This window comes from Sphingomonas sp. SphC10, assembly GCF_057004845.1.
The window spans coordinates 680,871-738,541 of the sequence record NZ_CM168044.1; the positions used below are offsets into that span (position 1 = coordinate 680,871).

The window sequence follows — 57,671 nt, forward strand, 5'->3', positions numbered from 1 at the left end:
TCTTCTCTGCCGTCGCCCTCGCGGCCACCGTCATCTTCTGGCTATGACCAATGAGTCCTGACCCTAGGAACATCCGGGCCTTCGCGACCTTGCCAGTCCTCTTCATGAAAATTGCGTACTGCAGCCAAAAGAGCGGTTCGTCATTTACGGCCATGTCATTGGAAAGGCGCGTATAATGCCTGTCCAAAGTTTGATCGACACCCGCATGAAACTTGAGGAAACGTTTGAGCGTCGAATCCTTCATTAGTACGCCAGCTAGCAGGCGATGGACGCGCTCCCCGCGCCGCCGCGTGGACGTGGTGGTGATCGTGTAGCAGGCGTCGAGAACTTGCTTCGGCGTTAAGATTCTTTGAAGGAGATATTCGGAGAGCAGCGCGGAACGCATCTCGACCCGATCGTCGGCCCCGCTCAGAAAATCGGCGCCGAGACCGCCAGATCTTTTCAGTTCGCCGTAGACGTCGCATTCGGCAAGTTCCTGTAAGTCGCTATCGTCGAGCTCAACGCCAGCCCATTTAATGAGCGATGCGAGTGCGAGGATCTGGACCATCTCGTTGGAGGCTTTTGCGACACCGTCGGATATTTTCTCTCGAATTTGCGCGTGGTTATACAGCTGAGTGACGATTTCCCGTATTTCTCGGGAGCTATTAATTATGTCGTCGAACTGAACCGTTCGCGCGCCAGCACGGTCGAGAAGTTTGTGCAAATGCTTCTTGTCTTCATCGGAGAACAGGTCAAGATTAATCCGCTTCATCGGCTGCGGGAGTTTAGTCAAGACCTCATGCAGGCGCACGTCTTGTTGCCCGGTACGGATCGTCACTACGAACTTCGCGTCAGGCACACCCGCAGAGACGCGCTCGATATTGTCGATCGCGGCGTCATAATCGTCAAAGATGATAAGCGCCTGCCTTTCGGCTCGGATGACTTCAAGGTCCTGTGCGAGGCGTTTACCGGCACGTCGCCACAAATAGCACTTGTAGCCATTCTCGCTCGCGTCTCGAGCCAAGATCGACGTAAAAATGGTCTTTCCGTTCCCGAGCCTTGAGAGGACCAGCACTGTCTTATTAGTACTGAGAAGAGCGAGTGCACTCTCAACGCTTTTCCGGCGCTTCGCCACGTAGCTATCATCGCGGACGGTGTTGAAGAAGCGGCCTTGATTGAAGCTGCCAAATGTTACCAAATTGAAGATTTCGACCGGCGTGGGATCGACGAGCGGCTTTGCGTCGATGCCTCGCTGCAGGAACTTGAAGGATTCGAGAGATCGCGGATTAGCCGGTTTGGGCGATGGTGGAAGCGTTTTGGCCAAATCGGCGAACCCGTCGAAGCCTATCGGTACGATTTCCCCATACGGTGGCGCTCTTTCCACAAGTTGTTGCTTCGGTGGGTTGCGCGTGATGAAGTGAGTCCGCCTCGCGGACGTCTCGCCTGCAGCCATCAATCCAGTGATATGGTGGTCGCCTAGGCTGAACCCCATGAAATAGCAGGCATCAAAGGTTCGACGATCTCGTTGAAACTCGTAGAACCAGGTCGGATGGTCGCGAGTGATCACATCGTAGGATAGACTATTTAGGATCAATTGCGGTTCAACGTCAGACTCTGTCGCCTTTCGTATTGAACCGTGCAAGTGCACCGCAAAGGATTGAGGCAGAGTCCGGGGCCTGTAATCATCGAAAGTGAAGATAGGATAGGAGCCACCCTTTACCGAGCTAACCATATCATCGTAGTTGGTAGTATAAATACGAGCCCATGGGAGAGAAAGAATGTCTCTCTGATAGTCTAGTACGGACGAAACTGTGAAAGTATTGTATAGGATTTCGTAAAGACTCACGTCGAAGCGGCGCGCGAAGGCATCCGCTGCTGACTTCAGATCGTGGTCTCTTGGAGATTCCCCGATCGCTTCAGCCAGCCGCTCCAACAAGGGCTGTCCGGCAGGGAGCTTCTCGTTCGCGATGTTGGTTGCATCTGCCGAGAAGCCTGATCCAAGAAAAAGGACGGAGTTTTTTGGATCCAGTGTTTCGATCGGCAAGATTCATCTCCCATAATGCAGGCGACGCTTACCCCCCAAGAGACTCAACATGCGAGCCGGTTTCGAGGCAGGTCGTCAACCAAGGTTATCGAGAATGGCAGACTTGTCAGTTGTATCAAGGGCAGTCTGGTTTGTTCTAGTGGCTATGGGCGAACATTCCGCGAAAAACACCCTTCGTCATTCTGCAGTGCCAGTCGGGCGAGCCCCCGATGTCGGCTCCCAGCCTGACGGGCCGTTCGTCACATCGTTTAGGAATGGCAGAAAAGTCCCAGATCGAGCCATCCTACCCGCACTTACGCAATACGAACCAGCTTCCAGACTAGAAAAACGGAAAAAGCATGCGGTTTCCGCCTATGGAATCCTTCACAATAGAAGAATCCGGTCAATCACCCTGTCGATTTGTCGCGTGACATTGCCGCCGCGATCCAGTTCCGCCCAAAGGAATAGCACCTCGCCACCGCTTACCTCCTGTAATCGGGCACCGATATTCTTCTTCTCGAGGCTTTCAGCACTGTCCGTGCGATCGGCACCCTTATATTCGATGACGAGCTTCCGGCCATCTGTCAGCTCGGCAATGAAGTCGGGGTAGAAGAAGTCGGTCGAGGTCGGTAATTTGTAGGACCAACGAGTACGGTCGACGTTGCGCACCCAGCGGTGGACGGCGGGATGATCGTCGATCTGTACGGCCGCCTTCCATTCCTCCCCGCCATGCTTCAAATCGCCAACCTGCGAGAAGAGGTGCTTTCGAGGCCGCCAAGGGCCCGAATAGGGCGTTCGCGGATCATATCCCTTACCACTGAAGCTGAACCCATTGTCGCCCAACGCGAGCACGGGTGCGATGTCGCCAAGCAATAGTTGAACGCCGCGCACGCCTGCTTCATGGCGAAGCTGGCTTACCCGCGCCACGATCGCGCGGCGCAGCGCGGATCTGCCGCGGACGAGTTGAGCGAGCGGAATGCGTGTTGCGACGCCCTCCACCACGCGGCGGCAATATTCAAGGAAGATCGGCTGCGCGACATCGCGCTGGCGGGTGGTGCGATCGAGCCAGCGCGATAGCGTCGCAACGTCCCAGTCGGTCGCATCGTCCAGTGCAAGTTCGGCGGTAGCGTCGATCCGGCTGTAGACGACCTGATCGCCGTCCACGTCCATTTCGAATGTGTCAGGCCGGTCGGTCAGCGCGAAGCCCGGCAGGCTGGTATCAACCCGCCGCAAATCCCAGCCGCCGACGTCGACCAGGGTTTCGGGAAAGACGATCTCGATCTGTCCATCGCGTTCGATCGCCAGGCGCGGCAACGTCAGCACCTCGCCCTGTTCAGCGGGCGACAACGCTGCAGCACGTTGCGCGATGAACGCCTCAATCGCCGTCATCGGCGACTCGCAGGATGCATTTACCGCCGCAGCGACCTGGCGCAGCACTGTATCGGGCGCGGCGGTGTCGAAGGTGATCGCCACGCCGCCTGAGCCATCGTCAGCGATGCGGGTCGCCGAAACCATTTCGGGCGTCCAGCCAATCTGATCGGGGCGTTCCTGTACATGCAACACCGGCAGCTCGGGCCGGGTGAAGAGCGGCTGGTCTTCGCGCCAGTCGAACGATTCGGGTTGTTCGACGATCGCCTCAAGCGCGGTGCGCTCGTCGAATCCCATTTCGGTCAGCCGGTCTTTCAGCCCTTCCGCTGCGTCGAAGAAGTTGCGTTCGGAAACATGGGCATAGGCCCGGTTCAGCTCTTCGGAAGAGCGTCGGGTCGCAAAGGGCATGCGCAGCACGCGGCCCAGCAACTGCTCCACCGTCCCGCCGCTGCGAATGCTGGCGAGCGAGCAGAAGACATAGGCGAAGGAACAGTCCCAGCCTTCCTTCAGCGCATCGACGGTGATGACATGTTCGATGATGCAGGTCGGATCGAACAGATTGATGCCATCCAATTCGCGCTGATTGCCTGTTGCGACCGCAATCCGATCTTCGGGGATACGACAATCGTCAATCAGATGGCGTTTCACCACGTCGACCGTCGCCTCGGCCCCCTCGCGCGCGGGCTGCGCCTGATAAAGCGCGATCGGGCGGATGCCGCCGCTGTCCTTGGCGGCAATGCCTTCCAGCCACGCGCGGTTGTCGACGGCGTGGGCGATCGCCGCCTGCCAGCTGCCATGCTGCGACAGATGGATCGGCAGCTTGATCATGTCTGCCGCCTTCAGCTCGGCGGCGGTGGCAGAGACGATGACGTTGGAGCGCACCGGCGTCGCGGTAAATTCCACCACGGCGGCGGGTGCCAGGCGGCCGAACGTCTCACCCGACAAAGTGGAGGTGAAGTTGTGCGCCTCGTCCACGATCACCAATGGGCGGTGCAGCTTCAACAGGTTGGCGAAGCTGGCGATCGGTTTGCCCCGGCGCGGCCCGGCTTCGTGCCGGGCAAGATCCGCCCCGGCGGGCAGCGCGGCAAAGTGCGGCTCCAATTCTTCATCGTCGCGATAGACGTTGCGGTCGGCGACATTGTTGACGCGGAAGGACTGGACGGTAGCGACGATCACCGTCGCGGCATCGGCCATGTCCTGGGGGCGAAGTTGCCGCCGTTCGTCAATGCCGTACACGCGCACTGCGCCGCCGAACTGCGCCTCCAGCGCCTGGCGATAGGGATGGCCGATCTTCTTCAGCGCGCCCAGCGTCTGGTCGGCGATCGCGCTCGACGTGACCAGCCACAGCACCACCGGATAGCGACGCGCCAGATAGGTATCGCGGGCGATGCCGATGGCGTGCGCGGCAAGCAGCGTCTTGCCACCGCCGGTCGGTAGGCGGAGGCAGCAATAGGGCACGTCCGGTAGCCCGGCGAGCTGGCGATAGGTCGCGCCATACGCCCCGGGCTCGCCGACCGCGCAGGCGGCGGCATAAGCGACCGCATGGTCGCGGATCGCCGCCTGGTCGAGAAAGGTGCGAAGCGCGTCGAGCGCTCGGCGCTGATAGTCCTTCAGTTCCATCAGCGGGCCTTCACGTCATAGGGGGTCTGTTTGAAGACGACCTGGGCTTCGGCCAGCCGCGCCGCGCCCAGCTTGGACCATTCGCCATAGACGGTCATTGGCCCATCCCAGCGACTTTCCGCCCGCAATCGCTCGAGCAATGCGGCGGTCAGGACGTTGCCACCGCTGACCGACCGGTCGCCGAGAATGCCGTTGTAGAGCAGGGCATAGGCCATGCCGTCATGCACCCCCAGCACGGGCACGGTGGCCGTGCCGGTGAAGGGTGCGCCCGTTTCGCTGAACCAGATATGGGCGGCGAGCGTCCCAAAGCGGATGCCGTCGGCAATTTGCCCGTCCGCCTCGAACACTGGCGCGCCCAGCCGATAGTAGCGATAGCCGCCGCCGCCGGTCCAGCCGACCGCGTCGGACACACCGCCCTGTTCGCCCGTGATCACCTTGTCGAGGCGTGGCTTGCAGTGGGTTTCGGCATGGTCACCCATTTCGATCCCGATCCAGCGCCGCCCCATCTTGTGCGCCACCGCCGCCGTGGTGCCGGAGCCTAGGAAGCTGTCGAGTACGAGGTCGCCGGGGCTGCTGGCGATATGGAGGATGCGATGCATGAGGCGTTCGGGCTTTGGGGTACCAAACGACGCCTCTTCCGGGAATAGAGCGCGCATCTCGTTCTTCGATGTGCGATTGCTGCCTACGTCTTCCTTTCGCCAAAGTGTTCGGGGAACCAGTTCCGATACTTCAGAAAGATATCGCTTAATGCTCGGACGCGCAGATCCCTGCGGCCCCCACCACACGCGTCCATCAGCGTCGAGTTCCCGCAAACGCTCTTCCGATACTCGCCAATATCGCCCTGCAGGGGGCTGAAACCGACGCCCGGTTGGCCCTTCTATCGAGTATTGCCCGCGCGAATACGGTTTGTTTGCGTATGGATCACCGGGCAACCATGGGCCGCGCGGATCGCTGTCAGGATTGCTGTAAATTGAATTTGCGGCTTCAGTTCGCGGAAGGCGGCGCGGCGCCCAATCAATCCGGCGGCTGTAACCAAATATATAATCGTGGTCAGATGAGAGCTGGCGTGCTGAATTTCGAGGGGAGTCGGCTTTCTCCCAAATTACTGTATCAATAAAATTAGCGCGTCCGAATACTTCATCCATTATTACCTTAAGGTAATGGCCTTCATTATCGTCTATCGACACCCAAATGCTGCCATCCTCAGCAAGCAGGTCACGCAGCAGCACGAGGCGGGGATAGATCATTGCTAGCCACTGGGCATGCTCTAAATTGTCGTCGTACTGCTCGGCAACTAGTGATCGAGTATTATAAGGCGGATCTATAAAGATACACTTCACCGCGCCCTTGTAGTAGGGCAGCAGCGCCTTGAGAGCGTCGAGATTGTCGCCCTGGATGAGCATGTTGGCGGTGTCGGCATTACCGCCGTCCAGCGCGGGCACTGCTTCCAGCAATCTATAGGGCACCGCCGCCGCCGCGCGTACATCCTCTCCGCGCGTCATCCAATCCAGTATCGGCACCTTGACCCCTGCGTTTTAACGATCTGCCGCCCGTACTAGCGTCCAGCCATGCGAGAGAGCAATGCGGACGTTTCAGAATATAGGGGCTTATGACCGGCCCAAGTCTTGATTGGGACGATCGAAGAAGAAAGCACAGCACCTTGCCGTTCACTTGCTGGCGACGCGTGCCTAACTTGCGGGGGCCAGGAAATAGACCGGAACGATCGGCAAGCGACGGCGCGCTTGATCGGCAAGTTTGGAATAATTCTGAACCCAAAGCTCGAAGAAGCGCCGGGCGTCGATCAGCGTGACGCGTCGCGTCTCCTGATTGCGGGCATAATCCTGCGCATCCTTGGTGAAACCTGCCAAACAGATATAGATGCCGACGTCGCCGGGTGACAGGGTGGCCAGAAACGACTTCAACCCATCGCTATCGACCTTGGACTGCCAACGCTTCACCTGTGCTTTGATCCTTGGTCCAACGGTGGCCAGGGGATCGGTGAAGGCGATGATGTCGACGCCGTTATCCTTGCCAGGCGGCGAGACCCAGGAAACGTGATAGCCCATACCGCGCAACAGATCGGCGACCATCTCTTGGAATTCGAACGGGTCGCTGGAGTGCAGGAACTGGGATATTTCGGTCCAGGCGTGATCCAGGGCCGCTTCCACGGTGACGCTGAGCTTCTCCGCCGCTTCTTCGATCGCATCGGGCTCTGCCGCTTCGCCGGGCATTACCTCTGACGCATCACGCTGGGCCTTCCATGCGCCATAGAGCCGACAAGCTTCCTTGTAGAAGGCTTCGGGATCGACATAGGTTTTATATGCCTTTTGGCCGATGTCGGTGACGCTCCAGACACCGCTGCTCTTCAGGAGCCAGCCCGCCTTCACGCAGTCGACCGTCGCAAAGCGCAAGATCTTTTCGAACCGCTCGCCGCCGGAGGGATAGTGCCCTTTCTCGAATGCGGTGAGCGGGATGGCGGTGCGAACGGCATTCATGGCGGCTGCGGCGGCCATACCCTCCGGCTCGGCAAGAAGGGCTTCGAACAGCTTGCGCAGAAACTCACCTGTCCGCCGCCGTGTGATGTTCGCCATGTTTCGCTTCGTATCCTTGAGCGTTCGCTTGTCTGATCGTTGATCTCTATCGTCTTAAATATAGCCCGCATACCGCTTCAGGCTCTTCAACGACATTCTCCGCCCTCGTTGGGTCATAGGCAGCAATCGATGTGCCTGGCCGATCTCATCCTCGAAGTCGCGAAGCCCGGCGGTGGGTCGACGATCAATGTCGCAAGTAGGATTTGGCGCAAGGCGAAGGCTTGCTCGGCTGTACGCCATACTGTACCCCTCGCTGTGCAACTCGCTGACAGACGGGCTGCGCGGTGACGCAAAATCAATGACTTAGTGGGCGGAAAAAATAGGTCAGGAATCCTGTCTCCGCGACCATTTCCAAAAGCCGCAGTTTTCTGCCGTTTTTTGGTGGCCCAGTCGACGAGTTACGTAGCATATCTGCGTAGCAGTTCAGACGCCTAAATTTGAAGCGTTGGAGGCGGCATCGCTTAACCTAGAGTGTGTAGAGCTATTAGCGTCAGTGGGGCGGCTGTCGGCGCCGGGACCTCGGCTAACGTGCTCCCCATTTTCGGGCCGCTGACAAGTTAGGCATCGTGGACAAAGCTTGACGGCGTGCCTCGCCACTGATTCAAGGCTTCCTTTTGGGGGCAGGCTTGGGCGAGCGGATCGGTTTGTCGGATGAGGAATGGTCGCTGATCGGGCCGCTGCTACCGGCCGAGCGCGGACGTGGCTGTCGTCCCGCTGGTGACAACCGCCCCTTTTTCGAAGGCATGATGTGGATCGCGCGGACGGGTGCGCAATGGCGGCATTTGCCGGATTAATATGGCAAGTGGAACAGCGTGTTTCGCCGCTACCGTCGCTGGGCGACGACGGGTGTGTTCGACGCCATGCTGGAGACGCTGGCCGGTGCGGTGGAACGCGATGGTCGCGCCGACATGATCGACAGCACCATTGTCCGGGCACACCATTGTGCCGTGGGCATAAAAAAGGGACTGGCGCGACCGAGGCGCTTGGCCGATCGCGCGGCGGCTTCACTACCAAACTCCACGCCCGCTGCGATGTCAGAGGTCGTCCGCTCGCCTTCGTCCTGACGCCGGGCCAGGCGCACGATACGCAAGGCTTCGGCCCTCTGATGCGCATGATCGCCGACCGGATCGACGCTCTGCTTGCGGATAAAGGCTATGACAGCGACGCGGTACGCGACACCCTGACCAGCATGAACGTTGAGGCCGTGATCCCGGCTCGGCGCAACCGTCGCAACCCGGCTGCGTATGATCGGGGCAAGTACCGCTGGCGCAACCAGATCGAGCGACTGTTCAACAAACTCAAGAATTGGCGACGGGTCGCAACCCGATACGACAAAACCGCCGAGTCCTACATCGGCTTCGTCAGCCTCGCATCAGTCCTGCTCTGGCTGCCCTTTGTCCACGATGCCTAGATTCCGTGTCCTCATGCCCTTGGCGGGGGGCGGTTGGTGAACTCGGCTGCTGCTGTGCGGACGCACGGTGTTGTAGTGTGTCCGCCATGCCTCAATTATACGTATTGCCGCAGTCAATGAGGGGAACAGGTGCTCGTTTAGGCATTCGTCGCATCGCTCGTCTCCATCTGACGGGCTAACTTACCAATGGCATGATTTCCGGGGAGCAGGTCAGCCCGTAGCAGTATCGCAGCACGGCGTCGGAAAAAACCGTTGCGACTAAGTGTCTTAGGGTCAGGACTCGTTGATCACAGCCAGAAGATGACGGTGGCAGCGAGGGCGACGGCAGAGAAGAAGGCCGTGGGGCAGCGATCGTAGCGGGTAGCGACCCGGCGCCAATCCTTGAGGCGGCCGAACATGATCTCGATGCGGCTGCGGCGCCTGTAGCGACGCTTGTCGTACCTGACCGGCTCGTTGCGTGATCGGCGACCGGGGATGCATGGCTGGATGCCCTTGGCCTGGAGAGCGTCCCTGAACCAATCGGCGTCGTAGCCGCGGTCGCCGAGCAGCCACTGCGCCTTTGGCATGTCATCGAGTAGCGCTGCCGCGCCGGTGTAGTCGCTGACCTGGCCTGCTGTCATGAAGAAGCTCAGCGGACGTCCGTTCGCGTCGGCCACGGCATGGAGCTTGGTGTTCATGCCGCCCTTGGTGCGTCCGATCAGGCGGCCGAGATCCCCTTTTTAACCCGCAGGCTCGATGCCGTGCGGTGCGCCTTCAGGTAGGTCGCATCGATCATGACGGTCTTCGGTTCGGCATCGCCTGTAGCCAGCCCCTCCATCATGCGCGTGAACACGCCACGCTCGCCCCAGCGCTTCCACCGGTTGTACAGCGTCTTGTGAGGACCATAGGCGCTGGGCGCATCTCGCCAGCGCAGCCCATTGCGGTTGACGAAGACGATGCCGCTCAGCACCCGCCGGTCATCCACCCGAGGCTTGCCGTGGCTCTTGGGGAAGAACGGCCGCAGCCGCTCCATCTGATCGTCCGTCAGCCAAAAAAGGTCGCTCATCACCAGTCTCCTCGTGGAGCCTGAATCAGATCGCGACGCTCACATCAATGGGTCCTGACCCTAGTTCCAAAATCACCGCATCGACGGCCAGGCTATCGCCGGTTTTAGCGGCGATGGTCTTGACGGTGCCGGACTTGGCGGCGCGCAGGATGTTTTCCATCTTCATCGCCTCGACGACGGCGAGCGGCTGGCCGGCCTCGACCTGGTCGCCCTCGGCAACGTCGAGCCGGACGAGGAGGCCTGGCATGGGGGCGATGAGGAATTTCGACAGGTCGGGCGGCACCTTTTCGATGAGGTGCTGGGCGTAGGGGGCGGCGCGGGCGGGGAGGACGCGGACCGTGTGGCTGGCCCCGCGGGTGGTCAGGCGGAAGCCGGTGCGGGTCTTGGCGATGCGGACGTGGAGGGCCTCGCCGGCCTCGTCCTCGACCGCGATCATCCGGTCGCCGGGGGTGTAGGCGATGGCGAGGTCCAGCTCGGCGCCGTCGACGCCGATCCCGTCGGTCGAGACGTTGACCGCATGGTCCGCTCCCCCGATCCGCACCGTCCAGTCGGCGGGCGGTTGCAGCCGGTGACCGAGCTGGCCGTCGATGCGGCGGGCGCGGTCGGCCTCGGCGGTGGCGGCGAAGGCGGCGACGGCGGCCAGCGTCCGGGTCAGTTCGGCGGAGGCGGGCGCGCCCTGGAAGCCTTCGGGATATTCCTCGGCGATGAAGCCGGTGGACAGCGCGCCGGAGCGGAAACGCGGATGCTGCATCAGCGCGGAGACGAAGTCGATGTTCGTCCCCGGCCCGACGATCTCGAACGCGTCGAGCGCGGCGATCTGGGCGTCGATCGCGGCTTCGCGGGTGGGTGCCCAGGTGACCAGCTTGGCGATCATCGGGTCGTAGAACATGCTGACCTCGCCGCCCTCGGCGACGCCGTCGTCGACGCGCACCCGCACGTCGTCATCGGCCTGCTCGGCGGGCGGGTTGTAACGGACCAGCCGCCCGGTCGAGGGCAGAAAGCCGCGATAGGGGTCCTCGGCATAGACGCGGTTCTCGATCGCCCAGCCGGTCAGCGTCACATCGTCCTGGCCGAACGCCAGCGGCTCTCCGGCGGCGACGCGGATCATCTGTTCGACCAGATCGAGGCCGGTGATCTCTTCGGTCACGGGATGCTCGACCTGGAGCCGGGTGTTCATCTCGAGGAAGTAGAAGCTCTTACCCGTAGTATCCGCCCCCGACACGATCAGCTCGACGGTGCCCGCCGAATAATAGCCGACCGCCCGCGCCAGGGCGACCGCCTGCTCGCCCATGGCGCGGCGCATCTCGGGCGTGACGAAGGGCGACGGGGCTTCCTCGACCACCTTCTGGTGGCGGCGCTGGACCGAGCATTCGCGCTCGCCGAGATAGACGATGTTGCCATGTTGGTCGCCCAGCACCTGGATCTCGATATGGCGGGGGCTCTCGATGAACTTCTCGATGAAGACGCGGTCGTCGCCGAAGCTGGCGAGGCCTTCGCGCTTGGTCGCCTCGAAGCCTTCGCGGACATCCGCCTCGGACCAGGCCAGGCGCATGCCCTTGCCGCCGCCACCGGCGGACGCCTTCATCATCACAGGGAAACCGATGTCGGTCGCGATGCGCACCGCCTCCTCGGTATCGGCGATCTCACCCAGATAGCCGGGGACGACATTGACGCCCGCCGCCTTGGCGAGCTTTTTCGATTCGATCTTGTCGCCCATCGCGGCGATGGCGTTCGGCGGCGGGCCGATGAACACGACGCCCGCCTCGGCACAGGCCTTTGCAAAGCTCTCGCGCTCGGACAGGAAACCATAGCCGGGGTGGATCGCATCCGCGCCGGTCGCCTTGGCGGCGGCAAGAATCAGTTCGGCCTTGAGATAGCTCTCGGCGGCGGGCGCGGGGCCGAGGCGTACCGACTCGTCGGCGAGCCGGACATGCGGCGCGCCGGCATCGGCGTCGGAATAGACGGCGACGGTGGCGATGCCCATTGCGCGGGCCGTGCGGATCACCCGGCACGCGATTTCCCCGCGATTGGCGATCAGGATTTTCTGGAACACGGGGATACCTCTCCTTTTATGTCGTTGGTCCGTGTCGAAATACGTGGCCGGTGGCGCGCCATCGGTGGTTCACCGCCACTGGGCCCCGGCCTTCGCCGGGGAACAGGGCGGTGGAAATGTCACTCCGCCGCCACCCGCATCGGCTCGGCACCTTCCATCGGCTTCAGGCCCAGCCTGGCGAACAGCGCGGCATCGGCATCGTCGCCCGCATTGCCCGCGGTCAGCAGCTTGTCGCCGGTGAAGATCGAGTTCGCCCCCGCCATGAAGCACAAAGCCTGGGTGGCCGCCGACATGCTCTCGCGCCCCGCCGACAGGCGGACCATGCTCATCGGCATGGTGATGCGCGCGACCGCGACGGTGCGGACGAACTCGATATCGTCGATCCGTGCCAGCGGCGTATCGGCGAGCATATCGCCCAGCACCGTGCCCTTGACCGGGACCAGCGCATTGACCGGCACGCTTTCCGGATGGCGCGGCAGGGTGGCGAGCGCATGGACGAAGCCGACCCGGTCGCCGCGCGTCTCGCCCATGCCGACGATGCCGCCGCAGCACACCGAAATCCCCGCCTCGCGCACGTTGGACAGCGTCGCCAGCCGGTCCTCGAAGCAGCGCGTGGTGATGACGTTGGCGTAGTTTTCCGGCGAAGTATCGATGTTATGGTTGTAATAGTCGAGCCCCGCCTCGGCCAGCCGCTGCGCCTGGGGCGCATCGAGCATGCCCAGCGTCATGCAGGTCTCCAGCCCCATGGCCTTCACGCCCTCGACCATGGCGACGACCTTGTCCATGTCGCGCTCCTTGGGGCTGCGCCATGCCGCGCCCATGCAGAAACGCTGCGAGCCCGCCGCCTTGGCCTCGGCCGCCGCCGCCAGCACCGCCTGCACGTCCATCAGCTTTTCGGCCTTTACGTCGCTCTCCGCCGAGGCGCTTTGCGAGCAGTAACCGCAATCCTCGGGGCAGCCGCCGGTCTTGATCGAGAGAAGCGTGCACAGCTGCACCTCGTCCGCCGCATGATGCGCGCGGTGCACTTCGGCTGCACGGAACAGCAGCTCGGGGAAGGGCAGGTCGAACAGCGCGGCGATCTCGGCGCGGGTCCAGTCAGTGCGCAAGGCCGCCTCGGGGCGAAGCGCGGTGGTCGTCGTCATTCCGTCATGTCCTGTCATTCGCCCGTCTCGGGCGGCATGTTATGGCCCAGCAGCCTCAGCACATCCTCGGCCGCCTTCACAAGATTGGTGCCGGGGCCGAATATCGCCTGCACCCCGGCATCGTAGAGCGCCTGATAGTCCTGCGCGGGAATAACGCCACCCGCGATGACCTTGATATCGGCGCGGCCTGCGTCGCGAAGGTGGCCGATGAGTTCGGGGATCAGCGTCTTGTGCCCCGCCGCCAGGCTGGAGGCGCCGACGACGTCGACATCGCGGGTCAGTGCCACTTGCGCGGCTTCCTCCGGCGTCTGGAACAGCGCACCCGCCACCACCTCGAACCCCAGATCGCCGAACATCGAGGAGACGAGGTTCGCGCCCCGGTCATGCCCGTCCTGGCCCATCTTGGCGACGAACAGGCGCGGCTTGCGGCCGAGGCGACGCTCCACGGCCTCGACGCCGCGCAGCAGGCGGGCCCAGCGTTCATCCTCGCCGTAAGCGCCGCCATAGATGCCCGACACCGGGGTCGGCTGGGTGCCATAGCGGCCGAACGCATCCTCCAGCGCGGCGGAAATCTCGCCCAGGGTCGCCCGCGCCCGCGCCGCCTCGACGGCGAGCGCCAAGAGGTTCGACCCCATTCCTCCCTGAGCTTGCTCGGGGAGGGGGACCGCGCCCGCAGGGCGTGGTGGAGGGGCACCGTCAGCCCCGGCCCCTCCACCATCCTTCGGATGGTCCCCCTCCCCAAGACGAGCTTGGGGAGGATTTTGGGCGGCTTGGCGCAGGGCATCGAGTGCCGCTTGGGCCGCCGCTTCGTCGCGCGCGGCCTTCACCGCTGCGATCCGCGCCACCTGACCCGCGCGCACCGCGTGGTTGTCGATATCGAGGATCTCGACCGGTGCCTCGTCGGCCAGCCGGTATGTGTTCACCCCGACGATGACATCCTCGCCCCGGTCGACCTTGGCCGCACGCGCTGCGGACGCTTCCTCGATCATCGCCTTGGGCCAGCCCGAAGCGACCGCCTTGGCCATGCCGCCTTCGGCCTCGATCCGCTCGATCAGCGCCCACGCACCGTCGACCAGGCTCTGAGTCAGGCTCTCGACATAGTAACTGCCGCCCAAGGGATCGACGACCTTCGTCATCCCCGTCTCTTCCTGCAGCACGATCTGTGTGTTGCGCGCGATCCGGGCGGAGAAGTCGGTGGGCAGCGCGATGGCCTCGTCCAGCGCGTTGGTGTGCAGGCTCTGCGTGCCGCCCAGCATCGCGGCCATCGCCTCGATGGTGGTGCGGATGACGTTGTTATACGGGTCCTGCTCGGTCAGCGACACGCCCGAGGTCTGGCAGTGGGTGCGCAGCATCTTGGAGCGATCGTCCTTCGCCCCCAGCTGCGTCATCGCCCGGTGCCACAGCACGCGCGCGGCGCGCAGTTTGGCGACCTCCATGAAGAAGTTCATGCCGATGGCAAAGAAGAAGGACAGGCGCCCGGCGAATTTGTCGATGTCGAGGCCGCTGGCGACACCGTATTTTACATATTCCATGCCGTCGGCGATGGTGAAGGCCAGCTCCTGGAGCTGCGTCGCCCCGGCCTCCTGCATGTGATAGCCCGAGATCGAGATGCTGTTGAACTTGGGCATCTCGGCCGAGGTATAGGCAAAGATGTCCGAGATGATCCGCATGCTCGGCTCGGGCGGATAGATATAGGTGTTGCGGACCATGAACTCCTTGAGGATGTCGTTCTGGATGGTCCCTTCCAGCTTGGAGCGGTGAACCCCCTGTTCCTCGGCCGCGACGATGAAGAAGGCCAGCACCGGGATCACCGCGCCGTTCATCGTCATCGAGACCGACATGGCATCGAGCGGAATGCCGTCGAACAGGATCTTCATATCCTCGACCGTGTCGATCGCGACGCCCGCCTTGCCGACATCACCCGTTACGCGGGGGTGGTCGCTGTCATAACCCCGGTGCGTCGCCAGATCGAAGGCGACCGACAGCCCCTTCTGCCCCGCCGCCAGGTTGCGGCGGTAAAAGGCGTTCGACTCCTCGGCGGTCGAAAAGCCCGCATATTGCCGGATCGTCCAGGGGCGCCCCGCATACATGCTGGCGCGCACGCCACGCGTGAACGGCGCAAAGCCCGGCAGGCCGGGGTCCTCGCGCACATCCTCGGCGGTGTAGAGCGGCTTGACCGTGATCCCCTCCGGCGTCTGCCACGACAGATCGCGGCCCTTCACCTCGCGCGCGGCAAGGGCTTCCCAGTCGGATAGAGTGGTCATGCGCGCTTCCAATGGGTTCGAGTGTGGAAAGCGCCAGCCCTCCCCCGGCCCCTCCCGCCTGCGGGAGGGGAGAGGCTTGGAGCGAGCGCGGTCCACGAGCACGCCCCTCCCGCAAGCGGGAGGGGCTGGGGGAGGGCTTCCCCGCTCGCGACCAGCTCAGAGCGGCAGATTGTCATGCTTCTTCCACGGGTTCGCCAGGTCCTTGTTGCGCAGCTTGCGCAGGCCCAGCGCGATGCGACGGCGGGTCGAATGCGGCTGGATCACCTCGTCGACAAAGCCCTTGCTGGCCGCCACGAACGGGTTGGCAAAACGTGCCTCATATTCGGCCGTCCGCTCGGCGATCTCCTCGGGCGTCTTGCCCCGGAAGATGATCTCGACCGCGCCCTTCGCGCCCATCACCGCGATCTCGGCGGTCGGCCAGGCATAGTTGAGGTCGCCGCGCAAATGCTTGGACGCCATCACGTCGTACGCGCCGCCATAGGCCTTGCGCGTGATGACCGTGATCTTGGGGACCGTCGCCTCGGCATAGGCGAAGAGCAGTTTGGCGCCATGCTTGATGATGCCGTTATGCTCTTGGGCGGTACCGGGCAGGAAGCCGGGCACGTCGACAAAGGTCACGATCGGAATCTCGAACGCGTCGCAGAAGCGCACGAAGCGCGCCGCCTTGCGGCTGGCATTGATGTCGAGCACGCCCGCCAACACCATCGGCTGGTTGGCGACGAAGCCGACCGTACGCCCCTCGATCCGGCCGAAGCCGGTGATGATGTTGGCGCCGTGGGCGGGCTGCACCTCGAAGAAATCGCCCTCGTCGACGACCTTCGATAGCAGCTCGTGCATGTCATAGGGCTGGTTGGCGCTGGCCGGGATCAGCGTGTCGAGGCTGTCCTCGATACGGTCCCAGGCGTCGGCGGTCGGCCGTTCGGGCACGCCTTCGCGGTTGTTTGCGGGCAGGAAGTCGATGAAGTCGCGCGCCGCCAGCAGCGCCTCGATATCGTCCTCGAACGCGACGTCGGCGACACCGGTCTTGGTGGTGTGGGTCACCGCACCGCCTAGCGCCTCTTGCGTCACGACCTCATTGGTCACCGTCTTCACCACATCGGGGCCGGTGACGAACATGTAGCTCGAATCCTTCACCATGAAGATGAAGTCGGTCATCGCCGGGCTATACACCGCGCCGCCAGCGCACGGGCCCATGATGAGGCTGAGTTGCGGCACCACGCCTGAGGCCAGCACGTTGCGCTGGAACACCTCGGCATAGCCGCCGAGGCTGGCCACGCCCTCCTGGATGCGCGCGCCGCCGCTGTCGTTCAGGCCGATGACCGGCGCGCCGACCTTCATCGCCATATCCATGATCTTGCAGATCTTCTGCGCATGGCGTTCGGACAAGGAGCCGCCGAAGACGGTGAAGTCCTGGCTGAAGACGAAGACCAGCCGCCCGTTGATCGTACCCGAGCCGGTCACCACGCCGTCGCCGGGAATGACCTGTTCGGTCATGCCAAAGTCGGTGCAGTTATGCTCGACGAACATGTCGAGCTCCTCGAAGCTGCCCTCGTCGAGCAGCACGTCGAGCCGCTCGCGTGCGGTCAGCTTGCCCTTGGCGTGCTGCGCCGCGACGCGCTTCTCGCCACCACCGGCCCGCGCGGCCGCGCGGCGGCGTTCCAGTTCGATAGAATTCGAGCCCATCGTCAGCGCCGCCGGGTGATGGTCTGGGCGTTGGTATATTCCATCAGCCCCTCGGTGCCGCCTTCGACGCCGAGCCCCGACTGCTTCATGCCCCCAAAGGCGGCTAGGGGAGTGAGGTGCTGGGTCTCGTTGATCCAGACGGTGCCGCTGGCGATCCGGGCAGCGAGGTCCATGGCGGCGTCCGGATTGCCCGTCCAGATCGAGGCGCCGAGGCCATATTCGCTGGCATTCACCCGCTCGATCACCTCGTCCACGTCATCGAAGCGGAGGAGGGGGAGGATGGGACCGAACTGCTCTTCCTGAACGATGCGGCTATCCTCGGGCGGGTTGTCGAGGATGGTGATGGGGACGAAATAGCCGGGCGTGTCGGCCGCCTCGCCGCCGAGCAGGAAGCGATAGCCCTTGTCGCGCGCGTCGCGGATGAGGTCGAGGACGCGCTCATATTGCAGGCGGTTGTTGATCGGGCCAAGCCGTACGCCCTGTTGCGCCCCGTCGCCGGTCTGCACGGTGCGGGCATAGGCGATCAGCGCCTCCTTCAGCGGTTCGTACACGTCGCGGTGGACATACATGCGCTTGGTCGCGATGCAGATCTGGCCGTTATTGGTGAAGGCCGCCCAGAACAGCTGCTCCGCCAGCGCCTCCACATCCGCATCGGGTAGCACGATCGCGGCGTCGTTGCCCCCCAGTTCCAGCGTCACGCGCTTCAGCGTGGCCGAGGCGCTCTGCATGACCCGCCGTCCGGTCGCGGTCGATCCGGTGAAGCTGACCTTGTCGATGCCTGGATGCTCGGTCAGCCACGGGCCGAGACTGTCGCCGCCGGTCACGACGTTCAGCACACCGGGGGGCAGGATCGTCGCGGCCAGTTCGCCGAACTTCAGCGTCGTCAGCGGCGTGAAGGGGGAGGGCTTCAGGACCAGCGTATTGCCCGCGAGCAGGGCCGGGCCAACCTTGAACATCGCCAGCACCATCGGGAAGTTCCACGGCGCGATGGCGCCAACCACGCCGATCGGAACGCGGCGCGTTTCGCTGTAGCGGTCTGCGGAGTCCTCGTTGACCGTCACCGGCAGGTCGAGCGTCGCCGCGCCTTTCAGCCAAAGCCCCGCACCCATCACCTCGTTGAAGGCATCGGCATGGGGCTTGCCCTGCTCGGCGGTGAGGAGGCGCTTGAAGTCCTCCGCATGGGCGATCACCGCGTCACCGAGCTTGTCGATCAGCGCGCGGCGCTCGGCGATGGGGGTGGCGGCCCAGCCGCGAAAGGCAGCGCGGGCAGCGGTCACGGCGGAGTCGAGATGGTCACGGGTCGCGTCCGGGGCTTGGGCCAGCACTTGCTCGGTCGCGGGGTTGAGTACGTCGAACAGGCTGTCCGAGGACACCGGCTTGCCGCCGATCGTCATGTGGAACGACGTATCGAAGTCCATCTCGCTCTCCATATCCGGCGGTGCCATCCATTGCGGCCCGCTCTGTCATGAAACGGGCGCTATCAGATCGTGCGCAAGGAACGCATGGCCTCCGCAAGAAATGTCAAAAAGCGCGACACGTCCATGCAAAGCCGCCTGACCGGACCTGATCTACACATAGTCCAGCAAGAGGCCGTCACAGAGTCTCTGCGAAAATAGGAGAGGGCTATGAGGGCCAGGATCAGCGCGGCGCTGCTTGCCAGCGCGGCATTCGTGTTCCCGTTCGCGGCACAGGCGCAAAGCGCCGACGCGGAGCAGGGAGCGCCACCCACCACCGACGCAACGCCCCAGGCGGATGCCGCCACGCCCATACAGGACGGCGTATCGTCGGGGGATATCATCGTGACCGCGCAGCGGCGCGCCCAGTCGATCCTGACCGTTCCCATCGCCATCTCGGCAATTGGCGGCGATGCGCTGGTGACCAAGGGCATCACCAACTCTGCCAATCTGGCGGTGGCCGTGCCGAACCTGCAAGTCAGCAGCCCTTATGGCCAGACCCAGCCCAATTTCTCGCTGCGCGGGATCAGCGTCGCGAACGAATATAATTCCAACCAGGCGTCACCGATCGGCGTCTATATCGACGACGTCTATCTCGCCAGCCGCACGGCGCATGGGATGGGCCTGTTCGATCTGGACCGCGTGGAGGTGCTGCGCGGGCCGCAGGGCACGTTGTTCGGTCGCAACACGACGGGCGGCGCGATCAACTTCATCACCAAGGCGCCGAGCCTGCACGGCAATGAAGGCTATGCCGAGGCCGGATACGGCAATTTCAACACTTTCACCGCGCAAGCCGCGGTCGAGGCGACGATGGTCGAGGATCAGCTGGGTGTCCGCATCGCGGGCAATTACGCGAAAGGCGACGGGCAGATCCATAATGTCTATGCTGGCGGGCGCGACGGCAATTCGCAGGACACGTTGCAGGGGCGGGTGTCGCTGCGCATCCGGCCCGGCAACGGCCCGCTCGACATCAAGTTGAAGGTCTATGGCGGACGCGACCAGGGCAGCCAGGCCGCGATCCATGGGCTGGGGGCCTTCCGTACCGGTTTGGGTTTCTTCGAGATCAATGAGAATCGGATCGGGCTGAACCGGACCGAGGCCTATGGCGGGTCGGCGACCATCGCCTATGAGGTGTCCCCGACCGTCGTCTTCACCTCGATCACGTCGCGCGATGGCGGCAAACAGAATTTGCAGCAGGCCGCCGACGGATCGCCGCTCGACATTCTCGACATCAACTGGCGGTCGAGCTTCCAGCAGTTCAGCGAGGAGGCGCGGTTCAATTACAATGGCACCCGGCTGAAGCTGGTGGGCGGCGGCTTCTATGGCTGGGACGAGGTCATCACCGATAATCGCTTCAACATCGGCCAGGCGATCGCGCCGACGGTCAATGGCGGCTTCTTCCAGCATTATCGCCAGGTTCGCCGTTCCTATGCCGTCTTCGCGCAAGGCGATTACGACCTGACCGAGCGGCTGAGCCTGACGCTGGGTGCGCGCTACACCTGGGATCGCAGCCAGTATCGTGACGGCTATGCGTATCTGTTCGCGGGCAATATCGGCGGGCCGGAGACGCCGCTGGCAACGACGGTGCCCTGCGCCGGGGTGCCGGGGACGTGCCCTTACAATCCCAATGCACGGTTCGCCCTGAATGGTCGCAACAATGCGCTGACCGGTCGGGTTTCGCTGAACTACACGTTCGAGGGCGGCACGCTGATCTATGCCAGCTATAATCGCGGCTATCGCTCGGGCGCGTTCAATGGCGGCGGCTACACCTCGTCGGCAGGCATCAACTATATCGCGCCGGAACGGGTGAATGCCTATGAAGTGGGCCTGAAGGGGCGCTATTTCGACAATGCGCTGACCCTGACCATGTCGGGCTTCTATTATGACTATATCAACCAGCAGGTGCAGGACACCCGGCCCGGCCCGGTGTCCTTCCTGGTCAACGCACCGAAGGCCGAGGTGTACGGTGTCGAGGGCGAGGCGCGGTGGCGGCTGACCCCGGCGGTGACGATCAACGCGTCGGCGGGCTATCTCCATGCGACCTACAAGGAACTGACGCTCCAGAATACCCGGCTGGACGGCAACGACCTGCCCTTCGCACCCCGTTTCACCGCACAGGGCGGGGTCGACCTGACCTTGTTCAAGGACGGCAATAACGGCCTGACGGTTTCGCCCAGCGTCGCCTATTTCTCCCGCCAGTATTTCTCGCCGTTCAATGGTATCAACGCGGTCGGCACCGGGCAGCAGAACAGCGAGTTGCAGCAAGAGGGTTTCGCCAAGGTCAATCTGACCGCTGCGCTGACCACCGGCCGTTTTACCATCAAGGCGTTCGCCACCAACCTGCTGAACGCCAGGACCTATGCTTACGGGCTCGACCTGCGCGGGGCGGGCTTTCCCTATAACTTCCTTGTTCCCGCCGCACCGCGCACCTTCGGCGGCTCTGTCCGGGTGGCATTCTAACATGGCGACGATCACGACCCCTGACCTGAAGGACCCCGGCCTCTATGAGGCGGGGGTTCCCTGGGACCTGTTCGCGGCGTTGCGCCGCGACGATCCGGTGCACTGGAACCCGGAGACGGATGGCGCGGGCTTCTGGTCCGTCATGCGTCATGCCGACATCGTGGAGGTATCACGCCAGCCCCTGCTATTCTCCTCGGCGCACGAGAATGGCGGGCACCGCATCTTCAACGAGAATGAAGTCGGGCTGACCGGTGCGGGCGAGTCCGCCATCGGTATCCCCTTCATCTCGCGCGATCCGCCGATCCACACCCGCTATCGCAAGTTCATCATGCCCGCGCTGTCGCCGGGCCGGCTGGGCGATATCGAAACGCGTATCCGCGAGCGGGCGACGAAGCTGATCGATGCGATCCCGCTGAACGAAGCGGTGAACGTCGTGCCGCTATTGTCGGCTCCACTGCCACTGATGACGCTGGCCGAACTGCTTGGCGTGTCGATCGACCTCTGGCCCAAGCTCTACGACTGGACCAATGCGTTTGTCGGCGAGGACGATCCAGAGTTCCGCCAGAGTCCCGAGGCGATGGCGGCTACGCTGGGCGAGTTCTTCGCCTTCGGGCAGGAACTGTTCGAGGCGCGGCGTGCGGAGCCGACCTCCGACATTGCCTCGCTGCTCGCCAATGCGGAGATCGACGGGCAACCGGTGCCGTTCCGCGACTTCATCGGCAACCTGATCCTGGTGCTGGTCGGTGGCAACGAGACGACGCGCAACTCGCTGAGCCACAGCATCGTCGCTCTATCGGAGAATCCGGACCAGTGGGAGGCCATCCGCCAGAACCGCGACGTGCTGAAGACCGCGACGCCGGAGATGGTCCGCTATGCCAGCCCGGTCATGCATATGCGCCGTACCGCGATGGAGGATACGGTCGTCGGTGGCCAACGTATCGCCAAGGGCGACAAGGTCGTCCTCTGGTACATTTCCGCCAATCGCGACGAGACGGTGTTTCCCGAGGCCGACCGCTTCCTCGTCACCCGCAAGGGCGCTCAGCATGTCGGTTTCGGGTCGGGACAGCATGTCTGCGTCGGCTCGCGGCTGGCGGAAATGCAGCTGCGGGTCGCGTTCGACTTGCTGGCGGATCGTGTTACATCTTTCGACGTGCAAGCACCGCCGCGACGGTTCCGGTCGAACTTCATCAACGGCCTTAAGAACCTCGACGTCATCATGCGGGCTGTATGAGGAGAGATGGACGTGGCAGAGCTTTCGCCCAGCAATGAGAAGATCATCGCCAACACGCTCGGCCGCGCGCCGGATCGCAGCGTCAATCTGGGCTCATGGCAGTTCGCCCGGTGGCGGCAGTTCATCGGCAGTTATGAATTACCCGCTCTCGTCGATCCCGTCTTCGTCGTGCATGTCGGTGGCAAGCCCGACACGCGGCTGTGGGAAGCCGACCAGTGGAGCCATTCCCGCTCCATTCCGGGATGCGCCACCATCGTGCCCGCCGGGTGCAGCACCGGCTGGCGGATCGACGGGGAACTGGACGTCGTCACCGTCTCGGTCCCTATGGATCAATTGCAGGACCAGCGCGCGGTTGCGCGGTTTCGAGAGATGCGCTTCGCCTTTGCCGATCCGCTGGGCATCGCGCTGACGCGGCAGATCCTCAGCGAACTCTATGCCGCGCAGACGGTCGAGCGAACCGCCTATATCGGCACGCTGCTCGACGCGCTGAAGATGCACACGTTGCGCAGCTCGCCGCCGAGCGGCGAGGGAGCGTTTCCCAGCGCTGACTTCTCTGCCTATCGCATCCACCAGATCATGAACGACATTCTCGGGCGGCCCGAGGAGGATCACAGCCTGGAAGCCTTGGCCGCGCAGGCGGGGCTGACGCCCTCGCATTTCTGCCGCGTGTTCAAGCGGGCGACGGGCGTGACGCCGCACCAATATGTGATGAAAGCCCGGCTGGATCGCGCCCGCGACCTGCTGGGCCAGTCCGACCTTTCCATCGCGCAGGTGGCGGAGATGACCGGTTTCACCAGCCAGAGCCACTTCACCCGTGCCTTTCGCCAATATGCCGGGGACACGCCCAGCGGCTGGCGCCACACCCTTCAATAGATCGAGGTCATTCATGCAGACCATTGCCGCCGTCGCCCGCGAACCCAAGGGCGATTTTACCCTGGAGACCGTCGAGATCGAGGAGCCACGCGCGGGTGAGGTCCGAGTCAGGATCGCCGGGGTGGGACTTTGTCACACCGACCTGATCTTTCGCGACCAGTTCGTGCCCTATCCGCTGCCCGCCGTGCTCGGCCATGAGGGCGCGGGGGTGATCGAGGCGCTGGGACCGGGTGTCGAGGGGCTGGCGGTCGGCGATGCCGTGGTGTTGGGTTTTTCTAGTTGCGGGCACTGTGCGCAGTGCGGCGAGCGTCTGCCCAGCTACTGCCGGGAGTTCCCGCCGCTCAACTATGCGGGAATGCGGCTGGAGGATGGGTCGAAGGCCTATTGCAAGGACGGCGAGGCGATCTCGTCGCACTTTTTCGGCCAATCGAGCTTCGCCGCCCATGCGATCGTTCGGGCGGGCAATGTCGTGAAGGTCGAGGATACGGCCGCTCCGCTCGCGATCCTGGGGCCGCTGGGTTGTGGATTCCAGACCGGGGCGGGGGGTGTGATGCGCTCGATGGCGTGCCATGCGGGATCGTCGATCGTGATCGTCGGCGGCGGACCGGTCGGGCTGGCGGCTGTGATGGGGGCAAAGATCCGGGACTGCGCGACGATTATCCTGGTCGAGCCGGTTGAGAAGCGCCGCGACCTGGGGCTCGAACTGGGCGCGACCCATGTGATCGACCCGATGGCGGGCGACGTGACCGCCGCCATCCGCGAGATCGTGGCTGACGGCGTGGACTATGCGTTCGACACCAGCGGCCGTGTCGAGATGATGGAGGCGGTGCTGGCCGCGCTGACCCCGCGCGGGATGCTCGGGCTGGTCGGCGTGCCGGGCAAGGCGGACGCGGCGCTGACCATCAACATCGCGGGCATGATCACCTATGGCCAGCGGGTTGTCGGCATCATGGAAGGCGACAGCGATCCACAGAGCTTCATTCCCGAGCTGATCGCCGCGCACCGCGACGGGAAGTTCCCCTTCGACAAGCTGGTCCGGACCTTCCCGCTGACCGATATCAACGCGGCGATCGATGCGCAGAAGCGCGGCGATTGCGTCAAGGTGGTGCTGATCCCGTGAGCGCCGGGCATTTCGACGTGCTGATCGTCGGTGGCGGTCATGCAGGCGCGCAGGCGGCGGTTGCGCTGCGGCAAGAAAAGTTCGCGGGTTCCGTCGCGATCTTGGGGGCCGAGCCGCACCCACCTTATGAGCGTCCGCCCTTGTCCAAGGAATATCTGGCGGGCGTCAAATCCTTCGAACGCATCCTCATCCGACCCGAGACGTTCTGGGCCGAGCGCGCTGTCTCGCTTCTGCTCGGTGAGACGGTCGTGACGGTCGATCCCGTCGCCAGGTCGGTGCAGACCGGGGCCGGACAGACTATCGGCTATGGCGAATTGATCTGGGCGACCGGGGGCGAGCCCCGTCGCCTGACCTGTGCCGGGCATGATCTGGCAGGCATCCACGCCGTCCGGACCCGCGCCGATGTCGACCGGCTGCTCGGCGAGCTGGATGCGGCCGAGCGGATCGTCGTGATCGGCGGCGGCTATATCGGGCTGGAGGCTTCGGCCGCGCTGTCGAAGTTTGGGAAGAGCGTGACGTTGGTCGAGGCGCAGGATCGGGTGCTGGCGCGCGTCGCGGGCGAGCCGCTGTCCCGCTTTTACGAGGCGGAGCACCGGGCGCATGGCGTGACGCTGATGCTGGGTGTCGGCGTTTCCTGCATCGAGGGCGGGGGCCGGGTGACCGGCGTTCGGCTTGAGAATGGCGCGTTGCTGCCCGCCGACATGGTCATCGTGGGCATCGGCATCGTCCCAGCCGTCGAACCGTTGGTACAGGCGGGGGCGGAGGCGGGCAATGGCGTGATCGTTGACGGCTTCTGCCGGACCAGCCTGCCGCATATCTACGCCATCGGCGACTGTGCCGCCCATGCCAATCGCTATGCCGATGGCGCTGTGATCCGGTTGGAGTCGGTGCAAAATGCCAATGACCAGGCGGTGACGGCGGCGCGCGATATCGTCGGGCGGCCGGTGGCCTATGAAGCGGTGCCATGGTTCTGGTCCAATCAATATGACCTGAAGCTGCAGACCATAGGCCTATCGGCGGGGCATGACGCGGCGGTATTGCGCGGCGATCCGGCGGCGCGGAGTTTCTCGGTCGTCTATCTACGGCAGGGGCGGGTCATCGCCATCGATGCCGTCAACGCGGTCAAGGATTATGTCCAGGGCCGCGCCCTGGTTCAGGCGGGCGCGGCGATCGCGCCGGATGCGCTCGCCGATACGACCCGGTCGCTGAAAGACCTCCTCTCAGCCTGACGCGGCATAGCGGTCGCGCAGCAGCCGCTTGAACAGCTTGCCGGTCGGTTCGCGGGGCAGTTCGTCCAGAAACGCGAACCGGCGCGGCGTCTTCACCCCGCCCAGTTCCTGCCGGGCAAAACACTGGAGTTCTTCCGCCAGCGTCTCGTCACCTGTGATCCCGGCGGCGGGCTGGACGATCGCCATCACCGTCTCGCCCATCTCCTCGCACGGCACCCCAATTACCGCCGCGTCGACGACCTTGGGGTGGGTGACGAGCAGATTTTCAATCTCCTGCGGATAAATGTTCACCCCGCCGGATATGATCATGAAGCTCTTGCGGTCCGACAGGTACAGATAACCGTCCTCGTCGACCCGCCCGATATCGCCCAGCGTTGCCCAGCCCTGCGCATTATGGGCATCGGCGGTCTTGGCGGGATCGTTGAGATAGGCGAATTGGGGGCCATCGCTGAAATAGACATTGCCCGTCTCGCCCGCCGTCAGTTCGAGGCCCCGGTCGTCCAGTATGTGAAGCTTGCCAAGCACCGCGCGACCGACCGATCCCGGCCGTTGCAGCCATTCCTCGCTGCTCAGCGCAGTGATGCCGCAACATTCGGTGCCCGAATAATATTCGTGCACGATGGGCCCCAGCCAGTCGATCATCGCCCGCTTGACCGGCACCGGGCAGGGCGCGGCGGCATGGATGACCGCGCGCAGCGAGGACAGGTCATGGCCCAGTCGCTCGGCATCGGGCAGTTTCAGCATCCGTACGAAATGCGTCGGCACGAAGGTGGCGTGGGTGACGCGGTGACGCTCGACCAGCGCCAGGGCGGTTCCCGGCTCGAACCGCTCCATGACGACCACCGTCCCGCCCAGCTGCTGCGCCGCCATCGCCCAGCGCAAGGGCGCGGCGTGATAGAGCGGCGAGCTGGACAGATAGACCATGTCCGGCCCCATGCCGTACAGCGCCTGTCCCATTCGCATCAGCGGCGTCGACGCATCGATCGGCCCCGTCGGGAGCGGCGGCATCACGCCCTTGGGCCGCCCGGTGGTTCCCGAGGAATAGAGCAAGTCGGTACCAGCACTTTCGTCCGCGATCGGCGTTTCGGGATAGCCCCCGGCGGCCCGGCTCCAGTCGGCAAAGCGGGCGTCCGATCCCGTCCAGCGATAGGTCAGTAGCGTTGGGATGGCCGCGACAGCCTCGCGCGCCAGATCGGCGTAGGCGGGCGATACGACCAGTAGCCTGGCCCCGGAGTCGCGCAGGATATAGGCCATGTCGCGCGCGCTGAGCTTGCAGGAGATCGCGGTCTGGTACAGCCCCGACCGCTGCGCTGCCCAGCCCAGGATGAAGGCTTCGGCTGCATTGGCGAAGACGGTGGCGACGACATCGCCACGCTTCAGCCCGAGCGCTCGCAACAGATGGGCGCTCTGGTTCGACCGGGCGTCGAGTTCGGCAAAGCTGATCGATTCGCCGGTCCCGCCCATGATGATGGCGGGCTTGTCGGGATGGCGTGCGGCATGATTTGCCGGATGCATCGGGCCTCTCCTTATATCTTATGGCGCCATGCGAACCACGGGGTCGCCCCGCGCGGCAACGGGCGCGCAAGAAATGTGAAAAAGCACGGCGATGCCGGACAAAGCCTGTCGCGGCATTGTCGGCTATCCATGGGGCAACAGGCATCCCGGCGAACGGGAGCATGGGAGAGGCCCTTTGGTTCTGAACGACGAACAGGTCGCGATCCGCGACGCCGTCCGTGACTTCGCCCAGGAGCGCATCCGCCCCCAGGCGGCGGCGTTCGAGGCGTCAGGCGGCTATCCTCCCGCGTTATTCCGTGAACTGGGCGAGCTGGGCCTGATGGGCATGACTGCACCCGCCGACCTGGGCGGGGCAGGGGCCGATTATGTGTCCTACGCGCTGGCGTTGATCGAACTGGCCGCTGCCGACGGGGCGCTGTCCACCATCGTGTCGATCCAGAATTCGATCATGGTCAACGGCCTGATCGCCTTCGGATCGACCGTGCAGAAGGAGCGCTGGTTGCCCGGTCTGGTCAGCGGCGCCGCAATCGGCGCTTTCGCCCTGACAGAGGCGGATGCCGGGTCCGACGCCGCCGCGATCCGCACCCGCGCCCAGCGGACCGACGATGGCTGGCGGATCGACGGGGCCAAGCAGTTCATCACGTCCGGCAAGATTGCTTCGGTCGCGATGGTGATCGCGGTCACCGACCCGGCGGCGGGGCGCAAGGGCATGTCGGCTTTCCTCGTGCCCACGGACGCCCCCGGCTATGGCGTCGACAAGGTCGAGCACAAGCTCGGGCAGGGGGCCTCCGACACCTGCGGCTTGCGCTTCGAGGATTGTCGGGTCGGTGCCGACGCCCTGTTCGGCGAGGAAGGGCGCGGCTATGCGATGGCGCTCGCCAACCTGGAATCCGGGCGGATCGGCATCGCGGCCCAGTCGGTCGGCATGGCGCAGGGCGCGCTGGACATCGCCATCGCCTATGCCCGTGATCGCCGGAGCTTCGGCAAGCCGATCATCGAGCATCAGGCGGTCGGCTTCCGTCTGGCCGACCTCGCCACCCGGCTGGAGGGCGCGCGCCAGATGGTGCTGCATGCCGCCGCACTGAAGGACGCGGGGCTCCCCGCTTTGCAGGCCGCATCCATGGCGAAGCTCTTCGCGTCCGAAACTGCCGAGGCGGTGGTGTCGGGCGCGATCCAGACACTGGGCGGCTATGGCTATCTGGAGGAGTTCGGGCTCGCCAAAATCTATCGCGATGTCCGCGTCTGCCAGATTTACGAGGGCACGTCCGACATACAGCGGATGGTGATCGCGCGGGGACTGGGAAACCATCATGGTTGATCCCATCGTCATTCTGGGCAGCGCCCGGACGCCGATGGGCGGGTTCCAGGGCATCTTCGCCACACTGACCGCGGTCGAGCTGGGCGCAGTCGCGGTGTCCGCAGCGGTGGAACGCGCTGGTGTCTCGCCGGACTTGATCGAGCGCATCATCATGGGCTGCGTCCTGCCCGCCGGGCTGGGCCAGGCACCCGCCAGGCAGGCGGCGCTCAAGGCGGGCCTGCCGCAATCGGTCGAGGCGACGACGGTCAACAAGATGTGCGGATCGGGGATGCAGGCGGTCATCATGGCGGCCGAAGCAATCGCCGCCGGATCGGCGCGGATCGTCGTGGCTGGCGGCATGGAAAGCATGACCGGCGCCCCCTTCCTGCTGCCCAAGCATCGCGGCGGCGCGCGGATCGGCCATGATCGTGTGATCGACTCGATGATGATGGATGGGCTGGAGGACGCCTATGATCGCGGCAAGCCGATGGGAGCTTTTGCCGAGGACTCGGCTCGAACCTATGGCCTGACCCGCGACGCGCAGGACGCCTATGCCCTCGAAAGCCTGGCGCGGGCGCAGGCGGCGATAGAGCAGGGCGCGTTCGTCGAAGAAATTGCGGCGGTTCCGGTGACGGGCCGCGGCGGCACGGTGCTGGTCGATCGCGACGAACAGCCGGGCAACGCCCGCCCCGACAAGATACCGGGTCTGCGTCCCGCCTTCGCGGCCGATGGGACGATCACGGCGGCCAGTTCCGCTTCGATTTCGGACGGCGCCGCCGCGCTGGTTCTGGCCCCGCTCAGCGTTACGGCGCGCAAAGGACTGATCCCACAGGCGCGGATCGTCGCCGCCGCCGCCCATGCGCACGCACCGGCGCTGTTCACCACCGCGCCCGTCTTCGCGATCCGCAAGGTGCTGGAGCGGGCGGGCTGGGGTGTTGCCGATGTCGATCTGTTCGAAGTCAACGAAGCCTTCGCCGCCGTCGCGATGATCGCGATGCACGATCTGTGCATCCCCCGCGACCGGATGAACGTGAACGGCGGCGCGACGGCACTGGGCCATCCCATCGGTGCCAGCGGTGCGCGGATCATCGTCACGCTGATCGCCGCGCTCCGAGCACGGGGGCTGCGGCGCGGCGTGGCGGCTTTGTGCATCGGCGGCGGCGAGGCGACGGCCATCGCCATCGAAATCATCTGATAGGAAAAGGACAGCATCATGGACATCCAGGGCGTCGCAGCCATCGTGACGGGAGGCGCATCGGGGCTGGGCGGTGGCACGGCCGAGCGGCTGGCGCGGGCGGGAGCGAAGGTGACCATCTTCGACCTGAACGCCGATCTGGGCACGACGCTGGTCCAGCAGATCGGCGGTCATTTCGTGCGGGTCGACGTGACCGACGAAGTCGCCGTCGCCTCTGCGATCCAGGAAGCCGAAGGACTGCATGGCAAGGCGCGCATCCTGGTCAATTGCGCCGGGATCGGCCCGCCGGCCAAGGTCATCGACCGGGAGGGGCAGCCTTTGCCGCTGGCCGCCTTCTCGAAAATCGTGACGATCAACCTGGTCGGTACTTTCAACGTCCTGTCGAAATTCGCTGCCGCGCTGCACGCAGCCGATCCACTGGGCGAAGAGCGGGGCGTCGTCATCAACACCGCCTCGGTCGCGGCCTATGACGGGCAGATCGGGCAGGCGGCCTATTCGGCGTCCAAGGGCGGCGTGGTCGGCATGACCTTGCCGATCGCGCGCGAGCTGGCGCGTTATGGCATCCGGGTGATGACGATCGCGCCGGGCATCTTCATGACCCCCCTGCTCGCCACCCTGCCGCAGGAGGCCCAGGACTCGCTGGGCGCGCAGGTGCCGTTCCCGTCGCGGCTCGGCCAGCCCGACGAATTCGCACAACTGGTCGAGGCGATCGTCACCAACCCGATGCTGAACGGCGAGACGATCCGTATCGACGGGTCGATCCGGATGGCACCGCGATGAGCCTGACCGGCCCCGCGCCCTCCGAACGCGCCGAGGCCATCGGCGCGGCGGTGGCGGCGTTCGTTCGCGAGGTGGTCGTACCTTATGAGCGCGACTCCCGCCGCGACGCGCATGGCCCCTCCGACGATCTCGTTATCGAGATGCGGGCCAAGGCGCGGGCCGCGGGCGTCCTTACTCCGCATATCCTGGCGGATGGCGAGCATCTGACCCAGCGCGAAACCGCCTATGTGCTGCGCCAGTCGGGCCTGTCGCCGCTGGGGCCGCTGGCGGTCAACACCGCCGCCCCGGACGAGGGCAATATGTACCTGCTCGGCAAGGTCGGCAGCGCTGAGCAGAAGCTACGCTTCCTCGATCCGCTGGTCCGGGGTGAAGCGCGCTCGGCCTTCTTCATGACCGAACCGGCGGAGGAGGGCGGGGCGGGCTCCGACCCGTCAATGATGCGGACCCGCGCTGTCCTCGACGGCAATCACTGGGTCGTGAACGGGCGCAAGGCGTTCATCACCGGCGCGCAAGGTGCGCAAGTCGGCATCGTCATGGCGAAGTCTGATGACGGGGCCTGCATGTTCCTGGTCGATTTGCCCGACCCGGCCATCACGGTCGAACGGGTGCTGGATACGATCGACACCTCCATGCCCGGCGGCCATGCGGTCGTGCGCATCGAGAACCTTCGCATCCCCGCCGACCAGATGCTGGGTCAAAGTGGCGAGGGGTTCAAATACGCCCAGATCCGCCTCGCTCCGGCGCGCCTGTCGCACTGTATGCGCTGGCTGGGGGCCTGCCTGCGGGCGAACGAGATCGCGACCGATTATGCCTGCCGCCGCGAGGCCTTCGGCAAGCCGATCATCGATCATGAGGGCGTCGGCTTCATGCTGGCGGACAACCGCATCGACCTGAAACAGGCCGAATTGATGATCGACTGGTGCGCGGGCGTGCTGGATGCCGGCGAAAGCGGCGGCACGGAAAGCTCGATGACGAAGGTTGCGGTGTCCGAGGCGCTGATGCGCGTCGCCGACCGCTGCGTCCAGGTGATGGGCGGTACCGGCGTGACCGGCGACACGATCGTCGAGCAGGTGTTCCGCGAGGTGCGGGCCTTCCGCATCTATGACGGCCCGACCGAGGTCCACAAATGGAGCCTCGCCAAGACAATCAAGCGGGATTGGAGAGCCGCACAGTGACCCATCGCTATATCACCGTCGAGCGGGAAGGCCGTCTGACGATCGTGACGATCAATCGGCCGGAGGCGCACAATGCCCTGAACGCCGCCGCGCATGAGGAGCTGGCGGAGGCCTTCGACGCCTTCGCTGCCGATCCCGACCAGTGGGTGGCCATCATCACCGGTGCGGGTGAGAAGGCGTTCTGCGCAGGGCATGACCTGAAGCAGCAGGCATCGGGCGGCGGCATGGAGACCCCGTCCAGTGGTTTCGGCGGGCTGACCGCGCGGTTCGACATGGCCAAGCCGGTGATCGCCGCCGTGAACGGCGTCGCGATGGGCGGCGGGTTCGAGATCGTGCTGGCGTGCGACATCGTGGTCGCCAGCACGCGCGCCGTTTTTGCGCTGCCGGAGCCGAGGGTCGGGCTGGCCGCGCTGGCGGGCGGTTTGCAACGCCTGCCCCGCACCATCGGGCTGAAGCCTGCGATGGGCATGATGCTGACCGGGCGGCGCGTAAGTGCCGAGGAAGGGCAAAGGCTGGGCTTCGTCAACGAGGTGGCGGAGGGCGATGTCCTGGCTGCCGCCCGGCGCTGGGCCGACGAGATACTGGCGTGCAGCCCCATGTCGATCCGCGCGACCAAGCAAGCGGTGCTGCGCGGACTGGACACGCCCACCGATCGGTTCCTGGGCGAGCAATGGGATTATCCGGCGATCGCGACAATGATGGCTTCGCAGGACGCCGTCGAGGGACCAGCGGCCTTTGCCGAGAAGCGGTCGCCACAGTGGAAGGGCTGCTGACCATGGCCAGTGCCCTCGATCACGTCGCCAATGCCGGAACCACGCCTGTCCGGGAAGTGCATCGCTTCGACGAAGCGGCGCTGGCGGCATGGATGGCCGAGGCCATACCCGGTTTCGATGGTCCGTTGACGGTCGAACAATTCAAGGGTGGCCAGTCCAACCCGACCTATCGCCTGTCTACGCCGAACGCCCGCTATGTCCTGCGCCGCAAGCCGCCGGGGCCGCTGGCAAAAGGCGCGCATGACGTGCTGCGCGAGGCGCGTATCCTGACCGCCTTGGCCGATACCCCGGTGCCGGTGGCGCGAGTGCAGGGCGTGTGTGCGGATGAAGGAGTGATCGGCACGCCCTTCTTCGTGATGGAGATGATCGAGGGCCGCATCTTCTGGGACGCCAGCTTCGCCGAGATCGATCGGGTCGAGCGCCCCGCCTATTTCGACGCGATGAACGCGACGATCACGGCGCTGCACGGCATTGATCCGATCGCGGTCGGGCTGGGCGATTATGGGCGGCCGGGCAATTATTTCGCGCGACAAATCGCGCGCTGGTCCGGCCAGTATCTGGACGACGCCGATGCCGGGCGAAACGAGGATATGGATGCTCTGGTCGCGTGGTTGCCCCAGCACATACCGGCGGGGGACGAGAGCAGGATCGTGCATGGCGACTTCCGCTGCGACAATCTGATCTTCCATTCCACCGAGCCGCGTATTCTGGCGGTGCTGGACTGGGAATTGTCGACGTTGGGCCATCCGCTGGCCGACTTCGCCTATCACGCGATGATGTACCGGATGCCGCCGGATATCGTAGCCGGGCTGGGCGGCGCGGACGTCGCCGCGCTGGGGCTGCCCTCCGAGCGCGATTATATCGCGGCCTATTGCGCGCGGACCGGGCGCGACGGGATCGCCGATTACGAATTCTACATCGCGTTCAATTTCTTCCGCATCGCCGCGATCTTCCATGGGATCAAGGGGCGGGTGATCCGGGGCAACGCCTCGTCCGCCCATGCCCGCGAACGTGCGGCGAGCTTTCCCCGGCTGGCGCGACTGGCTCGCGAAGCGATGGAGGCGTGTCGATGAGCAGTGTTCAGGTTCGCAAGGACGGCGGGGCCGCCTGGTTGACGCTCAACCGGCCCGAGGCGGGCAATGCGGTAGATCCGGCAATGGCGAGCGAACTAGCCGACGCTGCGCGCGAGGCGGCAGACGATCCGGCGATACGCTGCGTCGTGCTGACTGGAGCGGGACGCCTGTTCTGTGTCGGCGGCGATGTCGCCGCGATGGCGGGGGCCGGCCAAGAGGCAGGGTCTTTCCTCCGCGACCTGGCCGATACGCTGCACGGCGCGATCGTCACGCTGACGGGCATGGTCAAGCCTCTGGTCGTGCTGGTCAACGGCCCGGCGGCGGGCGCGGGGCTGAGCCTGGGGATCATGGGCGACGTCGTGCTGGCCGCGCGATCGGCGCATTTCACCGCTGCCTATACAGGGGTCGGCCTCAGTCCCGATGGCGGGATGAGTTGGCTTCTACCCCGGCTCGTCGGGCTTCGCCGGGCGCAGGCGATCATCCTCACCAATCAGCGGATCGGGGCGGAAGAGGCCGAGCGGATCGGCATGGTGACGCGGACGGTCGACGATGCCGACCTGATCCCGGAGGCCGAGGCGGTGATCGCACGTCTGATCGCCGCGCCGACTGCCGCGTTGGGTGCGGCCCGCCGCCTGCTGATCGACGGCGCAACCGCGACCCTTCGTGATCACCTCGACCGTGAGGCACAGACCATCGCCCGTGCCGGAGCCCATCCCGAAGCGCATGAGGGGATCGCCGCCTTCGTCGAACGCCGCAAACCCGTTTTTCAAGGAGCCTGATATGGCCGATGCTTATATCGTAGACGCCGTTCGCACCGCCGGGGGGCGCCGCAACGGTCGATTGTCCGGCGTCCATCCGGCCGACCTCGCGGCTTATGTCCTGAACGCGTTGGTCGACCGCAACGACCTGGACCCGGCGGCGATCGATGACGTCATCATGGGCTGCGTCACCCAGGCCGGCGAACAGGCCTTCGCCTTTGCCCGCAACGCCGTCCTCGCCTCCAAGCTGCCCGACAGCGTGCCCGCCGTCACCATCGACCGGCAATGCGGGTCGTCGCAACAGGCGGTCCAGTTCGCGGCACAGGCGATCATGTCGGGGACGCAGGACGTGGTGATCGCGGCGGGCACCGAGAGCATGAGCCGGGTGCCGATGTTCTCCAACCTCAGCTTCCACCAGCGCGAGGGCGTGGGGATCGGCCCGGTCAGCCCCAGCATCGCCGAGCGGTTCGGCGTAAAGGAGTTCAGCCAGTTCGCCGGTGCCGAGATGCTGGCGCGCAAACATGGCTTCGACCGCGAGAGGCTCGACCTCTTCGCGCTGGAAAGTCACCGCCGCGCCGCCGCCGCGACCGACGCAGGAGCATTCGCGAACGAGATCGTGCCGGTGCTGGTGGATGGTGGACCGCATGTCCGCGACGAGGGCATCCGCTATGACGCAACGCTGGAGAGCATCGGTTCGGTCAAGCTGTTGCAGGAGGGCGGCGTGATCTCGGCCGCCAATGCCAGCCAGATCTGCGACGGCGCTAGCGGGGTGCTGGTGGTCAGCGAGCGGGCGCTGAAGGCGCACAGCCTGACCCCGATCGCGCGGATCGTCGACATGACGGTGACGGCGGGCGATCCCATCATCATGCTGGAGGAGCCGCTGTTCGCCACCGACAAGGCGTTGAAGAAAAGCGGCCTGTCGATCGGCGATATCGACCTGTACGAGGTGAACGAGGCGTTCGCACCCGTCCCGCTCGCCTGGCTCAAGCATGTCGGTGGGGATCCCGCCCGGCTGAACGTGAATGGCGGCGCGATCGCACTCGGCCACCCACTCGGCGCAAGCGGCACCAAGCTGATGGCCACGCTGGTCCACGCCTTGCGCGCACGGGGCAAGCGCTATGGCCTTCAGACCATGTGCGAGGGCGGCGGTATCGCCAACGTCACCATCATCGAGGCACTGTGATGGCCCTCGCCACGCGCGTAACCCGGCTGCTTGGGATCGAACATCCCATCGTGCAGGGCGGCATGATGTGGGTCGGCCGGGCGGAGCTGGCTTCGGCCGTGTCCAATGCGGGCGGGCTGGGCATGCTGACCGCGCTGACGCAGCCGACGCCCGATGATCTGCGCCGCGAGATCGAACGCTGCCGAGGCATGACCGACAAGCCGTTCGGGGTGAACCTGACGATCCTGCCGTCGGTCACGCCGCCGCCCTATGCCGAATATCGCCGCGCGATCATCGACAGCGGGGTGCGGATCGTCGAGACGGCGGGCCATCGTCCGCAGGAGCATGTCGAGGACTTCAAGGCGCACGGCATCACGGTGATCCACAAATGCACCGCCGTCCGCCATGCCCTGTCCGCCGAGCGGATGGGCGTCGACATCATCTCGATCGACGGGTTCGAATGTGCCGGTCATCCGGGTGAGGATGATATTCCGGGTCTGATCCTGATCCCCGCCGCCGCCGACAAGGTGAAGATTCCGATGCTGGCAAGCGGCGGTTTCGCCGATGGCCGGGGGCTGGTTGCCGCGCTGACGTTGGGAGCGGAGGGCATCAATATGGGCACCCGCTTCTGCGCGACGGTCGAAGCGCCTATCCATGACGCGATCAAACAACTGATCGTCGCGAACGACGAGCGTGCGACCAACCTGATCTTTCGTCGCTTTCACAATACGGGACGTGTGGCCAAAACCAGCGTGTCCGACCAAGTCGTCGAAATTTCCGCGCGTCCCGACGCCGTGTTCGAGGATATCCGACCGTTGGTGTCCGGGGCCAAGGGGCGGACGGCGCTGGAAACCGGCGATCTGGACGCGGGGCTGGTCTGGGCCGGGCAGGTCCAGGGGCTGATCCATGACGTGCCGACATGTCGCCAGCTGATCGAGCGGATCGTCGGCGATGCGCAAAATTTGATCGCAGAGCGGTTGACCGGCTTCATGATGCAGGGGGACGCCTAATGGTAACGATCGAGGTCATTACCCGTGACGGTGATTATACCACGGTCGAGGGCGCCGCAGATGTCAGCGTCATGGAAGCGATCCGCGATGCCGGTGTCGATGAACTGCTGGCGATGTGCGGCGGGTGCTGCTCCTGCGCAACCTGCCATGTCTATGTCGAGGCGGGAGGAGTGGACCTGCCCCCGCCCGGTCCCGACGAAGACGATCTGCTCGATAGTAGCGACTATCGCACCGACCGATCCCGCCTCGCCTGCCAGCTCGCAGTTCGCAACCTGGGCACCAATTGTCGGATCCGTATCGCGCCTGAGGATTGAGGGTGGGCGCGATCTCATCCGACGCATCCCTCGCCGGACTGCGGGTCGTCGGTTTCGTCGGCATCGGCCGTGAACTCGCATGAACTTTGGTGACTTTAGGGGGGGGCATCGTAGAGGCCGATCACCGCAACAAGACAGGCTTGACGGACGGTGCGTCTGACGTCCGTCCTAGCATCGACATGACGTCGGTGACGAAGCGGACTGGCAACGCGTGACGAATGACGTCCGACCGTGACATGGGGCGGCTCGACGTGCCCGTGAACTGCGCGAGCATCATGCTCACCCTCAGCTTCGGATACCAAAATCCACACGCGCCAGACTAAGCTGCCTGATCCGAACGTGTCGCGGCTGCTGCTGTGTGACGGCGATGTCTCCACCTGCCATGGTAGCTCGGGTGGGGAGGGGATTGGTACAGCCAGTCCGGTGTTATGTGGGAATACGCATACACCGCGCATGGTGGCGGTTGATGGTGTGTTGATCTGCAACCCCGGCAGCGCCGGCGCGCCGTGCTACCGGGACCGGAGCGCAACCTCGCACGTCATGGAGGCGGGCAGCCCGCTGGCGTGCTACGCCATCTTCGAACGTCGTAGCACCGGATGGGCAGCCGAAACGAACGGCGTACCCTATGACAATGAGATCGCCGCCCGCCAGGCGGAAGGCTTCGGCTTTCCGGCCTTCGCCCATGCCGCCCGGACCGGTCGTATCCCGCCCGGGTGACCCGCCGCCCCTCTGGACGGACGGTCGGGGCGGCGGGACGGTCGAGAACCGTTCCACCGAACCTGCGACCGTCAGGCGGTCCGGACCAGCGCGTCCGCCTCGTCCTGGCGGAGCTGGCCGATCTGGCCCCAGATGCTCTCGCTGCCGCCGAAGGTCATCGTGCCGAGGCAGAGTTCGGACACGAACAGGGGGCGGTCACGGACGGATAGAGCGTTTCCACCGCCCCGTATCCATGAACTTCCACCATTTCCTCTGCTAAGAATTACCTCTCGGCAAACCCAAGCCATTTTAGAAGCCTGCCAAACCCGGGGAGGGGGTGATCGCGAGGTTCATGCCGACCACCCTCGCGATCCCTTGGCATTAATGACGCGCCTAAGACGGATCCGTGCGCCTCCAGCACCGCCAGCGCCACATCCTGACGTGGCACCGAGATGGTGGAGACGCGTGCGGAGCGTCCCGCAGCGACGGACGCGACCGTCTCTAACTCACGGCTCAGCGTCGAGGGCGAAGCCTGTGACCGCTGTATCGCTGCTGGGACGAGATAGGTAATCGTGGCGCACCCATGACGAACTTGCCCATATGCCTTTCTCGAACAAGAGAATTGCATCATCAAGCCATGGGATCAAAGATGGCAAGAATGGAACGAGCGATGCGTCATGGGTTTAGCCCTTAAAAGCGAGTGCGCACCGAAATGGCGTAGTTGCGCGAGAAGAAGCGGACGTCTTGCGGCATTTCGTAAGATCCCCAGAAGCTCCGTATTCCATTGCGAGTCAGATTGGAGGCCTCCAACGCAACGGTGAGATTTTTAGTGATATCATAGTTGATGGACGCATCGAGTCGCTCGATCGGGTCGGCGAACACGTTAAGATAGGGATTGAAAAGGCTGCGATCCCGCTGGACGCGCGACCGCCAGTTATAGGCAACGCGAATATTCAAACCGTCTTTTTCGAAGAAACCTATGAGATTGTAGGTGTATTTCGAAACATTAAAATAGGGTGAGTAAGAAAAGGTCATCGTATTTGGATTTACCGGGTCGAAGCTTGGAACGCCGGTGCGGGTTATATTCAACGTTCCGTTCACTTCAGCACCGAAGGACTTCAAGATGCCGGGCAGGAAAGAGAAGAAGGTAGACACGCGCCCTTCAATGCCACGATGGCGCCCCTGTCCCAGGGCATAGGGGCGCGTGACAAGTACGGGAACGTTCGGAGACTCCGGCAAGAATTCTGGAAGGGTGCGATAGAATATGAAGCCCCGCTGATTCCACTGCCACACGGCGAGCGATGCAAGTCCCGTCGCCCCAAAATACCATTCCAATGATGCATCGTATTTCGACGTTACGATCGGCCCGAGCTGGGCATTGCCGCCCGTAGCAGTGGGTTGCAGCGTGTTTTCAAGATTGAGAAACAGCTGTGGATTCAACTGATACGACGGTGGACGTTGTACATCCCCTGTATAAGCGAGACGCAACATCAGCTTTGGCGTGAAGTGAACAATTGCATTGACGCTGGGAAGAATATCAACAAAGTTCGACTTAACCGTGACCGGTGTTTGCTCGGTAACAAGCGTTCTGTTGCCATTTACAATCTTGTATTGCGCCGTGCGCTGAATGGATCTCATATTGACCATGGAGTTGACAAGTCGTGCACCGATGTCGCCTTCGATCGGAAATAGCAGATTTACATTGTAATGTACCATGCCATATGCCGCCATGCTTCCATCGGATCCCGTAAAGAAGTCCCAAGGCTGATATGTAGGATAGTAGTTGGCCAGATCGGCATTGAGGCCCACGATTTTTGCGCGAATGGCATTCCAGCTTTGGCGGATCGACCCCGTGTCGCCAATCAGCCACTTGACGTTGGTGCCATTGGCCGCGCCCTGGAATGTTTGCCCTGCAGGCGTCAGCTTGTAATCGGGCAAGTCGGCAATCGGCAGACGGAGATTGCCATAATCGCGGCGGCCATAATTTCGGTCATATGTCCTGTTCGCATAGCGAAATCCGACTTTGATATAGTCGATGAAATTCGCGAATGTATTGACCTTGATATCGGTTTTTAGCTCCGTTTCCGCGCTATAGGTGTACTGAAGGGACTGGCCAAAGCCATCGATATATCTGTAATTGTTCGGATCCATGAGATCGACGCCAACCAATTCGATTGTTGGGCCGCCGCGAGGATCGCGATCATCGTTGAATATGATTTTGTACGACGGGTCCTTATTGAAACGAATCCAGTGATTGATATTGTCGGAGTCATTGTCCGACCTCACATAATTCGCTGAGGCGGACAGGTCGACGCGTTCATCGACATAGTTGACCTGGAAGCGTCCGTTGTAATTGCTCGTTTCATGTACAAAGGACTCGCGCCCCGGGCCTTGCGGATCGATGGAAGTCATCGTCAGCGATTTCACCAATCGGCCATCGCTGCTCAGTACGATGTCTGACAGGGTTGGCGGCGGAACGGCCGAACCCGAAGTGGTAACGGGGATATAATAGCCGCTATCCGCCCACAACATTTTCTGATTCGAGAAACCACCTTCGAGGACGAAGGAAAGTTTATCGTTGGGCTTCCACTGCGTGGAGACATTGACGGCGGCGCGCTTCGACCAGCCATCCGTTCCCGCAAAGCCGATGGCGCGCGGAACGTAGATGTTGGTCGGTGTCGTGCCTGTCGAGATGACCTGGCGGTTATCCCATACCCAATCGGGCAGGCCGTTCCATTTGATCGATTCCTGATAGCTGACGCGATTGAAGGTCCCGTTTACCGAAAAGCCCAATTTGCCGATGGGAGTCTCCGCGTTGTAGGCGACCAGCGCACTGACATACGGATTGATGCGCTTGATCTGATCGGCGTAATCGCCGCGCACGTTGATCGCGTAGGTTGCGCCGACCTTGAAGTCCGTCGGGCGCCGCATGGTCAGGTTGATGACGCCCGTCTGGCTGCCCTCGACCTGGTCGGGCGTTCGCGTCTTGTACACTTCGATGCCGGCGATGAGATCCGATGAAATATCGTTCAGGTACGTCGTGCGATCGCCGGTCGAGAAAGTGGGCGAGCCGTTGATCGTGGTCATCACGCCGTCCAGGCCACGAATTCGGACTTGCCCGCCCTCACCCCGGTCGCGGTCGATTTGCACGCCTGGTACACGGGCCAGCGCCTCTGGCACGTTCTTGTCAGGCAACTTGCCGATATCCTGCGCCAAAACGACATCGACAATCTGATGAGCCCGGCGCTTGGCGGCCCGGGCCGTACGCACGTTCTCGCCCAGGCCCGTTACGACGATGTCTCCCTCGAGTCGGCCCGATTCGTTGGAAATCTTGGGATCGCTAACATCAACATTCTTCTTTGGTTTTTTCTTATTTTTACTGGGCTTTGGCTTTTTGCCATTGGTCGCTAAATTATTGTATTCATTCTGTGATCTGTTTTGATTGGTGGGGTCTAATGACGGGATAGGAAAGCTGGCTGATGCTGCCGTGTTGGTAAGGATAACAACAGGCACAAGTATAGCCGTGCTGGTTATTAGTCGTGTTACCGATAGCATAGTCATTCCTCCCCTGTTGCAACCACTGCAACCCCCACATACTCATAAGCTACATGTCATTTAGTAGTACAATATACACTTGATCAATACATAAAATTGCAGAAAATGGGGGCGGGGCTGCTCGAAGGGAACCTTGCGACATGGGCAGGGGGGGGTGCCCGAACTTGCAAGCGAGGCCGTCGCAAACGCTCAGTGGCGCAACGCGACCGAGGGAGAGAAACATGACACATGCGACAGGAATGATTGGCGCCGAGCCAGTTTCGAAAGGTTCCAGCCGCCGGGGGGCGCTGACCGCGGTTTTGGGGGGGGGTGCTGGCGGCGAGCCTGGCGAAGCAAGCTTCCGCGCAGGTGACATCGTCTCCCGACACGGCGCAAGTGCAGTTCGCCCTCAACCTCCACTATCTACTGACGAATTTTCTTCAGGTTATGATCTATGGCGAAGGACGGCAGCTTCCTGCGGCGTTGATACGCGGCGGCGAAGGGGCGAATAGTCCCGGCGTTTCGGCGACCTCGGTCAAGCAGATCATGTTCGACGTCGAAACCCGTACGATCCAGGCCCGGCTCAACGAGATTGCGGATGAGCATTGGTTTCGTACGGAATTGCTTCGCGGTATCCTGCGTGCCGACTCGCCTGCACAGAAGCTCATCGATTATTCTTCGACCTCGTTCACGACGATGTTCCGCCTGGCGGGCGTGATTGGTCAGACCGAGACTTTCGATCCTTATGCCTCACCGAACAACGGGTTGCTGGCAGCTGATACGTTGTTGTCGGTTCAGGCGTCCGTCCTGGCTGGAATGTTGCCAAATCTGACCAACGATGTCGTGCAGGCGACGATGGTGACAATGTCCGCAACGGCGGCGTCCAACGCCACCGCAGTGCGATACATGATCCAGCAGCGGGCCGCGCAACAGCCGGACTTGCTCGTAGCGGTCGACAAACTGGCCGCCTGGCGAGACCGGGTCGATGGCACGGCGACCGCTGAAAGGCCGTTGACACCGACCGTCGGTAGCAACGGATCAGCGGTGACCCGTATCGGCCAGACCAACGCGGACGGACTTTACCTGACCCGCACGCCGCAGCAGGCCTTGAACGTGCTGTTCATGACTGCGGGTGCCGTGAGCCAGGGCGGCTTCTTCCCGACCGGCATCAACGGCATCATCGGCACCAGCGCCGCGAACTGAATGGCGTTCAGGCAGGCCGCCGCTGACGCGGCTCGCCACGCGACAGGCAATCAGCAGGGGACACATCATGGCACATCAGGACATTTCGGGCTTTGACGATACACGCCGCCGCTTTCTCCAGATGGCCGGTAGCGCCACGGCAATGGCCGGGGGACTGTCGTTCCTCTCGGCGTGCAACGACGATGTCGTCGGTGCGGAAGCCGTGGCGACGCCGACGCCTACCGGTACCGCGACATCCACGGTGCTGCCCCCGACCTATACCGCAACGGACAATGACCGCCTCAATTTCGGGCTCCAACTCCATTATCTGCTCGCCGCCTATCTGCATCGCGCGCTCGATGGCGACGCGCTTTCGGCCAGCATGACCGGCGGCGCTGGAGCAGCCGGTACGGTTTCGGGGGGGCGCCGGGTGGCATTCACCGACCTGAGCCTGCTCGCGATGATGCGGGAGGTATCGGAGGCAACCGACGCGCGAATCGCCTATCTGCGCCGCACACTGGCCGGCGCGGTCACGGCGCAACCGGCGATCAACATTGCCGGAGGCGAAGGCAGCCCGTTCCAGGCGATTGCGATAACGAAGCGCGGCACGCCGCCGCCCGCAGTCACCAGCTTCTTCGATCCCTATGCTTCCGAAAATGATTTCCTGCTGGGCGCTGTCGCATTGTCGTCGGTCGTGACTCAGGCAATCTATGATGTGACTTGGCAGCTCGCCGCGGCGTTGCGCACGGGGATGGCCGCCTTTGCCGCTGGCATCGCAGCCAGCGATGCGATCTTGCGTAACTCGCTGTTCGTACGGGCTGACGCGGACGTGCGAGTTCCGGCAGCGGGCCAAAGCAATCTCTTTGGTCGTGCGGTTGCCATGGCTCTTGGGCGTGACCAATATGACGGTCCGCGCGCGATGGAATCGGATGCTCCGGGGATCGGCGGCTTCGCGGGCGCGGATTGGGTTTACTCGAAGATCGACATCGTGAACTACAATTGGATTGCGATCCGTCGCACGCCAGAGCAGGCGCTGGGAATTCTTTACGCGTCGGCCGCCTCGGTGTCGTCCGGTGCTTTTTTTCCGGCTGGCGTCAACGGCACCATCCGGGTCAGCGGCGCAAACACATATTGATGCTGCGGCGAAAATGATGAGTTAGGTTCAGGTGATCAGCCCCGGCAGCCGGTGGATCGGGTTGACGGTTCACCGGTCTGGCTCTGACATCCGGATTGTGGCGATGTAGTCGCGGCGAAGCGTTGCCGTTTGGCCGTTGCGGGATCGATGCCTGCAGGGCATTGAGGCAGCCATCGAGCGGCGGTTCGAATTCGAAATTTCCTAACGCGGAAAGTCGCGCCTTTACCGTTCGGACTCAATCCGCTGATCGGAATTAACGACCGGCCGATGCCTGGTGTGCTGCAACGCGACCACGTACCAGGAAATGGATCGACGTCGTCTCGACGCTTGCCTTCGTTCTTGAGGCCAATATGTCGAGCTATGCGGCTACCAATCCAGGATTGTCGGGCCGGATCACGCCCGCAACACCGCAAACTTAGACGGCATTTCCCCGCGCATGGGAGCGGACCGGCGAATCTGGGCCGTGCCCGATCGGCTTGCCGTAAAATTACCGATTGTCTCGACGGAAAGGCAAGCCTGCTGCATCTTGGATGATGAGGGGAGCCGCGTGAGTTCGGATCAGCTTGTCGCCTGGGTCGGTCGTTACATTCTGCCGCATGAGCGGCAGTTGCGGATCTGGCTGCGTGCGGCGTTTCCGGCGGTCGACGTGGATGACGTGGTGCAGGAAACCTACTGCCGGATCAGCAGGCTCGACGGGTTCGCCCATATCGACGACCCACGCCGTTACTTCTTCCGCGCCGCGCGCAACGTCGTGCTGGAGCAGATCAGGCGCGAGCGGGTCGTCAGCATCGACGCGGCCAGCGGTCTGGCCGAGTTGGACAGCGCACCCGACCTGTCCCATTCGCCCGAAGAGATCGTCGCCGAGCGCCATATGCTGGCCCGGATCGAGCGCCTGATCGATGCACTGCCGGATCGTGCGCGTCAGATCTTCCGGCTGCGCAAGATCGACGGCATGGCGCAGCGCGACATCGCGATGCGGCTGCATATCCCGGAAACCGTGGTGGAAAATGACGTCGCGCGCGGCCTGAAGCGAATTCTGGACCAACTGAGCGAGGAAGAAAAGGCCGAGCTTCCGATCCGTCGTCGTCAGTCCCGGACCGCGCGCGCGATCCGCCGAGGATTGGGGGGCGGACGATGATCGACGATATCGCCTGTCGCTGGGCGGCCGCCATCGACCGGGGCTTGGATAGTGACGAGGACGCCAGGCTGGCGACCTGGTTGGAGGAGGATGGGCGGCATCGCGGGGCTCTCCTGCGCGCAAGGGCGGCGCTGGGTCTGCTCGACCGTGCTCGGGCCCTGTCGGGGCTTTCCGAAGACGATGGGTTCGAGGATGAGGGGCGTGCGCATCGCGATCGGCGGCATTGGCGGCGGTGGGGCGGCGGCGCGATGGCGGCCGCGCTGGTGGCCGGGCTAAGCCTCGGGTTCTGGCCCGACCGGGGGGAGCGCATCGATACGCGGATCGGCGAAATACGGCGCATGCCGCTCGCCGATGGATCGGTCGCGCTCGTCAACAGCGGCACGACCCTGCGCGTGGCCTTCACGCCCGCCGAGCGACATATCGATGTCAGCAAGGGCGAGGCCTGGTTCCAGGTCGCGCATAATCCGAAGCGACCATTTGTGGTGGCGAGCGGCCCCTATCGAGTCCAGGCGGTCGGCACGGCCTTCGATGTCCGGCGGGAGGGCGAAGCCGCTCGCGTGGTGGTGACGAAGGGGGTGGTGAAGATCTGGTCGGTCGACAGCACCGCGCCGCCGCGCCGTGTGGCCGCAGGCGAATGGGCGGTCCTGCATCCCGGCCGGATGGCGGTACGGGCGATGCAGCCCCAGGCGTCGGACCAGCAATTGGCGTGGCGGGAAGGGCGCATCGTGCTCGACGATATGACGCTGGGGCAGGCGGTGGTGGAGTTCAATCGCTACAACAACGACCAGCTGGAAGTCGCGCCGCCACTGGCCGGACGGCGCGTCGTGGGCTGGTTCCGCATCTATGATGTCGACGGCTTCGCGGCCGCCAGCGCGGCTATGGTCGGTGGCCGGGTCGAGCGCCGCCAGGTGCCGGGCAAAGGCGACGTGACCCGCATTATTCCCCAGTAAAATTGTTTTGAAAAATTTGATGGCGGGGCGACGGAAACGCGGCGGCCGCGCATCCTTGGATCAGCGCCGTATGAAGCGTGTCGAAAAAACTTCTGGGAGGGGTGCCATGCGCAGCCAGATTCTGACCATTCCGCTTGTCTCGATGGTGGCGATCGCCGCCGGGATCGTATCGCCTGCCGTCGCTGCTCAGGCGACGGTCCGCAACTTCGATATTCCCCGTCAGCCCGCAACGACCGGGCTGGTCCGCTTCGCCCAGCAGGCGGGCATCCAGATCCTTGCGCCGAGCGACGTGACGCGCGGCCAGACCGTGTCGGCCGTCAAAGGACAGCTGAGCATTGAGGAAGGGCTGAAGCGGTTGATCGGGCCCAGCCACCTGCGGCTGCTCTCGTTCGACGGGCGGACGGCAGTGATCGGGGCGGGCAAGCCGGCGGTGACGCGGACGGTGGGCTACACCCTGCCGCAGGACGGCGGACCCCGGCCGGGCAGCACGCCCGCCGCCATGGCGGACGAAAGTGCGGCCGCCGACACCAAACAGGCCGACGACGGGGCGCAGAACGAGATCATCGTTACCGGCAACACCTCGGACCGTCGGACGCTGTTCAACTCCTCGTCCAACGTCACGCTGGCGAGCGCGGCGGACCTGCTGCGCAAGGCCCCGCGCTCGACCGCCGAGACGCTGGAACTGGTGCCCGGCATTTTCGTCGAGGGCACGGCGGGGCCGATCTCGAACAACTATTCCGTGCGCGGCCTGCGTGGTGGCGGCCAGACCTTCATCACGCTGGAAGAGGACGGCATGCCGATCCTCTATGGCGGCGGCGGCGCGGATTTCTATTTTCAGAACGACATCACCATCAATCGGCTTGAGGCGGTCGAGGGCGGCACATCGGGCGTGCTGGCCCCCAATGGTGCGGGCGCGACGATCAACTTCATTTCGCTGAAGCCCGACCATGACAAGGCGAGGGCGATGGTGCGCTACACCGGCACCACCTATGGCGACCTGCGCGCCGATGGCTATTTCTCCGCACCGATCGCCGATGGCTGGGCGTTCAATGTCGGCGGTTATGTCACCTCCCAAAAGGGCGTGCGCCGTACGCCTTTCACCTTCAACGCCTATGACGTGAAGGCGATGCTGGAGAAGAAGTTCGCCAATGGCGGCCTCGTCCGCTTCACGGTGAAGCATGGCGACAAGCATTTCCCTTATTATGCCGGCATGCCGTTCCGGGTGGCGGCGGACGGCACGATCGGCAGCGTGCCCGGCCTGGACCTGAAGCGTGATGATGCGGGCGGGCGCGGCTTTACCCAGTTCCTCGTGCCCAACGCGCCCGCGACCGGCGAAAGCCTGCGCCGATTCAGCTCGGCCGACGGTATCCATGTGAAGGCCAATACCTATCGCATCGATGTCGAGGTTCCGGTCAGCCCCAGCCTGCGCCTGTTCGGTCGCGCGCGTTATCTGGACGGATCCTATGATTTCAACGGCATCTTTCCAGGCAGCGGGTCGGGCACCGCAGGCCTGACATCGGCGCTCAACTATCTGACGCCTGCGTCTTCGCCGCTGGCCGGGCTGACCCCGCTTCAAGCCTCGCCGCTGACCTATTTCCAAGTTGCCGCGCTCCGCTTTCCCGGCGTCGCGCAATATGGCCTGCGCAACATTCGCACCGGGCAGGTGATTGCCGCGTCAAACACCGCCGCGCTCAACGGCCTGAACGGCAATGGCCTGCTTCAGCAGACGGTGCTCAACCACCAGACTCTGTCGACCAAGGATTTCGGCAGCGATTTCGGTGTGAAATGGGATTTCGGCGGCGGCAATATCGACAATTCGCTGACCGTCGGCGGCATGGTCTATAATGTCCGCCGCTCCAACAACCAGTCGGCGGTTGCGACCGTGCTGAACGACGTGCGCAACGACTCCAACGTCTATGACATGGTCGCGCTGAACGCGGCGGGCGGCGTGTTGGGATCGCTGACCAACAACGGCATGGTCAATTACGGCAATTGGGGACAAGGCCTGTTCAACGACGAGGTCACGTCGCTGTCGGCCTATTTCAACGACGAACTGACCATCGGTGACCGGCTGCACATCGACTTCGGTGCGCGCTACGAGCATCAGCATGTCCGGGTCGACATCGGCAATTCCGCGGCCGTCAACGCCGCGGTTCCAGCGGGCACGCCGGGCCTGTACGACAATGTCGGCAGCACGTTCAGTGGCACCTATACCCGCCAGACCGCCAATTATTCCGATTGGGCCTATACGGCGGGCATCAATTACGAGCTGACCGATCATGTCGCGCTCTATGTACGTGGCGCGCGCGGCTTCCAGACCGATGGCGGCGATACCGGCGGCACTCATGCACCAACCGCGCTGACGTTGTACGAGGGCGGCGTACGATTCAAGGCGAACGGCTTTAACGCCTCGGTCATCGGTTTCCGTACCGAGTTCCGCGACCAGAACTACCAGTTCATCGACCCGGCCAACCCGGCCCAGGCGAGCAATGCACTGGCCGACAACTTCACCAACGGCGTGCAACTGGATGTGACCTTGCGTCCGGTCGAGTTCTTCAGCCTGAACGTGCAGGGTGTCTATCAGGACCCCAAGCTCAGCAACCTCCGCTTCAACGGCGTCGCCCAGCCGCAATATGACGGCAACACGCCCGAGCGCACGCCGAAGAAACTGCTGACCGTTACCCCGTCCTTCGTCCTGCCCGGCGGCCTGGGCGAGATTTACGGGCGCTACAAATATATCGGCAAGATCTTCGCGGACAGCGGCAACGGTATCGCGCTGCCCGACTATGGCGTCTTCTCGATCGGCGCCAGTATCGACGCCACGCCGCGCCTGAACCTGTCGGTCAGCGTCGACAACCTGACCGACGTGAAGGGCTTTACCGAGGGCAATCCACGTCAGGGCCAGACCCAGACGATCGTCGACGGCTATTTTTATGGCCGTGCGATCGTCGGGCGCAATGCCCTGATCAGCGCGACGCTCAAGCTGTGAGGGCCATGGCGGGGTTGCGGCTGTCGCTGGGGCTGGCCGTGTTGCTCGGCCTGACCGGCGCGGCACCGGTCGAGCATTATGCCTTGCGCGAAGGGCTGAACATCAACAGCTTCACGCGCTCCGGCCCGGTCGCGGCGCATGTCGTGTTGAAATCGGGGAAGCAACCCCGCCTCCTCGTCGCCTTTCCGGCGGGCAATAGCGGCACCGCCCTATGGTTCGAGCCGCTGGCGCGGGAGGCCGAGTGGCGGCTGGAGGGTGAACCGGAGCCGGTCACCGTCAACGATGCCAGGGGGCGGCCGCTCCACGGCGTGCGCTTCACCGTGACGATCGATGCGGAGCGCCTGGTTCCGCGTCAGGCTGTGCTGTCCAGCATCCGCGTCATCCGCGATTATCAGGCACTCGGCACCGCCCCCGCCGAGGTGCTGACCCGTCCGCGGATGACGGCGGGTGCGATCCGCTGGTCGCGCGACCGGCTGGATGGCGCTGCGGGTTATGACCTGGCCGTGGCCGTCACCGATGGCCGGATCGACAATGGCGCGATCCTGGCGGGCAAGGACGGGCGGATACGCTTCGCCGTGACGGCGCTGACCGGCGAGACGCCGTTGACCCCGCGTGGGGGTGCGGACCTGCTCAACGCCAAGGCGCAGCCCGACCAGGGCGCGCGCAACGCGCTGACCTTCCTCAGCTATGCCGAGAAGTTCCTGGCCGGGTCGTGGCGGTTCGATACCTATTTCGGGCGTGACACGCTGATGTCGGTCCGTCTCCTGATGCCGGCGCTACAGCCTGCGGCGGTGGAAACGGGCCTGTCATCGGTGCTGGTGCGCCTGTCGCCGCAGGGCGAGGTGGCGCATGAGGAGGATATCGGCGAGTTCGCGATCCTCGACCATCGCAAGGCCGATGGCAGCGTCTCGGACGCCCCCGTCTACAACTACAACATGGTCGACAGCGATTATATGCTCGCACCCGTCGCGCGGGCGTGGTTGCTCGACGATCCCCGGGGACGGGCGCGGGCGGCGGCGTTCCTGGCGCAGCGGGTGGGTGGCGAGACGATGGGCGCACGGATGGTGCGCAATCTCCGCTTCGTCCTGCGTCAGGCCCAGCCATTTGCCCGGGATCCGGTTCCGGCGAAGCTGATCGCGCTGAAGCCCGGCATGGATGCGGGCGAATGGCGCGACAGCAATGACGGACTGGCGGGGGGCCGCATCCCCTACGACGTCAACGCCGTACTCGTGCCCGCCGCGCTGGACTCGGCGGCGGCGTTGGCGGCCAGCGGGCTGCTCCGGCCCTATCTTTCTGCCAGTGATGCCAAGGCGTTTGGCGGGGCGCGGGCGGTGGCCGATATCTGGCGAGCCAAAGCCCCCCCGCTGTTCGACGTCACGCTGACCGCCGCCGAGGCACGCCAGGCCGTCAGCGGCTATGCGCGCATGATCGGCGTACCGGACGCACCCGCGCTGGCGTCGATCGGCAATGCGCCGATGCGCTTCCCGGCGATCGCGCTCGATGCGCAAGGACGGTCGATTCCGGTGCAGAATAGCGATCCCGGCTTTGCCTTGCTCTTCGCCCGACCCCCGGCCGAAACGCTGAAGGTGATGGCGAGCAGCTTCATCGACGCCTTTCCGGCCGGCCTGCGAACAGGGGTGGGGATGCTGGTCGCCAATCCCGCCTTTGCCGACGCGGCGATCCAGCGCAAATTCTCGCCCAACGCCTATCACGGTACGGTGGTGTGGAGCTGGCAGCAGGCGCTGGTCGCGGCCGGTTTGGCCCGGCAACTGGAGCGGCGTGACCTGCCCGCCGATGTCCGTGCGTCGCTGGCCCGCGCGCAATCCTGCCTGTGGGACGGGATCGAGGCGACGCGCAGGGTGCAAAGCTCCGAGCTGTGGTCATGGCGCTATGCCGATGGCCGCTACCAGGTCGTACCCTTCGGTGCGGCGGGTGCCGATGTCGACGAGTCCAACGCAGCGCAGTTGTGGAGCACCGTCTATCTCGCGCTCCGTCGCCCGGCGGGGCGGCCGGTCGCCTGTTCGGGCCGATGATGCTCGCTGGCACGAGGATCATCGGTTAGGCTGGCGCCCATGACGGACAAACGTATTCGCCGGATCGTGATCCTGGGCGGGGGGACGGCGGGCTGGATGACGGCCGCCGCCCTGTCGCGTGCGCTGGCGGGGCAGGGTGTCGCGATCACCCTGGTCGAGTCCGATGCCATCGGCACGATCGGTGTCGGCGAGGCGACCATCCCGACCATCCACTGGTTCAATCAGATCATCGGATTGGACGAGCGTCAGTTCATGGCCGAGACCAAGGCGACCGTGAAGCTCGGCATCGAGTTTGTCGGCTGGAACGGCGAGGGGAGCCGGTACTTCCACCCCTTCGGCACATACGGCCCGCCGGGTGACGGCGCGATGTTCCTCCACCGCCTGATCCGCGCCCGCGCCGATGGCGACCGCGCACCGACCGAGGCCTATTCGCTGACCGCACGGGCGGCACGAGCGGGGCGGTTCGCGCGTCCCGTCGCGGATCGCCGTTCGCTTCTCTCGACGCTGGGTTATGCCTATCATTTCGATGCTGGGCTCTATGCGCGATATCTGCGCGGACTGGCCGAGCGCGCGGGCGTGCGCCGGATCGAAGGCGTCGTCGCGTCGGTGGATCAGGACGGGGAAAGCGGCTTCGTCCGGTCGCTGACCCTGGACGGCGGGCAGGTCGTGGCGGGGGACCTGTTCATCGACTGCTCGGGGTTGCGCGCGCTGCTGATCGGCCAGGCACTGGATATCGGCTTTGACGATTGGTCGCACTGGCTGCCCTGCGACCGGGCTTGGGCGGCACCGAGCGCGGCGGAGAGCGATCGCACGCCCTATACCCGCGCGACGGCGGCCGAGGCGGGGTGGCGCTGGCGCATTCCGCTCCAGCACCGGGTCGGCAACGGCTATGTCTTTTCCAGCCGGTTCCAGGACGAAGAGGAAGCACGCGCCTCACTCATCGCCGGGATGGACGGGCCGCCGCTCGCCGAACCGCGTCTGATACGCTTTACCCCCGGAATGCGGCGGGAGGCGTGGCGGGCCAATGTCGTCGCGATCGGCTTGTCGAGCGGTTTCCTCGAGCCGCTGGAATCGACCAGCATCCACCTGATCCAAAGCGGCATCGCCAAATTGCTGTCACTCTTTCCAGCGGCCGATTGCTCGCCCCTGCTGGCGCGACAGTTCAACCGGGTGTTCGGGCAAGAGATGCTCGACGTGCGTGATTTCCTGATCCTGCATTATCACGCCACCACGGGCCGCGACGAACCGATGTGGCGCGAGCGACAGGCGATGGCGATTCCCGATACGCTGGCGGAGAAGCTCGGGCATTTCCGAGGCTCGGGTCGTATCGTCCTGTCGAGCGACGAGTTGTTCCGCGACGCGAGCTGGTTCGCCGTTCTCGACGGCCAAGGCGAACGCCCGGGCGATCATAATCCGCTGGTCGAAGTTCTGGGGCGGGAAGACAATTTGCGCCAATTGGCCGCCTTACGAGCGGACATCGTCAAAACGACGGCGGCTATGCCGCCTCTCTCGTAAGCCTTTGCCGGTCGCGGCGGGCGAAAACCGCCAATTCGACATCGCCTAAGCCACAGGCTCGTAGGCCGGGGAAGGGCGACGTGTCGCCATCCCTTACGGCGAAACCGCAGCTTCCCTCATAGGCTTCGCGAGCCTCGCTTCAGGCCTGCTCCGTAGGGCTTTATCCGACCTGCCTAGCCGGTGAAACTGGCAGGCTGTCCCGCGATCTCGCCAGCCTGTCATATGCCGCAGTCTTCGGTCTCCGGTCATGGTCGAAGAGCTTTTGTCAGCAATCTCCGTGACTTTCCATGGTAGTACCAGAAAGCGATGATCCGTGCCGTCGATAGTTGACGGTGGCCACCATACAGCAGATCTTAAATCAATAAATAAGCATCTGGTACTACCAAGCTTTCAGGAGAGGTGCCGTGGCGGTTTGGGCGCAGAATTACGACCCGTTGGGCAATATCTGGCTTTCCAGCCTGGTCGCGGCCATACCGATCATCTTCTTCTTTCTCGCGCTGACCGTCTTTCGCCTGAAAGGTTATGTGGCGGGCACGATTACCGTTGCGCTGACCCTGGCGGTCGCGATCGCCCTGTACGGGATGCCGGTGAACAGTGCGCTGGCGGCCGGGGTCTTCGGTTTCTTCTATGGGTTGTGGCCGATCGCCTGGATCATCCTCGGCGCGGTGTTCCTGTACCGGGTCGCGGTGGCGACCGGTGCGTTCGACATCATCCGGCAATCGATCCTGACCGTGACCGAGGATCAGCGGCTGCAACTGCTGCTGGTCGGTTTTGCGTTCGGGGCCTTTTTGGAAGGGGCGGCCGGGTTCGGCGCGCCGGTCGCGATCACGTCGGCCCTGCTGGTCGGGCTGGGCTTTCGCCCGCTCTACGCGGCGGGCCTGTGCCTGATCGCCAACACCGCCCCCGTGGCGTTCGGGGCGATGGGCATTCCGATCGTCGTCGCGGGGCAGGTGACCGGCATCGACCCGTTCCTGATCGGGCAGATGGCGGGGCGGCAGTTGCCGTTGCTGTCGGTCATCGTGCCCTTCTGGCTGATCCTGATCATGGACGGCCCGCGCGGGGTGCGCGAGACATGGCCCGCCATTCTGGTCGCGGGCGGTTCGTTTGCCATCGTCCAGTTCCTGACCGCGCAGTTCATCGGGCCCGAACTGCCCGACATCACCGCCGCGCTGGCGACCCTGATCGCGCTGCCCATCTTCCTCCGCTTCTGGCAACCCCGGCGCATCTTCCGCTTCAACGCGGCAGAGGTCGCCGCCGATGGTGCGGTGCCGGTCGCGCCGATCTCGACCCGGACTGTCCGCCATTCGCCCGCCAGGATCGCCTGGGCCTGGTCGCCCTTCCTGATCCTGACCGTGTTCGTCACGCTGTGGAGCATCGCGCCGGTCAAGGCGCTCTTCGCCGCCGACGGGCCGCTCGCCCACCTGGTGCTGAAGCTGCACGTACCGTTCCTCGACAAGCTGGTCGCCAAGGTGCCGCCGATCGTGCCGCAGGTCACGCCCTATGAAGCGGTATACAAGTTCGACTGGCTGTCGGCGACCGGCACCGCGATCATGCTGGCGGCGATCGTGACCATCGCCTTCCTGCGGATGAAGCCGGCGGAGGCGGCGCGTACCTTTGTCGAGACGTTGAAAAGCCTGCTGGTTCCGATCTATTCGATCGGCATGGTCCTCGCCTTCGCGTTCCTCGCCAATTATTCGGGACTGTCGGCGACCCTGGCACTGGCATTGGCGCATACGGGATCGGCCTTTACTTTCTTCTCGCCGTTTCTCGGCTGGCTGGGCGTGTTCCTGACCGGATCGGATACCTCGGCGAACGCGCTGTTCGCGGCATTGCAGGCCAATACCGCGCACCAGATCGGCGTCAGCGACGTGCTGCTCGTCGCGGTCAACACCACCGGCGGCGTCACCGGTAAGATGATCTCGCCACAGTCGATCGCCATCGCCTGTGCTGCGGTGGGCTTGGTGGGCAAGGAATCCGACCTGTTCCGCTTCACCGTGCGCCACAGCCTGCCGCTCTGCGCGCTGGTCGGGATTCTCACCACGATCCAGGCCTATCTCGTGCCGTGGATGATCCCGTGAGCGGCATATCGAGCGTGTCGGGCCGGGCGGAGGCCGCGATCGAGGATCTGATCGCGCAGCGCAAATTGCTGCCCGGCGCGCGCCTGCCCTCTGAACGCGCGATGGCGGAGACGCTGGGGGTGTCGCGCAACATCCTGCGCGAGGCGATGAATAGGCTGGCGGCACAGGGGCGCATCACCATCCGCCCGCGCGCCGGGGCGATCCTGGCCGAGCCGTCCGCGCAATGGACCGAACAGATGATCGCCGAACCGCTGGCCCCGCTGGTCGAGGCCAATCCGGGTTATGGCCACGACATCTTCGAGGTCCGGGAATCGCTCGACGGTGCGGCCGCCTATCATGCCGCGCGGCGCGCCGATGCGGTGGACAAGGACCGCATCCGCCGCCGGTTCGACGCGATGGAGAAGCTGCACGATGCGGGCGACGTCGCGGCGGAGGCGCATGCCGATGCCGCCTTCCACCTCGCCATCGCCCATGCCTCGCGCAACGCGGTGCTGACGCATGTCATGTCCAGCCTATTCGGACTGCTCCACACCAGCATCTCGCAGAGCCGCGAAAAGATCTATGCCGTGCCGCGGACGTTCGAGGCGCTGTCGGCGCAGCACCGTGCGATCATGGATTGCATCGTCGCGGGCGACGCCGACGGCGCGCGCGCGGCCGCCGATGTCCATCTCGAATTCGTGCGCAACACGGTCCGGCGGGTCGAGGACGACCTCGCCCGGTCCGAACGCGCCGCCGCCGCGCGCGACGCCGACCCCTCGCTATAGATTTAGGAACGATCCGATGATCATCTCCGCCACCACCGACTATCGCGAGGCCGCGCGGCGTCGCCTGCCCCCGTTCCTGTTCCACTATATCGACGGCGGGGCCTATGCCGAACATACGCTGCGCCGCAACGTGTCGGACCTGTCCGACGTGGCGCTGCGCCAGCGGGTGCTGCGCGACGTCGCCGATATCGACCTGAGCACGACGCTGTTCGGACAGTCGCTTGGGATGCCGGTGGTGCTCGCCCCCGTGGGGCTGACCGGCATGTATGCCAGGCGCGGCGAGGTGCAGGCGGCGCGGGCGGCGGCGGACAAGCGGGTGCCCTTCACCCTGTCGACCGTGTCGGTCTGCGCCATTGACGAGGTGCAGCGCCAGTCGCCTGCACCGATCTGGTTCCAGCTCTATGTGCTGAAGGATCGCGGCTTCATGCGTGACGCGCTGGAGCGGGCGCAGGCGGCGGGGGTGGAGACGCTGGTCTTCACCGTCGACATGCCGGTGCCGGGAGCCCGTTACCGCGATGCGCATTCGGGCATGTCCGGTCCCCATGCCGCGTGGCGGCGGATGCTCCAGGCGGTCACCCATCCGCGCTGGGCCTGGGATGTCGGCATCCATGGGCGGCCGCACGACCTGGGCAATATCTCGGCCTATCGCGGCGCGGCCACGGGGCTGGCCGATTATATCGGCTGGCTGGGCGCGAATTTCGATCCGGGGATCGGCTGGCGCGATCTGCAATGGATCCGCGATTTCTGGAAGGGATCGATCGTCATCAAGGGCATCCTCGACGTCGAGGACGCGCGGGAGGCGGTGCGATTCGGCGCGCAAGGCATCGTCGTGTCGAACCATGGCGGGCGGCAGCTCGACGGCGTGCTGTCTTCGGCCCGCGCCTTGCCCGCCATTGCCGACGCGGTGAAGGGACAGCTCACGATCCTGGCGGATTCGGGCATACGGTCGGGGCTGGACGTGGTGCGGATGCTGGCGCTGGGGGCGGATGCCGTCATGCTGGGGCGGGCCTTCATCTATGCGCTGGCCGCCGATGGCCAGGCGGGGGTCGCCAATCTGCTCGAGCTGTTCGACCGGGAAATGCGGGTGGCGATGGCGCTGACCGGCGTACGGACGATCGCGGACATCGATTCGACCATCATCGCACGCTGACGTGGAACGGACCGGCGCAAACGCCGGCCATATCGAAAGGGGATACAGGATGCCGCATCTCGGGCAGCGGACCACGCGTGCCGCCTTGTTTTCCGGTCTGGCGCTGGCGGGAACGACACCTGCCGCCGCGCAAACCGCCGAGGATTATCAGGCGCTGCGCCGCAAGGTCGAACAGTTGCAGCAACAGCTCGACGCGGTGCAGCGCGCGCTGGATGCGGCACGCCCGCCCGTGCAGCCCACCCCGGTTGCCGCCGCCGCGCCCGCTCCCGCCGCGCGCCTGTCGCCGCAGGACCCGCTGCCTCGTCCGGCGGGGACCCCTTCGATCACGGCCCAAGGGGGTACATCCAGCGTTCCGTCGGGCTATGGCTTCCGCATCGGCGAGACCAGCTTTCGGATCGCGGGGTTCGTCAAGGGCGACCTGATCTTCAGTCGCTACGGCAATGGCGACACCGCGACCAATCCGCTGGGGCGCGAATTGTCGCTGCCGCAATCGATCCCGGTCGGCGGGCGGCGTTCGGGCATCCTTACCGATGCCTCGGCCAAACAGTCGCGCATCGCCTTCCAGACCGCGACGCCGGTCGGCAGCCAGACACTGACGACCTTGATCGAAGCGGATTTTCAGGTCGCCCCGGCGGTGTCCGGCGGCGAGCGGGCGCTCAACCCCTATAGCTTCGGGCTGCGCCGCGCGGTGGCGGGTTATGGTGGCTTCGCCATGGGGCAGGACTGGAGCAATTTCCAATATGTCGCGGCCCTGCCCGAAACCGCCGATTTCGTCGGCGTGACCGACGGCACCGTGCTCGTTCGGCAGATGTTATTGCGCTACAGCCGCCCCATCGGCGGCGGATGGACCGCTTCCGCATCGATCGAGAATCCGGAAACCGTATCGGCGATGGCGGGTGCGACCGCCTTGTCGGACAATGACGACGACAGCATCCCCGACCTGACCGGACAGTTGCTCTGGACGGGGAAGGGGGCCAGCCTGTCGGTGACGGGCCTGTTCCGGGCGATGCGGGTCGATCCCGCGACGGCCCGACCGGCGGTGACGACGCAAGGTTATGGCATATCGCTGGCGGGGATCGCGCCGTTGCCCACCGGCAAGGGCGACGATGTCCGCTTCATGATGACCGGCGGTCGCGGGATCGGGCGCTATGTCGGCGTGAACGTCGCGCCCGACGTGGTCTATGAGATGGCGAACGACCGACTGGTGCCCGTGCCCTTGATTGCGGGATTTGCCGGTATGCGCCATTTCTGGACCGGCACGCTGCGCAGCACCTGGATGGGCTCGTTCCAGCGGGTCTGGAACCCGGCATCGGCGTCGCCCCTGTCGACGCGGCAGGTGTGGGACACCGCGATCAACCTGTTCCTATCGCCGCTGCCGCGCCTCGACATGGGTGTGGAGGCGCGCCTGTCGCATCGCGAACTGGCCAATGGGGCCTCGGGGACACTCGAACGGCTGCACTTCACCGTCAAGCAGGGATTTTAGGCGGCACATCGCCCATGAGGAATGCGATAAAGGCGTCCAGTTCCTGCCAGCGTTCAGGAAGACAGGGCGATCGGCTCCGCCAAAAGGCGTTATCAAGCTGACGTTTCCACCATTCCAGGCTCAAGCACGATATCGCCGTCGCTTTCGACCGTCACGGGAATGGATTTGGCGGCGGGCGTCTTGCTGCCCACCGCATAATGCCACACCGGCATCAGGACGTTGCACTCTGGATAATAGCCGCCGATGCATCCGACCGGAATGTCATAGGCGACGACGATCATCCCCGACAGATGCCGGTCGACGCCGTCATCGGCCACGGTGCGCAGCGTCACCGCCTGTCCCACCTTCAGCCCCCGGCGATCGATGTCGGAGCGGTTCATCAGCACGACGTTGCGGATGCCGTCGATCCCCCGGAAACGATCGTTG

The 57,671-nt window shown here is 64.3% G+C and carries 42 protein-coding genes and 2 pseudogenes (3 of these 44 running past the window's edge); 30 read left to right on the forward strand and 14 right to left on the reverse strand.

The window, feature by feature from the left end; all coding sequences use genetic code 11:
• Nucleotides 1–47 (forward strand): annotated as a pseudogene (locus ACWKSV_RS03155) (IS5 family transposase); its annotated part reaches 388 nt to the left of the window's first position; the annotation flags it as partial.
• On the opposite strand, the gene ACWKSV_RS03160 reads toward ACWKSV_RS03155, so the two are convergent.
• The 4 genes from ACWKSV_RS03160 to ACWKSV_RS03175 form a co-directional block, all read right to left on the reverse strand.
• Nucleotides 1–2,023 carry the 5' portion of an SIR2 family protein gene (locus ACWKSV_RS03160; RefSeq protein WP_483666882.1) on the reverse strand. The gene continues 23 nt to the left of window position 1, outside the view, so only the first 2,023 of its 2,046 coding nucleotides appear in the window; its start codon is at nt 2,021–2,023; the stop codon falls past the left edge of the window. The pseudogene ACWKSV_RS03155 and the gene ACWKSV_RS03160 overlap by 70 nt on opposite strands.
• Nucleotides 2,024–2,386: 363 nt before the next feature.
• Nucleotides 2,387–4,990 (reverse strand): DEAD/DEAH box helicase, encoded by a 2,604-nt coding sequence (locus ACWKSV_RS03165; protein WP_191864936.1) that lies wholly within the window; start codon nt 4,988–4,990, stop codon nt 2,387–2,389.
• Complete coding sequence (locus tag ACWKSV_RS03170; RefSeq protein ID WP_483666883.1) at nt 4,990–6,510, reverse strand: site-specific DNA-methyltransferase; 1,521 nt, start codon at nt 6,508–6,510, stop codon at nt 4,990–4,992. Before ACWKSV_RS03170 ends, ACWKSV_RS03165 begins: the two co-directional genes overlap by 1 nt.
• Nucleotides 6,511–6,678: 168 nt before the next feature.
• Nucleotides 6,679–7,581 carry a restriction endonuclease gene (locus ACWKSV_RS03175; protein WP_191864937.1) on the reverse strand — a complete coding sequence of 301 codons (903 nt, stop codon included), beginning with the start codon at nt 7,579–7,581 and terminating at the stop codon, nt 6,679–6,681.
• Between the two features lie 614 nt (nt 7,582–8,195).
• Here ACWKSV_RS03175 and ACWKSV_RS03180 point away from each other — a divergent pair.
• Nucleotides 8,196–8,375, forward strand: a complete 180-nt coding sequence (locus ACWKSV_RS03180) for a transposase (protein WP_483666884.1) — start codon at nt 8,196–8,198, stop codon at nt 8,373–8,375.
• Nucleotides 8,354–8,992 (forward strand): IS5 family transposase, encoded by a 639-nt coding sequence (locus ACWKSV_RS03185; protein ID WP_483666885.1) that lies wholly within the window; start codon nt 8,354–8,356, stop codon nt 8,990–8,992. Before ACWKSV_RS03180 ends, ACWKSV_RS03185 begins: the two co-directional genes overlap by 22 nt.
• A gap of 48 nt (nt 8,993–9,040) precedes the next feature.
• Here the strand turns inward: ACWKSV_RS03185 and ACWKSV_RS03190 are convergent.
• From ACWKSV_RS03190 to ACWKSV_RS03220, 7 genes and pseudogenes are all read right to left on the reverse strand, one after another.
• Nucleotides 9,041–9,142: pseudogene (locus ACWKSV_RS03190) on the reverse strand (integrase core domain-containing protein); the annotation flags it as partial.
• A 137-nt stretch (nt 9,143–9,279) separates the two neighbouring features.
• Nucleotides 9,280–10,037, reverse strand: a protein-coding gene (locus ACWKSV_RS03195; RefSeq protein ID WP_156884147.1) for an IS5 family transposase whose coding sequence is annotated in 2 segments (ribosomal slippage) — nt 9,280–9,704 and nt 9,704–10,037 — 759 coding nt in all. Because the reading frame shifts where the segments join, the coding sequence is not laid out codon by codon here.
• Nucleotides 10,038–10,062: 25 nt separating this feature from the next.
• Nucleotides 10,063–12,090: an acetyl-CoA carboxylase biotin carboxylase subunit gene (locus tag ACWKSV_RS03200; RefSeq protein ID WP_483666886.1), complete on the reverse strand. Its 2,028-nt coding sequence runs from the start codon at nt 12,088–12,090 to the stop codon at nt 10,063–10,065.
• Between the two features lie 119 nt (nt 12,091–12,209).
• Nucleotides 12,210–13,232, reverse strand: coding sequence for a biotin synthase BioB (gene bioB / locus ACWKSV_RS03205; protein ID WP_076717640.1), 1,023 nt, complete (start codon nt 13,230–13,232; stop codon nt 12,210–12,212).
• A 14-nt stretch (nt 13,233–13,246) separates the two neighbouring features.
• Entirely contained in the window at nt 13,247–15,496 is a 2,250-nt protein-coding gene (scpA, locus tag ACWKSV_RS03210) for a methylmalonyl-CoA mutase (protein WP_483666887.1), read from the reverse strand.
• Nucleotides 15,497–15,652: 156 nt separating this feature from the next.
• Nucleotides 15,653–17,179 (reverse strand): acyl-CoA carboxylase subunit beta, encoded by a 1,527-nt coding sequence (locus ACWKSV_RS03215; protein WP_483666888.1) that lies wholly within the window; start codon nt 17,177–17,179, stop codon nt 15,653–15,655.
• 2 nt (nt 17,180–17,181) lie between these two features.
• Nucleotides 17,182–18,597 (reverse strand): aldehyde dehydrogenase family protein, encoded by a 1,416-nt coding sequence (locus ACWKSV_RS03220; RefSeq protein ID WP_191864639.1) that lies wholly within the window; start codon nt 18,595–18,597, stop codon nt 17,182–17,184.
• A gap of 207 nt (nt 18,598–18,804) precedes the next feature.
• On the opposite strand from ACWKSV_RS03220, the gene ACWKSV_RS03225 reads away from it, so the two are divergent.
• From ACWKSV_RS03225 to ACWKSV_RS03245, 5 genes are read left to right on the forward strand one after another with little or no spacing between them, the layout of a single operon-like run.
• A complete protein-coding gene (locus ACWKSV_RS03225; protein WP_483666889.1) occupies nt 18,805–21,093 on the forward strand; it encodes a TonB-dependent receptor in 2,289 nt (762 codons plus the stop codon).
• A 1-nt stretch (nt 21,094) separates the two neighbouring features.
• The gene (locus tag ACWKSV_RS03230) at nt 21,095–22,324 is read left to right on the forward strand and encodes a cytochrome P450 (RefSeq protein ID WP_191864612.1); all 1,230 of its coding nucleotides are present in this window, start codon (nt 21,095–21,097) and stop codon (nt 22,322–22,324) included.
• A gap of 12 nt (nt 22,325–22,336) precedes the next feature.
• Nucleotides 22,337–23,197: a helix-turn-helix domain-containing protein gene (locus tag ACWKSV_RS03235; RefSeq protein WP_236696941.1), complete on the forward strand. Its 861-nt coding sequence runs from the start codon at nt 22,337–22,339 to the stop codon at nt 23,195–23,197.
• 13 nt (nt 23,198–23,210) lie between these two features.
• Nucleotides 23,211–24,317, forward strand: a complete 1,107-nt coding sequence (locus ACWKSV_RS03240; RefSeq protein WP_191864613.1) for an NAD(P)-dependent alcohol dehydrogenase — start codon at nt 23,211–23,213, stop codon at nt 24,315–24,317.
• Nucleotides 24,314–25,546, forward strand: coding sequence for an NAD(P)/FAD-dependent oxidoreductase (locus tag ACWKSV_RS03245; RefSeq protein ID WP_191864614.1), 1,233 nt, complete (start codon nt 24,314–24,316; stop codon nt 25,544–25,546). Before ACWKSV_RS03240 ends, ACWKSV_RS03245 begins: the two co-directional genes overlap by 4 nt.
• Here ACWKSV_RS03245 and ACWKSV_RS03250 read toward each other — a convergent pair.
• On the reverse strand, nt 25,538–27,061 hold the full coding sequence (locus tag ACWKSV_RS03250) for an acyl-CoA synthetase (RefSeq protein WP_191864615.1): 1,524 nt from the start codon (nt 27,059–27,061) through the stop codon (nt 25,538–25,540). The genes ACWKSV_RS03245 and ACWKSV_RS03250 overlap by 9 nt on opposite strands.
• Nucleotides 27,062–27,236: 175 nt before the next feature.
• Here ACWKSV_RS03250 and ACWKSV_RS03255 point away from each other — a divergent pair, with 175 nt between their 5' ends.
• From ACWKSV_RS03255 to ACWKSV_RS03305, 11 genes are all read left to right on the forward strand, one after another.
• Nucleotides 27,237–28,379: an acyl-CoA dehydrogenase family protein gene (locus ACWKSV_RS03255; RefSeq protein WP_483666890.1), complete on the forward strand. Its 1,143-nt coding sequence runs from the start codon at nt 27,237–27,239 to the stop codon at nt 28,377–28,379.
• Nucleotides 28,372–29,553 carry an acetyl-CoA C-acyltransferase gene (locus tag ACWKSV_RS03260; RefSeq protein WP_191864617.1) on the forward strand — a complete coding sequence of 394 codons (1,182 nt, stop codon included), beginning with the start codon at nt 28,372–28,374 and terminating at the stop codon, nt 29,551–29,553. Before ACWKSV_RS03255 ends, ACWKSV_RS03260 begins: the two co-directional genes overlap by 8 nt.
• Nucleotides 29,554–29,571: 18 nt before the next feature.
• On the forward strand, nt 29,572–30,333 hold the full coding sequence (locus ACWKSV_RS03265) for an SDR family NAD(P)-dependent oxidoreductase (RefSeq protein ID WP_191864618.1): 762 nt from the start codon (nt 29,572–29,574) through the stop codon (nt 30,331–30,333).
• Nucleotides 30,330–31,508 (forward strand): acyl-CoA dehydrogenase family protein, encoded by a 1,179-nt coding sequence (locus ACWKSV_RS03270; RefSeq protein ID WP_191864619.1) that lies wholly within the window; start codon nt 30,330–30,332, stop codon nt 31,506–31,508. Before ACWKSV_RS03265 ends, ACWKSV_RS03270 begins: the two co-directional genes overlap by 4 nt.
• Nucleotides 31,505–32,281 carry an enoyl-CoA hydratase-related protein gene (locus ACWKSV_RS03275; protein WP_191864620.1) on the forward strand — a complete coding sequence of 259 codons (777 nt, stop codon included), beginning with the start codon at nt 31,505–31,507 and terminating at the stop codon, nt 32,279–32,281. The genes ACWKSV_RS03270 and ACWKSV_RS03275 overlap by 4 nt, the downstream gene beginning before the upstream one ends.
• Nucleotides 32,282–32,283: 2 nt before the next feature.
• Nucleotides 32,284–33,354: a phosphotransferase family protein gene (locus ACWKSV_RS03280; protein ID WP_191864621.1), complete on the forward strand. Its 1,071-nt coding sequence runs from the start codon at nt 32,284–32,286 to the stop codon at nt 33,352–33,354.
• The gene (locus ACWKSV_RS03285) at nt 33,351–34,133 is read left to right on the forward strand and encodes an enoyl-CoA hydratase/isomerase family protein (protein WP_191864622.1); all 783 of its coding nucleotides are present in this window, start codon (nt 33,351–33,353) and stop codon (nt 34,131–34,133) included. Before ACWKSV_RS03280 ends, ACWKSV_RS03285 begins: the two co-directional genes overlap by 4 nt.
• A gap of 1 nt (nt 34,134) precedes the next feature.
• A complete protein-coding gene (locus ACWKSV_RS03290; RefSeq protein WP_191864623.1) occupies nt 34,135–35,295 on the forward strand; it encodes an acetyl-CoA C-acetyltransferase in 1,161 nt (386 codons plus the stop codon).
• Nucleotides 35,295–36,284 (forward strand): NAD(P)H-dependent flavin oxidoreductase, encoded by a 990-nt coding sequence (locus ACWKSV_RS03295; RefSeq protein ID WP_191864624.1) that lies wholly within the window; start codon nt 35,295–35,297, stop codon nt 36,282–36,284. Before ACWKSV_RS03290 ends, ACWKSV_RS03295 begins: the two co-directional genes overlap by 1 nt.
• A complete protein-coding gene (locus ACWKSV_RS03300; RefSeq protein WP_191864625.1) occupies nt 36,284–36,598 on the forward strand; it encodes a 2Fe-2S iron-sulfur cluster-binding protein in 315 nt (104 codons plus the stop codon). Before ACWKSV_RS03295 ends, ACWKSV_RS03300 begins: the two co-directional genes overlap by 1 nt.
• 339 nt (nt 36,599–36,937) lie before the next feature.
• Entirely contained in the window at nt 36,938–37,315 is a 378-nt protein-coding gene (locus ACWKSV_RS03305) for a metallophosphoesterase family protein (RefSeq protein ID WP_191864626.1), read from the forward strand.
• 669 nt (nt 37,316–37,984) lie between these two features.
• Here the strand turns inward: ACWKSV_RS03305 and ACWKSV_RS03310 are convergent.
• Nucleotides 37,985–40,807 (reverse strand): TonB-dependent receptor, encoded by a 2,823-nt coding sequence (locus ACWKSV_RS03310; RefSeq protein WP_076715851.1) that lies wholly within the window; start codon nt 40,805–40,807, stop codon nt 37,985–37,987.
• Between the two features lie 351 nt (nt 40,808–41,158).
• Between ACWKSV_RS03310 and ACWKSV_RS03315 the strand changes: the two genes are divergently transcribed.
• The 11 genes from ACWKSV_RS03315 (at nt 41,159) to ACWKSV_RS03365 (ending at nt 57,245) form a co-directional block, all read left to right on the forward strand.
• Nucleotides 41,159–42,031 carry a ferritin-like domain-containing protein gene (locus tag ACWKSV_RS03315; protein ID WP_076715852.1) on the forward strand — a complete coding sequence of 291 codons (873 nt, stop codon included), beginning with the start codon at nt 41,159–41,161 and terminating at the stop codon, nt 42,029–42,031.
• Between the two features lie 67 nt (nt 42,032–42,098).
• A complete protein-coding gene (locus ACWKSV_RS03320; protein ID WP_076715853.1) occupies nt 42,099–43,145 on the forward strand; it encodes a ferritin-like domain-containing protein in 1,047 nt (348 codons plus the stop codon).
• A gap of 463 nt (nt 43,146–43,608) precedes the next feature.
• On the forward strand, nt 43,609–44,283 hold the full coding sequence (locus ACWKSV_RS03325) for an RNA polymerase sigma factor (RefSeq protein ID WP_237243322.1): 675 nt from the start codon (nt 43,609–43,611) through the stop codon (nt 44,281–44,283).
• Nucleotides 44,280–45,233 carry a FecR family protein gene (locus ACWKSV_RS03330; RefSeq protein WP_076715854.1) on the forward strand — a complete coding sequence of 318 codons (954 nt, stop codon included), beginning with the start codon at nt 44,280–44,282 and terminating at the stop codon, nt 45,231–45,233. The genes ACWKSV_RS03325 and ACWKSV_RS03330 overlap by 4 nt, the downstream gene beginning before the upstream one ends.
• 106 nt (nt 45,234–45,339) lie before the next feature.
• On the forward strand, nt 45,340–48,222 hold the full coding sequence (locus tag ACWKSV_RS03335) for a TonB-dependent siderophore receptor (RefSeq protein ID WP_076715855.1): 2,883 nt from the start codon (nt 45,340–45,342) through the stop codon (nt 48,220–48,222).
• 5 nt (nt 48,223–48,227) lie between these two features.
• Complete coding sequence (locus ACWKSV_RS03340) at nt 48,228–50,255, forward strand: hypothetical protein (RefSeq protein ID WP_076715857.1); 2,028 nt, start codon at nt 48,228–48,230, stop codon at nt 50,253–50,255.
• Nucleotides 50,256–50,294: 39 nt separating this feature from the next.
• The gene (locus ACWKSV_RS03345; protein ID WP_076715858.1) at nt 50,295–51,770 is read left to right on the forward strand and encodes a tryptophan halogenase family protein; all 1,476 of its coding nucleotides are present in this window, start codon (nt 50,295–50,297) and stop codon (nt 51,768–51,770) included.
• A gap of 404 nt (nt 51,771–52,174) precedes the next feature.
• The gene (lldP, locus tag ACWKSV_RS03350) at nt 52,175–53,848 is read left to right on the forward strand and encodes an L-lactate permease (protein ID WP_076715860.1); all 1,674 of its coding nucleotides are present in this window, start codon (nt 52,175–52,177) and stop codon (nt 53,846–53,848) included.
• Nucleotides 53,845–54,612, forward strand: a complete 768-nt coding sequence (locus ACWKSV_RS03355) for an FCD domain-containing protein (protein WP_191864627.1) — start codon at nt 53,845–53,847, stop codon at nt 54,610–54,612. Before lldP ends, ACWKSV_RS03355 begins: the two co-directional genes overlap by 4 nt.
• A gap of 16 nt (nt 54,613–54,628) precedes the next feature.
• Nucleotides 54,629–55,762, forward strand: a complete 1,134-nt coding sequence (gene lldD / locus ACWKSV_RS03360; protein WP_076715862.1) for an FMN-dependent L-lactate dehydrogenase LldD — start codon at nt 54,629–54,631, stop codon at nt 55,760–55,762.
• 49 nt (nt 55,763–55,811) lie between these two features.
• Nucleotides 55,812–57,245 (forward strand): porin, encoded by a 1,434-nt coding sequence (locus ACWKSV_RS03365; protein WP_237243323.1) that lies wholly within the window; start codon nt 55,812–55,814, stop codon nt 57,243–57,245.
• A gap of 92 nt (nt 57,246–57,337) precedes the next feature.
• On the opposite strand, the gene ACWKSV_RS03370 is transcribed toward ACWKSV_RS03365, so the two are convergent.
• Nucleotides 57,338–57,671, reverse strand: the final stretch of a protein-coding gene (locus tag ACWKSV_RS03370; RefSeq protein WP_076715863.1) for an FdhF/YdeP family oxidoreductase. 1,994 nt of this gene lie beyond the right edge of the window; 334 of the gene's 2,328 nt are visible here — the last part of the coding sequence; its start codon lies beyond the right edge, outside the window; its stop codon occupies nt 57,338–57,340.

Bases quoted from the DNA above. Each gene is read 5' to 3' on its own strand.
- ACWKSV_RS03240 (WP_191864613.1), top strand. From the start codon at position 23,211: ATGCAGACCATTGCCGCCGTCGCCCGCGAACCCAAGGGCGATTTTACC.
- ACWKSV_RS03320 (WP_076715853.1), top strand. From the start codon at position 42,099: ATGGCACATCAGGACATTTCGGGCTTTGACGATACACGCCGCCGCTTT.
- ACWKSV_RS03300 (WP_191864625.1), top strand. From the start codon at position 36,284: ATGGTAACGATCGAGGTCATTACCCGTGACGGTGATTATACCACGGTC.
- bioB (WP_076717640.1), bottom strand. From the start codon at position 13,232: ATGACGACGACCACCGCGCTTCGCCCCGAGGCGGCCTTGCGCACTGAC.
- ACWKSV_RS03265 (WP_191864618.1), top strand. From the start codon at position 29,572: ATGGACATCCAGGGCGTCGCAGCCATCGTGACGGGAGGCGCATCGGGG.
- ACWKSV_RS03335 (WP_076715855.1), top strand. From the start codon at position 45,340: ATGCGCAGCCAGATTCTGACCATTCCGCTTGTCTCGATGGTGGCGATC.
- ACWKSV_RS03295 (WP_191864624.1), top strand. From the start codon at position 35,295: ATGGCCCTCGCCACGCGCGTAACCCGGCTGCTTGGGATCGAACATCCC.
- ACWKSV_RS03225 (WP_483666889.1), top strand. From the start codon at position 18,805: ATGAGGGCCAGGATCAGCGCGGCGCTGCTTGCCAGCGCGGCATTCGTG.
- ACWKSV_RS03185 (WP_483666885.1), top strand. From the start codon at position 8,354: ATGGCGGCATTTGCCGGATTAATATGGCAAGTGGAACAGCGTGTTTCG.
- ACWKSV_RS03165 (WP_191864936.1), bottom strand. From the start codon at position 4,990: ATGGAACTGAAGGACTATCAGCGCCGAGCGCTCGACGCGCTTCGCACC.
- lldD (WP_076715862.1), top strand. From the start codon at position 54,629: ATGATCATCTCCGCCACCACCGACTATCGCGAGGCCGCGCGGCGTCGC.
- ACWKSV_RS03290 (WP_191864623.1), top strand. From the start codon at position 34,135: ATGGCCGATGCTTATATCGTAGACGCCGTTCGCACCGCCGGGGGGCGC.
- ACWKSV_RS03330 (WP_076715854.1), top strand. From the start codon at position 44,280: ATGATCGACGATATCGCCTGTCGCTGGGCGGCCGCCATCGACCGGGGC.
- ACWKSV_RS03230 (WP_191864612.1), top strand. From the start codon at position 21,095: ATGGCGACGATCACGACCCCTGACCTGAAGGACCCCGGCCTCTATGAG.
- ACWKSV_RS03270 (WP_191864619.1), top strand. From the start codon at position 30,330: ATGAGCCTGACCGGCCCCGCGCCCTCCGAACGCGCCGAGGCCATCGGC.
- ACWKSV_RS03250 (WP_191864615.1), bottom strand. From the start codon at position 27,061: ATGCATCCGGCAAATCATGCCGCACGCCATCCCGACAAGCCCGCCATC.
- ACWKSV_RS03280 (WP_191864621.1), top strand. From the start codon at position 32,284: ATGGCCAGTGCCCTCGATCACGTCGCCAATGCCGGAACCACGCCTGTC.
- scpA (WP_483666887.1), bottom strand. From the start codon at position 15,496: ATGACCACTCTATCCGACTGGGAAGCCCTTGCCGCGCGCGAGGTGAAG.
- ACWKSV_RS03340 (WP_076715857.1), top strand. From the start codon at position 48,228: ATGGCGGGGTTGCGGCTGTCGCTGGGGCTGGCCGTGTTGCTCGGCCTG.
- ACWKSV_RS03345 (WP_076715858.1), top strand. From the start codon at position 50,295: ATGACGGACAAACGTATTCGCCGGATCGTGATCCTGGGCGGGGGGACG.
- ACWKSV_RS03220 (WP_191864639.1), bottom strand. From the start codon at position 18,597: ATGGACTTCGATACGTCGTTCCACATGACGATCGGCGGCAAGCCGGTG.
- ACWKSV_RS03285 (WP_191864622.1), top strand. From the start codon at position 33,351: ATGAGCAGTGTTCAGGTTCGCAAGGACGGCGGGGCCGCCTGGTTGACG.
- ACWKSV_RS03365 (WP_237243323.1), top strand. From the start codon at position 55,812: ATGCCGCATCTCGGGCAGCGGACCACGCGTGCCGCCTTGTTTTCCGGT.
- ACWKSV_RS03215 (WP_483666888.1), bottom strand. From the start codon at position 17,179: ATGGGCTCGAATTCTATCGAACTGGAACGCCGCCGCGCGGCCGCGCGG.
- ACWKSV_RS03260 (WP_191864617.1), top strand. From the start codon at position 28,372: ATGGTTGATCCCATCGTCATTCTGGGCAGCGCCCGGACGCCGATGGGC.
- ACWKSV_RS03175 (WP_191864937.1), bottom strand. From the start codon at position 7,581: ATGGCGAACATCACACGGCGGCGGACAGGTGAGTTTCTGCGCAAGCTG.